Raw genomic sequence first — 44572 nt, forward strand, 5'->3', positions numbered from 1 at the left:
ACACAACGGACCCGTAGCTCAGCTGGATAGAGCACTAGACTACGAATCTAGGGGTCGGGCGTTCGAATCGCTCCGGGTCCGCCACAAATTGCTCGCTTTGGTTTTGTGTATAAAGCCAAACTTGAATTCTCAACACATCCCAAAGCGACGCCGGTAACCCAGGTTTTTGGTGTTTGGTTCGCGGGCCGTTAGGCCCGAACATTCGCGTCCTTTCAGCCGTCATTCAGCCACCAGATTGGCCGGCAGCGCACATTCCGCTTTGGCGCTTTCCGCGCCCTGCGTGGTGGTCTGTCAAACGTTCGGTCGTTTTGATTGCTGTTACGCGCTGATCTTTGTTGGCTGCATCGCGACGTGTGTCGCGGGCGAAAGGCCCTACCGCCTAGATCTTGCCTTGCGGTCGGGTCGCGAGCATATCGAAATGGTTTTTGCCGCCGTGTCGTGAAAATTTGGTCAGCCCCGCTGCGCGGAGCGCGACAGAAAGGGCTTTAACGTCAACCCAGGCAAGATCGACCTCAAAGAAGAGGTGCGAGATACGTGGGGCGGAGGCGAGTTTCAGGACTTCGGGGATCACGACCCATTCGAAGCCTTCCACGTCCACCTTGATCACAAGATCAGACTGACCCGACAGCAGGCGGTCAATGTCATGCGCCGACAGCGTGTCGATAGTCAGTGTTCGGCCATTCCCCAATTTGCGATCCGTCAGCGATGCCGCACCGCTGTGGCCATCACTCAGGCTGATTGTTGCGGTTCCAGTTTCCGAAGAAATGGCTGCCTGTACGCATCGAATCCGGTTGGACATCGGGCTGTGCGCCGCGTTGTGAGCAAGCAGCCCAAAGGTTTCGGGAACGGGTTCAAAAGCGATCGCTTCTTCGCAAAAAGGGTTTTGCACTGCCAGCAGGGTGAACAGCCCCTGATTTGCACCGACATCAAGAAATGTGAACGGGCGATTCAACCCCTTCAGCAGATCGGCAAGAGCGCGACCATGACCACCGAAAACGCACATTCGGAAGGTCGCATCCTCCCAGTTCGACGCCATCTCGACGCCGTAGGCTGTTCGGACAAAACCTGATCGGCCCGAGCCCAATAGCCGCCGATAAAGTGCGGGGGACAAATCGTAAAGCTTTTTTCCCAGATAGGTGGAGAGCCCAAACGCCCCAAGTCTGTGAGATGATGTTTTCAAGGCGGATAAATGCTCTCAGGACAAAATCATTCATTTTGATAGCAAGCCGCGGTGAGCAAGTCCAAGCCAAGCTGACACATCGGCGGTTTTACGCCCTGCCAAGGTGACAGTCATCCGGCGGCTCACAGGATGCCTTGCCTGATTTGGCGTCAATACATTGAATAAATTTTATATTTACGGCCGTGTCGCCCGGTCCTGCCACCGCTCTGCGGCTGGGGCCGTGTTCAGCCCCAGGTCGGGTGAAACCGGCCCGCCGGGGAAAGGGTGAAAATCTCGCAGCCTGTGGCCGTCACCCCAACCGAATGTTCAAACTGGGCCGACAGCGACTTGTCGCGGGTCACCGCGGTCCAGTCATCGGCCAGCACCTTGGTTTCGGGGCGGCCAAGGTTCACCATCGGCTCGATGGTGAAGAACATGCCCTCCTCCAGCACCGGCCCCATGCCGGGGCGGCCATAGTGCAGAACATTTGGCGGCGCGTGGAACACCCGGCCAAGACCGTGACCGCAGAAATCGCGCACCACGCTCATTCGTTGCGCCTCGACAAAGGATTGGATCGCATGGCCGATGTCACCAAAGGTGTTGCCGGGTTTGACCGCCGCGATCCCCAGCATCAGCGCGTCATGCGTGACCTGTATCAGCCGCTCGGCCTTGCGCGACAGCATCCCCGCCACATACATTCGGCTGGTGTCACCGAACCAGCCATCAAGGATCACGGTCACGTCAATATTCAGGATGTCGCCGTCTTTCAGCACCTTGGGCCCCGGAATCCCATGGCAGACCACATGGTTGACCGAGATGCACGAGGCATGCTGATAGCCGCGATAGCCGATGGTGGCCGATTTCGCGCCCAGTTCCTCCACCCGGTTGCGGATGAAGTCGTCCAGCGTGCTGGTGGCCACGCCCGGTTCCACCAAGGGCGCCACCTCGTCCAGAATGCGGGCTGCCAGATGACCTGCGGCTTGCATCCCCTCGAAATCTGCGTCTTCGTAAATGCGGATGCCGTCTTTAGTGACGCGGCCTCGGGTTTCCTGCACGGCTATGCTCCTGCTTGATCGGCCCGTAGATAATCACTATTCGCCGCCTTGGCCAGAGCGGGTTGCCATCCGGGCTTCCCCCGTGGACGGGCGGGCCCTATACCTGTGGCGTCTGCGCAAAGGAGCCCGTCATGCCCAACCCCACCGCTGCAATTCTGATCATCGGCGATGAAATCCTGACCGGGCGCACCCGCGAGGGGAACGGGCATTATCTGGCGGGCGAACTGGCCAAGGCCGGGATCGACCTGCGCCAGATCCGCGTGGTGGGCGACGATCACGCAACCATCGTGGCCGCGGTGCGCGATCTGGCGGGCACGCATGACCATCTGTTCACCTCGGGCGGGATCGGGCCAACGCATGACGACATCACCGCCGATGCGGTAGCCGAGGCATTTGGCGCGCGCATCGGCGTGCGCGAGGATGCCCGCGCGATTCTGGCCGCGCATTACGCCGGCCGCGGGCTGGAGTTCAACGAGGCGCGGCTGCGCATGGCGCGCATCCCCGAGGGGGCCTGCCTGATCGAAAACCCGGTGTCGGCGGCGCCCGGCTTTTCCATCGGCAACTGTCATGTGATGGCGGGGGTGCCCAATATCTTTCAGGCGATGGTGGCCTCGGTGCTGCCCGCGCTGACCGGGGGCAGGCCGCTGATGTCGCAATCGCTGCGGGTGATGCAGGCCGAGGCCAGCGTCGCCGATGCCTTTGGCCACCTTGCGGCTGAATATCCCGATCTGTCGATGGGGTCTTATCCCTTTGTCAAGGATGGTGCCTTTGGCACCAATCTTGTGATCCGTGGCACCGATCCGGCACGGATCGACGCCGCAATGGCCCGGCTGTGCGCGCTGTTCCCGGAGGGAGAATGACGACAAACCCGTTTGACGTGATCGATGCCACATGGCCCGCGGCATCGTTGCATCGGGCGGGGGGCTTTGTGGTGCGCGAGGGGCTTGGGGGTGGCAAGCGGGTATCGGCGGCCAGCGTCGCGGGCGCCTGGACGCCCGCCGATATCGAGTTGGCCGAGGCCGTGCATCATGCGCTGGGCCAGTGCCCGCTGTTCATGATCCGGCCCGAGGATGCGGCGCTGGATGCGGCGCTGGCCGCACGCGGTTATGATGTGGTCGATCCGGTGGTGGTGCTGGCCGCGCCGGTTGCCGCCGTGGCGACCGAGGCGCCGCCTCCGATCAGCGCCTTTTGCCACTGGCCGCCGCTGGCGATCCAGCGCGATCTGTGGGCCGAGGGCGGCATCGGCCCTGCCCGGCTGGCGGTGATGGCGCGCGCCGCGCCGCCTAAATGCGCGCTGCTGGGCCGCACCGGTGACCGCGCCGCCGGGGTGGGCTTTGTGGCGCTGCATCAGGGCGTGGCGATGGTTCACGCCATGCATGTGCTGCCTGCGCTGCGACGGCAGGGGCTGGCGCGCTGGATGCTGCGCGCCGCCGCCCTCTGGGCCGCCGAGGCGGGGGCGCAGACGCTGGCGCTGGTGGTCACGCAGGCCAATGCCGGGGCGCTGGCGCTGTATCGTGGCATTGGGCTGGCCGAGGTGAGCCGCTACCACTACCGGCAGGCGCCAGAGGTTGCGGCTTGAGGGCGGTCGTTCTTGCCCTTGCGGCTTTGGTGGCCTGCCCGGCGCAGGCCGAATTCGCGCCTCTGTTTCCCGGCCCCGCCACGCCGACGGCAAGCCGGACCGAGCCGATGGCCAGCTATCGCCTGCCGGTCGGGGCCTGGCGCCCCGAGGGGCTGCCGGTCGCGGTGCTGGAGGGCGCGCTACGGCAATCGGCATGGCAGCTGCCCGAGATCCGGCTCAGCACGCTGGAGGTGCTGATGGCGCTGCGCGGGCAGTTGCAGGGCGCGGGCTGGACGGTGCTGTTTGAATGCGACACAGACGCCTGCGGCGGCTTTGATTTCCGCTACGAAACCGAATTGTTGCCCGAACCTGAAATGCATGTGGATCTGAGCGATTTCCGCTATCTGGCCGCACGGCTGGGCGAGGGCGGCGCGGCGCGGCATCTGGGCCTGATCGTCAGCCGCTCGCCGCAGGCGGGCTTTGTTCATCTGACCGAGATTGGCCCCGCCACGGCGTCAGACCTGCCGCTTCAGCCAGCAATGGCGCCCATGACCGCGCCACAGCAACCCGGCGACCCGATCTTGCCGCAGCCCACCACCGCCAGCGACGAGATCGGTGCGCAACTGCTGGCGCGGGGGGCGGTGGCACTGGACGATCTGGCGTTTGAATCCGGGGCCGCGGTTCTGGCGCAGGGAGACTATGCCTCACTGGCGGCGCTGGCGGGCTGGCTGGCCGCGAACCCCGGTCAGCGTATCGCGCTGGTGGGGCATACCGATGCGACCGGGGGGCTTGCGGCCAATATCGCCCTGTCGAAACGGCGCGCTGATGCGGTGCGGGCGCGACTGGTCAACGGGCATGGCATTGCCGCCGGGCAGTTGGAGGCTGAGGGGGCAGGCTGGCTTGCGCCGCGCGCCCCGAACCTGACCCCCGAGGGGCGCGCGCTGAACCGGCGGGTCGAGGCGGTGCTGCTGACAACCGAATCGGACCGGCCCTGACGGAGCCCGCGCTGCGCTACCAGTTGTCGGGGCCCTTGTCGGCGAAGTTCGACAGCAGGAAATCAATGAAAGCGCGCACTTTGGGCTGGGTAAACCGCCCCGGCGGACAGACCGCATAGATGCCTTGGGTTTCCATCGGCAGGCCGGGAATGGCCTCTTCGACCAGACCCTTGCGCATTGCATCGGCGTAAAGGAACGAAGGCAGATAGGCGATGCCCAACCCCGCGATCGCGGCATTCAACAGCGACTGGCCATCATTCACCGTCAGCCATCCGGCCGAGCGGACCTGCCGCCGTTCGCCCGATGGCGCAGTGATCTTCCACATATTGCCCGAGGACTGGCTGGAGTAATGTAGCAGCTTGTGGTCGTTCAAATCGTCGATTTTCAGTGGCCGCCCGTATTTCTGGAAATAGCTGGGTGCACCGATCATCCGGCGGGCGGTTTCGGTCAGCTTGCGCGCGCGCAGGGTGCTGTCATCCATCTCGCCCACGCGGATCGCCATGTCGAACCCTTCCGAGATCAGTTCGACATATTGGTTGTTCAGCACCATGCTGACGGTGATGTCGGGATATTCCCGCAGGAAATCGCCCAGCACCGGCGACAGCAGGTTCACCCCGAAATCGGTTGCCACCGAAACCCGCAACACGCCCGACGGCGCGGTCTGCATCGCGGCGACCAGCGCGTCGGCCTCGCCCGCATCGGTCAGCACACGGCGGGCGCGGTCGTAATAGGCCAGCCCGATTTCGGTGGGCGAAACGCGCCGCGTCGTGCGGTTCAACAGCCGCGCCCCCAGCCGCGCCTCAAGGGCCGAGACATGCTTGGACACCGCCGATTTGGAAATGCCCATCTTGCGGGCAGCATCGGTGAAGCCCCCCTGATCCACCACCGTGGCAAAGGCTTCCATCTCGGTCAGGCGATCCATTGTCACCCCTTCTGGAACTGATTTCCGGTTCTTTGGGTATCCAGATCAATTCGGGCGCAAATGGGGCTTGTTGCGGACAATCGCGGGGAAAGAGTCGGAACGTTTCCGCTCAGTGGTCAGCAGGCGGGTGCGCGGGCCAGATCAAGCAGCCCCGCAACGTCAAGATGCGCCTCAAGATGTGCGGCCAGCGCATCCAGAGTGGTCTCGACAGCCGTGCCATAATTCAGCCCCGAGGGCCGCGCGCCCAAGCCCGCCAGAAACGCCGCGCGGAACGTATCCGAGGCAAAGAGACCGTGCAGATAGCTGCCGACGATCCGGCCATCGGGGGAAACGGCGCCTTCGGGCGCGCCCGTGACATGGGCAAAGGGGCGGCTACGGGCCGGTCCATCGGTGCGGCCGATGTGGATTTCATAGCCTTCCACACCGAGGCCGGTTGCGGCATGGGTGGCGGTGGTGCGGGTCAGCCGTTTGTCGGCGGTCATCACTGTTTCCAGATCCAGCAGGCCCAGTCCCGGCGTTTCGCCGGGCGTGCCCTCGATCCCGTCGGGGTCGCGCACCACATGGCCCAGCATCTGATAGCCGCCGCAGATGCCCAGCACATGCCCGCCGCGCCGGACATGTCCGGCAAGGTCGATGTCCCAGCCCTGCGCGCGCAGGAAGGCCAGATCGGCGCGGGTCGATTTGGTGCCGGGCAGGATGACCAGCGCACAATCACCCGGTATCGGCTGGCCTGGCTGCACCATGGTCAGCCGCACACCGGGTTCCTGTGCCAGAGGGTCGAGATCGTCGAAATTGGCGATGCGCGACAGCGCAAGGCAGGCGACATGCAGGCCCGTGCCACCACCCGACGGCAGGTCGAGAGCGTCTTCGGCAGGCAGGCGGTGGGCGTCGGGAAACCACGGCAGAACGCCAAAGCCGCGCCAGCCGGTGCGATCCTGAATAAAGCGGTAGCCATCGTCGAACAGCCGCACATCGCCGCGGAACTTGTTGATCAGAAACCCGGCCACCATGGCAGCATCGGCCGGGTCGATCACGCCCTGGGTGCCCACGATCTGCGCGATCACGCCGCCGCGGTCGATATCGCCCGCCAGGACCACGGGCACATCGGCGGCGCGGGCAAAGCCCATGTTGGCAATGTCATTGGCGCGCAGGTTCACCTCGGCGGGGCTGCCCGCGCCTTCGACGATCACCAGATCGACCTGAGATTTCAGCCGCACGAAACTGTCCAGCACCGCAGCCATCAGCCCTGCCTTGACCTGCGTGTAATCGGCGGCGCGCACGGTGGTTACGCGGCGGCCCTGCACCACCACCTGCGCGCCGGTTTCAGACTCGGGCTTCAGCAGAACCGGGTTCATGTCGGTCACAGGTTCCAGCCCGCAGGCCAGCGCCTGCAAAGCCTGTGCGCGGCCGATCTCGCCGCCGTCGATGGTCACGGCGGCGTTGTTCGACATGTTCTGCGGTTTGAACGGGGCGACCCGCAGGCCGCGCGCCCGCGCTGCCCGGCACAGCCCCGCCACCAGCAGCGACTTGCCCACGTTCGAGCCGGTGCCCTGGATCATCAGTGCGCGCATCTGTTTTCCTTCCGCAAGGCAAAGGCCGGGATAGCCGATCCCGGCGGGGCGGGAAAGCCCCGTGGCGCAAGCCTCAGCGCCCGAAGCCCGAGGCTTGCGGCAGCCACAGCGCCAGTTGCGGAAAGGCCCAGATCAGCGCCAACCCGCCCATCAGCAGCAACACATAGGGCAGCGCGCCATGGATGATCTCTGACAGCCGCGCGCCGGTGATGCCCTTGATCACAAAAAGGTTCATTCCCACAGGCGGGGTGATCAGCGCCAGTTCAAGGTTGATCATCAGCATCACGCCATACCAGATCGGGTCGATCCCAAGCGCCGCCATCGTGGGCAGGATGATCGGCGTGGTGATCAGGATGATGGCGATGGTTTCCAGAAACATCCCCAGCACAAAGATCGCTGCCATCACGGCCATGATAAAACCGGTCTGGCCCAGCCTCAGCGCAGTCACCGCCTCCATCACCTCGGCGGGGAGTCGGATGATGGTGATCGCATGACCGAAAATGCCGGCGGCGGCGAGGATCATGAACAGCATCGCCGTGGTGCGCATGGTTTCCCACAGACAGTCCCACAGATCGCGCAGGGTGACATTGCGATAGACCAGCACCGCAACCGCCAGCGCATAGACAGCGCCGATGGCGGCCGCCTCGGTCGCGGTGAAGACGCCCAGATAGATGCCGCCCAGCACTACCGGTGGCATCATCACTGCCCAGAACGATTTGGCCAGCGCGCGCCGCAATTCGGCCCAGCCGACCCAGCTTTGCTTTTGGGTGTCGCCTTGCATGGTGACCTGCGCCCAACTGAACAGCGCAAAGATCGCCGCCAGCATCAGCCCCGGCACCAGCCCGGCCAGAAACAGCGCCCCGATCGAGGCATCCGAGACGATGGCATAGAGGATCATCGGCCCCGAGGGTGGGATCAGGATACCCAGCGTGCCGCCTGCCGCGATCACGCCGTAACTGTCGCGGGGGCGATAGCCGAACCGCTGCATCTGCGGGATCGCCGTCGAGCCGATGGTCAGCGCTGTCGCCACCGATGACCCGGAAATGGTGGCAAAGATCGTGCAGGACAGGATCGTGGCAAAGCCCAGCCCGCCCTTGACATGGCCCACCAGCTTGTTGGCCATGTCATAAAGATCATCGACCACGCGCGCCCGGATCATCACATGTGCCATGAAGGCAAACATCGGGATCGCGGCCAGAAGCGGCGAATTCAGGCTGGCAAAGACCGCATCTGCGGTGGCATCGACCTTGCCCTCCATCGCCCACAACACCACCAGCGACGACAGGCCAAGGGCGGCAAAGATCGGCATTCCGGTCAGCAGAAGCGCGATCAGCAGGCCAAAGATGATAACGCCGCTCATCGCGGGGCTCCGTGCGTGATCTTGCGGTGGACATCATCCAGCAGCCGCAGCGCGGCCATGGTCGCCAGCAGCGCACCGCCGGCAATCAGCGCCGTCTGCGGTATCCACAGCGGAACTTGCAGATAGCCGGGCGAATAGGCGCCGAACATCCGCGAAAACGCGACCGTATGCCAGCCGGTCCACATCAGCACCGCGGCAAAGCCGATCACCGCCAGATGCGACAGTTGTTCCACCCACCACTGGCCCGCAGGCCCCAGACGTTCGGATAACAGGTCGATGCGGATGTGATCCCCTCGCCGATACGCTTCGGCGGCGCCCAGCATCACCATGCCGACAACCAGATAGCCAGTGGCCTCTTCGGCGCCGCGCAGGGGGGCGCTCAGGAAATAACGGCCGATCACATTGGCCGCCGTCAGGATCAGCACCGCAAGGATCATCAGCGCCGCCAGCGCGCCAAAGCCAAGCCCGATCCATTTGGCAAGTCGTGCGGCGGCCCCCTTCGAAGCCGTCGCACGGGGATCACGGGGCGTGGTCATCGGTCACTGAAGCTTGGCGATCAGGTCAAGCAACTCCTTGCCCTCGGCGCCCGTTTCTTGCTCAAAGCCCGCGGCGAAGGCGGGCTGCATCACCGCCTTGAATGCTTCGTTCTCGGCATCGGTGGCGATATGCACCTGCACCCCCTTCGAGGCAAGCTGATCGGGGGCCGCCGCCGAAGCTTCGATAGAGGCCTCGATCGCCCAGCCCGCAGCCTTTTCGCCCGCCTTTTTCAGTGCCGCTTTTTGTGGATCGGTCAGCCCGTCATGGAACGCGGGTGTGACATAGCCGTGCAGATAGGCCGCCAGCACCGGCACCACGACGAAATGATCCTGCACCTCGTAATACTTGCGCGACCATGCGGCGGCGACATCTGTCACTGCGGCGTCGATCACCCCCGTGGCCAGCGCCTGATAGACCTCGGAGCCGGGCATGGACACGGTGGTGGCGCCCATCGCCTCAAGCCCCTTGTCAAAGGCCGGGCCAAGGCCCCGCATCTTGAGGCCCTGGAAATCGGCCGGGGTCTGCAAGAATTTGCCCTTTGACGTAAAGACCGACACGTTGGTCTGGAACATCCAGGCGACGTTTTTCACGCCCTTTTCGGACAGCTTGTCCTCCAGGTAGGCCGCCGCCTCGGAGGTGGGCCATTTCTTCCACGCCTCAATCGACGACATGGTGTAGGGTCCTACCGTCACATTCATGATCGGCAGCGTCTTGCCCCACTGGAAGTTCAGCGAAAAGGCGCATTCGATATCGCCCTTGGCCACCGCCAGAATGTTGTCGTTGGCCTTCACGAGGCTGTCGGCGCCGAACACCTGCACGTCGATTTCGCCGTTTGAAAGGGTCTCCACCTCGGCGGCCCATTGGTCCACCACAAGGGCGATGTGGTGGGCGGGCGGTAACTGGTGGCTGCAGCGCATCACGGTGGCCTCGGCCTGGGCGACCCCGGCACAGGCGCTGCCGGCCAAGAGTGCGGCGATAGCGGTTCTGGTCATTGTCTTCTCCTCCCGTTGCGATGTTGGCGCGTGGCCCTTCTGCGGGGCTCAGGCGCGCCAGTCGATGTTGCGCGGTGGCCCGGTTCGGGACACTGCGCCGTAAAGCTGTTCTTCGGGCATCTCGCGCATCAGAATATCACGGATCGCGGCCAGCGCGGCGATGTCGATGCCGGTGGCAAAGCCCATCCGCTCGCACAGGTAGGCCAGATCCTCGAATGCCACATTGCCGGTGGCGCCGGGTGCGAAGGGGCAGCCGCCCAGCCCCCCCAGCGCGCCATCCAGAACCTGCGCGCCATGGTCCAGCGCGGCTGCGGCGTTGGCGAGGCCAAGGCCCCGCGTGTCGTGCAGATGCACGATGAAGGGCCGCGGCCCGCACAGCCGCGCCATGCCATCGCACAGCGCCGCCACCTCGCGCGGGCCGGCATAGCCCACGGTATCGGCAATGCCGATGATATCGGCGCCCGCCGCAAGGCAGGCCTCGGCCAGCCGCAGCACCTGCGCCGGGGCCACCTGTCCGGCGATCGAGCAGCCGAAGCTCATGGCGATTCCGACGTTGATGAGCACATCGCCGCCGCTGGCCGCGCGCAGCGCCGCTGCGCGGGTGACCAGCGCGACCGATTCGGCGCAAGACTTTCGGATGTTGGCCTGACTGTGCTCTTCGGTGGCGGAAACGACGCAGACCACCTCATTCACCCCCGAGACCAGCCCAGCCTCGACCCCGCGTTCGTTCAGCGTCAGCGCCGCGGTGACAGCGCCGGGCAGGGCGCAGGCTGCGGTGATCAGATCGGGCAGGTCGGCAAACTGCGGGAAGCGGGCGGCAGGCAGGAACGAACCCAATTCGAAATAGCGCACCCCGGCGGCATGTTCGCGGCTCAGCCAGTCGATCTTGGCGGCGGTGCCGGGGAAGGACTTGACCAGTTGCAGCCCGTCGCGCAGCCCGACCTCGCGCAGCGTTACCCGGTCGGCGGGGTAAAGCCCGGTGCGGGTCATGTCGCACCCCCGCTGGCCGCCGCGATCATCGCCGCATTCAACCCCAGTGCCGACAGCACCTCGACCGTATCCTGGCCGATGCTGGGCACATCGCCGCCGCCGGTGATCATCTGTCCATCAACCTCGAACGGCAGCGAGGGCGCGCGGAATGTCTCGCCCGTCGGCAGATGCGAGGTGGTCAGCCCGCCGGGGCGCATTACATGCGGATCGGAATACATGTCCGAGGGTTTCGAGATCGGCGCAAAAGGGATGCCCATCCGTTCAAACTCGGCCACCAGCGCCGCCTTGCGCCAGCGCGAAATCGCCTGCGCCACCATCGGAACGGTGCGGTCGCGGGCGTTGATCTGGTCCATTTTGGTTTGCAGGCCGGGGTCGTCGAGCAGATCGTCCAGCCCCAGAAAACCGCATAGGGCGCCCCATTGCCCTTCGGTCACGGCCCCCACAAAGATCGGCTGATGATCGGCGGTGGTGAAGATGTCATAAACCGGCCAGGAAAAATCGCGCTCGGGCATTGGCGCTGCGTCGTGACCCTCCAGATCGAATTGCACCATGTGCTGTGCCACCAGAAGCAGGCAGTTTTCAAACAGCCCGATGCGGATGGCATGGCCCTGCCCGGTGTGGTCGCGCTCGCGCAGCGCCGCGACCACCGACAGTGCACCAAACAGCCCGCCCATGATGTCATTGACAGACGACCCCACCCGCAAGGGCCGTCCGCTGGGGCCGGTCATGTAGGCAAGCCCGGTCATCATCTGCACCACTTCATCCAGCGCGGTGCGGTTTTCGTAGGGCCCCGACAAAAAGCCCTTGTGCGAGGCAAGGATCAGCCGCGGAAAGCGACGGTGCAGATCGGCCAGATCGGCGCCCATTCCGGCCAGTGATGCATCGCGGAAGTTTTCAACGAACACATCGGCCGTGGCCAGAAGCCGGTCCAGCGCCACCCGTCCGGCCTCGGATTTCAGATCCAGCCGGACCGATTTCTTGCCGCGGTTGAACAGCGGAAAGAACGGCCGCCCCATGCCCGACAGGGCGCGCGTCTTGTCGCCCGCGGGCGGTTCGACCTTGATCACCTCGGCACCCAGAAAGCCCAGAAACATGCCGCAGGACGGCCCCATGATCATGTGGCTCATCTCGACAACGCGAACCCCGGCCAGTGGCGCAAAATCTGATGTCATACCCATTCCTCCACGGAGTGCCGCAATTCAGACCTTAGACTTGCTGTTATCCTCAGGAAATTATAATATTTATCAATCTGCGTTCGAAAAAATGGAACGATATGGACACGCGCCAGCTTCGCTATTTCGTCGCCATCCACGATCAGGGCACGCTGACCGGGGCCGCAGATCAGGAACGCACGGCGGTATCGGCGCTCAGCTATCATTTGGCCAATCTTGAGGCCGAACTGGGCACTGCGCTGTTCACCCGCAAGCCGCGCGGCATGACGCCCACCGCGGCGGGTGAGCGGCTTTACCCCCATGCCCGCGCAATCCTGCGCGCGCTGGAGGCCGCCGAGCGCGACATTTCCAGCATCGTCGAGGATGTGGCGGGCGAGGTGTCGGTCGGCATGGCGCATTCGGTCGTGAAGGCGATCGGGGTCGATCTGGTGCGTCATGTGCTGCGCGATTATCCGCGGCTGCGGCTATCGCTGACCGAGGGGCTTTTGGGGTCAACCCTGGTTCACCTGCTCGCCTCCGAGGTCGATATGGCGCTGGTCTACAACCCGCCCGCCACCCCCGGCCTGCGCGCCCGCCCGGTGCTGGAGGAACGTCTGGTCTGTCTGGGCCGCGCCGATGTGATCGGCAACAGCGACGCGCCGCTGAACTTTGACGAGGTTCTGGATTTTCCGATCATCCTGTTGCGGCGCGGTGCCTCGGCCCGTGCCGTGACCGATGATGCGGTGCTGCTGCGCCGGCTGGAGGAGCGGGCACAGTTGCAACTGAACTCGATCGTGGCCATCGCAGGCGCGTTGCAGGCGGGGCTGGGCTGCCTGGTGGGGCCGGCCTTTCTGATGCGCGATCATCTGGTTGCCGGGCATTTCCGCGCCCGCCCGATTGAGGCGCCCGAATTGTGGCGCAGGCTTTATCTGTGCGAGCGCGAGGATCGCCCGCCGACACGGGCGACCGAGGTGACACGCGATCTGGTCCTGTCGCTGTTGCGGCAAAAGGTGGGGTCGGGCGATTGGGACGCGCGGCTGATTGATCCGGGCTAATCGCTCAGGCCCGGCTCGTCGAGCAGGGTGCGCCCGTCACGGCTCTCTATCTCGACCACCCACAGATCGGGGTCGCGGGCGCGCTGGCGGGCGATCAGGGCGTCAACCTCCGGCTCGGCGCCCTCGCTCAGCGAGACCCAGGCGCGGTTGCCTGTCATCAGGTCAAAGCTGCGCTGAAAGGTGCGGGCGCGGCCATCAAGTGTTGCGCATTTGACCAGCACGGCACCGGCGACGGCATCGCCCCGATGCGTGACGTAGGCGGGGATGTCGGCCAGACCCAGCCGCGCCAGATAGGCGCGGACCCAGAAATCCGCGGTCAGGCGTGGCTCAGTCGCCATCCTTGAAATCGAGCCCCATTTCCGAATAGCGCTCGGCCTCTTCCAGCCAGTTCGGGCGCACCTTCACCTGCAAGAACAGATGCACGGGGTGGCCGACGAATTCGGCAATCTCGGCGCGGGCGGCCTGACCGATGGCCTTGATCGTCTCGCCGCCATGGCCCAGCACGATGCCCTTGTGGCCGTCGCGCGCGACATAGACCAACTGGTCGATCCGGGTCGATCCGTCAGGACGGTCCTCCCAGTTTTCGGTCTCGACGGTCAGTTGATAGGGCAATTCTTCATGCAGGCGCAGGGTCAGCTTTTCGCGGGTGATCTCGGCCGCGATCTGGCGCATCGGCAGATCGGCAATCTGGTCTTCGGGGTAGAACCACGGGCCTTCGGGCAGGCGCGCCGCCAGCCATTCGCGTAGATCAGCCACGCCATAGCCTTTTTCGGCGGAAATCATGAATGTGCGTGTAAAGGGAAAAGCCGCGTTCATCTTTTCGGCCAGCGCCAGCAGGGTTTCGGCCTTGACCCGGTCGATCTTGTTGATGGCCAGTGCCACCGGGCGGTCGCCGACACGATCCTTCAGCGTAGCGAGGATGTTTTGCACCCCCTCGGTCAGGCCGCGATGCGCCTCGATCAGCAGCACGATCACATCGGCATCCGCCGCCCCGCCCCAGGCCGCGGCGACCATCGCACGGTCGAGCCTGCGGCGCGGGCGAAACAGGCCCGGTGTATCGACAAAGACGATCTGCGCCTGCCCCTCCATTGCCACGCCACGAATGCGGGCACGGGTGGTCTGCACCTTGTGGGTGACGATCGACACTTTCGCACCCACCATCCGGTTCAGCAGCGTCGATTTGCCGGCATTCGGCTCGCCGATCAACGCGACAAAGCCCGCACGGGTCGGCTCGGTCATCTCAGTCATCGGCGTTCTCCATCCGGGTCAGCAGGGCGCGGGCGGCGGCCTGTTCGGCCTGCCGCTTGGCCCCCGCGCGGGCGCGTTCGGCCTGCCCCGAGGCCAGTCGCACCTCGATTGTGAACTGCGGCGCATGATCGGGGCCGTCGCGGGCGATTTCAACATAAGAGGGGGGCGGCAGGCCGCGCGCCTGTGCCCATTCCTGAAGGCTGGTCTTGGCGTCGCGCGCATCTTCGGCCACCGCGCCGATCCGCTCGCCCCAAAGCCGCAGCACCAGATCGCGCGCCGCAACAAAGCCTGCGTCAAGGTAGACGGCGGCGATCACCGCCTCCATCGCGTCGCCCAGCAGCGCCTCTTTGCGGCGCCCGCCGGTCATCATTTCGGACCGGCCCAGTTTCAGCACCGCGCCAAGGTCGATCTGGCGCGCCACATCGGCGCAGGTTTCCTTGCGCACCAGCGCGTTGAAGCGCGGTGCCAGTTGCCCCTCGGTCGCGCGGCGGTCGGCCTCCAGCAGGGTTTCGGCCAGCACTAGCCCCAGAACCCGGTCGCCCAAAAACTCCAGCCGCTGGTTGTCAGGCCGGGTGGCGGAGGAGATCGAGGCATGGGTCAGCGCCCGCATCAGAATGTCGGGCTGGGCAAAAACATGCCCCAGACGCACCTGAAAGGCGAGAATGTCGGCGCTCAGTTTCACTCGACCGCCTTGAAGAAACGGTCAGGACGCCAGGTCCAGACAAAGAACAGCGAACGGCCCGCCGAAGAGAACATGATCCGGTCGGCGCGGCCGATCAGGAATTCGGCCGGCACCATGCCAAGCCCGCCGGCAGCGGCAGCAAAGCGGCTGTCTTCGGAATTGTCGCGGTTGTCGCCCATGAAGAAATACTGCCCCTCGGGCACGGTAAAGACCGGGGTGTCATCTGCCACCCACCCGTCGGTGATGTTCAGGATCGAATGGCTGGCGCCATTGGGCAGCGTTTCGATCTTGCGCTCTTTCGCGCACTGCCCGCCGCGGCCCACCGGGTCATTGGCGCAGCGTGGCATCAGGCGCTGCGGGCCCTGCAAGTCCTTGGTTTCGAGAAAGGGCGGGGCATCGGCCAGTTGCACCGGCGCGCCGTTGATGTGGAGCACACCGTCTTTCATCTGGATCGTGTCGCCCGGCAGGCCGATCACGCGCTTGATGAAATCGACCCCGCGGGTTGGGTGGCGAAACACCGCCACATCGCCGCGCTCGGGTTCGCTGGCGAGGATGCGCCCGGTGATCGGGCACATCGAGAACGGGCAGGAATGGCGCGAATAGCCATAGGCCATCTTGTTGACGAACAGAAAATCACCGATCAGCAGCGTGTCTTTCATGCTCCCCGAGGGAATCCAGAACGGCTGAAAGAACAGCGTGCGAAAGATGCCCGCGATCAAAAGCGCATAGACGATGGTCTTCACCGTCTCTGTCAGACCCTCTTTTGCCTTGCTTGCCATGGTGCCGCCTGTGCCCGATGAAACCCCGCGCTTCATGGGCCGCGCGGGCTGCCCTGTCAAGCAAGCGGGGGCGGAGCGTGCGGGCGCGCCTCGATCACCACAAAGGCCTGCGCCCAGGGGTGATCGTCGGTAAGCGTCACATGCACCACCGGTTCGTGCCCCGCCGGGGTCATTGCGGCCAGCCGTTCGGCAGCCCAGCCGGTCAGGTTCATCACCGGCTGGCCGGTGTCCAGATTGCTGACCGCCATGTCGCGCCACGAAATGCCCATGCGCAGCCCGGTGCCCAACGCCTTGGAGCAGGCCTCTTTGGCGGCCCAGCGTTTGGCATAGGTGCCCGCGGTATCGGCGCGGCGTTCGGCCTTGGCGATCTCGGTTTCGGTGAAAACGCGGGTACGAAACCGGTCGCCGAACCGGTCCAGGGTGCGGGCGATGCGGTCGATGTTGGCCAGATCGCTGCCGATCCCCAGAATCATCGCGGCGGCCTCACCGCGCTGCATCCATCTTGGCGCGCATCCCCCGGATGGCGGCCTCCAGCCCGATGAACACCGCCTCGGCGATGATGAAATGCCCGATGTTCAGTTCGCGCAGTTCGGGGAAGGCGGCGACGGGGCCCACCGTGTCAAAGGTCAGCCCGTGGCCTGCGTGCACCTCCAGCCCGAGGCTGTGGGCCAGCCGCGCGCCCTGCCGCAGCGCCTCCAGTTCGGCGTCGCGTTCGGCCAGACGGCCCTCGTGGTGCAGGTCGCAGTAATGGCCGGTGTGCAGTTCCACCACCGCCGCGCCGATCCGGGCCGACGCCTCGATCTGGCGGGTGTCATGGCCGATGAACATGGACACGCGAATCCCCGCATCGCGCAGCGGTGCGATGAAATCCGCCAGCCGGGATTCGTCGCCCGCCACGTCCAGCCCGCCCTCGGTCGTGCGTTCCTCGCGCTTTTCGGGCACGATGCAGCAGGCATGAGGCCGGTGGCGCAGGGCAATGGCCTGCATTTCGGCGGTGGCGGCCATTTCAAAGTTCAATGGCCGGTCCAGCGCACCGATCAGGCGGGCGATGTCGTCATCGCGGATGTGGCGGCGGTCTTCGCGCAGATGCGCGGTTATGCCGTCAGCGCCCGCGTCCTCGGCCAGCAGGGCCGCGCGCACCGGGTCGGGGTAGGCCGAGCCGCGGGCGTTCCGCAGCGTAGCGACATGGTCGATATTGACCCCTAGACGGAGGGGCGGAAGGGGGGGGTTAGTCATTCGGGCCTCCTGCAAGCTGGGCAAGATTAATTCGGGCGCGCAGGAAACGGAATGCCCCTTGGTCCGATCAGATCTTGTCTTGCCGTTCTTCCTTGCGGGCCTGCAGCTTGGCCTTCAGCTTGTCAAAGCGGTCTTTCAGCCGGGTGCGGCGGTGTTTCTGATAGGCCGCGATGATCGGCGCCGACAGGTAGTAGCAGATCAGCCCCGCGATGATGCCGGGAATCAGGCCGCCGACCAGATAGGGTAGAAACACATCGTGAAAAAAGGCTGCCAGCGCCCCCCACTGGGTGACATCATCGGTGAAAATGGCGAACAGGTTGTGCTTGATATCCTCGCCCGCGCCCAGAAACGCCTGCAACAGCGTTTCCTGATGCGTTTCGTCAAACGTCTGGCCCAGCATCCGTTTGCCCAGCTTCATCGAGGAATAGGCGATGATCGGGAAGGTGATCGGGTTACCAAAGAACGTGGCCAGAAGCGCGGCCAGAATATTGCCCCGCACGATCAGCGCGACGGTCGCCGCAGACAGGAAGTGAAAACCGAACAGCGGCGTGAACGACACGAACACCCCGGCAAACACCCCCCGCGCGATCCGGTGCGGATCGTCGGGCAGGCGTTGAACGCGGTGGCGCACATAATGAAAGGCACGCGTCCAGCCGCCACGCGGCCAGACTGATTCGGTCATCACCCGGTGAAAGGGACGCTTATCGCGCCGCTTGAAGACCACGTTGCGTTCCTTCCCTTGCCCTCAGGGCTTGCGCGACAGATCGCGATACCGTTCCACCTGCGCCACGTCGCTTTCGGCTTCAAGCGCCGTCAGCAGCGTATGCAGATGCTCCACATCGCGCAAATCGACCTCGATCACGACAGAGTAGAAGTCGGGCTTGCGATCTGCAAAGTGCAGGTCCGAGATATTGGCCTTCTGCTGGCCAATCAAGGTGCAGATATGCCCCAGCACACCGGCATCGTTCGAGATGGTCAGTTTCAGGCTGGCCGAATAGACCGGGGCATGGCGCCCCGCATGCCAGTGCAGATCGACCCAGCGTTGGGGCTGTTCTTCAAATTCGGCCAGCGCGGGGCAGTCGATGGCGTGAACGATAACGCCCTGCCCGCGGTAGGTGATGCCCACGATCCGCTCGCCCGGCAGGGGCTGGCAGCACTGCGCGCGGCGAAAGCTTTGGTCGGCGGCCAGCCCCACCACGGGGCGCTTGGCATCGACCACCTCGGCCGGGGCGGTTGCAAGTTCGGGATAAATTGCCTCGATCACCTCGCGCGCGCTGAGTTCGGCGCTGCCCAGCCGTGCCAGAAGCTCGTCGGAATCCGACAGCGCCAGCGTTTTGGCCGCGGTGCGCAGCGCCTTGTCCGACACCTTGCGCCCGACGTGTTCAAACGCCACGCGCGCCAGTTCGGTGCCCAGCTTGATGAACCGGCTGCGGTCTTCCTCGCGCAGCGATTTGCGAATGGCGGCCTTGGCACGGCCCGTCACCACGATGTCAAGCCAGGTGCCCTGCGGGCGCTGACCGGCGGCGGTGATGATTTCCACGCTCTGGCCGTTTTTCAGCCGGGTCCACAGCGGCACGCGGATTCCGTCGATCTTGGCGCCGACGCAGGAATTGCCGATCCGGGTGTGGATTGCATAGGCATAGTCGATGGGCGAGGCGCCCTTGGGCAGTTGCACCACATCGCCCTTGGGCGTGAAGCAAAAGACCTGATCGGAATACATCTCAAGCTTGACGTTTTCCAGAAACTCGTCGTGGTCGCCCTCGTCAAAGCGTTCGGTGAGGGTCGCGATCCATTGCGCAGGGTCCACCGCAAACGGGTTCTGCACCCGCACCCCCTCGCGGTAGGACCAGTGCGCAGCAACGCCCGCCTCGGCCACCTCGTGCATCTGACGGGTGCGGATCTGCACCTCGACGCGCTTTCCATCGCGCCCCGAAACCGTGGTGTGGATGGACCGGTAGCCGTTCGATTTCGGCTGGCTGATGTAATCCTTGAACCGCCCCGGCACCGCGCGCCAGCGCTGATGAATCACGCCCAGCACGCGGTAACAGTCGGCGTCGCTGCGGGTGATGACGCGAAAGCCGTAGATGTCGGATAGGCTGGAAAAACTCAGCTGCTTTTCCTGCATCTTGCGCCAGATCGAATAGGGCTTTTTCGCGCGGCCGAACACATCGGCCTCGATCTGCGCGCGTTCCAGTTCGGTGCGGATGTCGGCAGTGATCTTGGGTATCACATCGCCGGTTTCCTTTTGCAGCGTGACAAAGCGGCGGATGATCGAACTGCGCGCCTCGGGGTTGAGAACCTTGAAGGACAGATCCTCCAGTTCCTCGCGCATCCACTGCATGCCCATGCGGCCCGCCAGCGGCGCATAGATTTCCATCGTCTCGCGCGCTTTTTGCGCCTGCTTTTCCGGCTTCATGCTGCGGATCGTGCGCATGTTGTGCAGCCGGTCGGCCAGCTTGACCAGAATCACCCGCAGGTCTTTCGACATCGCCATGAACAGCTTGCGGAAATTTTCCGCCTGTTTGCTTTCCGAAGACGAGAGTTGCAGGTTGGTCAGCTTGGTCACGCCATCGACCAGTTCGGCCACATCGGAGCCGAAGAGCCCCGCCACCTCGGTGTAGGTGGACCGGGTATCCTCGATGGTGTCGTGAAGCAGGGCGGTAACGATGGTGGCGTCATCCAGACGCTGTTCGGTCAGGATCGCGGCCACCGCCACCGGATGGGTGAAATAGGGCTCGCCCGATTTGCGGAACTGGCCCTCGTGCATCTGCTTGCCATATGCATAGGCACGGCGGATCAGGTCGGCATTGGCGCGCGGGTTATAGTTGCGGACAAGCGCGATCAGGTCTTCGACGTCGATCATTCGCGCTCGTTGTCCCCCGTGCCCGGTCTTTGCCTAGTCGCGGCCCTGCGCATCCATCAGGGCACGCAGCATGCGCTCTTCGCTCATGTCGTCGTCGCGCGGGCGATCAACCTCGCCCGACATCAGCATCGCCATCGAGTCATCCTCGGGCTCGTCCACCTCGATCTGGGTCTGGTTGCTCTCGATCATCCGCTCGCGCAGATCGTCGGCCAGTTGGGTTTCGTCGGCGATTTCGCGCAGCGCAACGACCGGGTTCTTGTCATTGTCGCGGTCGATCGTGATCGGCGAGCCGGCAGCGATCTCGCGGGCGCGATGGGCTGCAAGCATGACCAGTTCGAACCGGTTCGGAACCTTGTCAACGCAATCTTCAACCGTCACGCGGGCCATCGGCAACTCCAGTCCGAAAAGATGTGGAACCGCCTATCTATGCGCTCGTGTTTCCCTTGACAAGCATCGAATCCCCATTAGCCGGGGCGCAGATCGGGCTTAGCGCCGCTTTTTCCGCTGCGGGCAAGGCCGCAAGCATCTCGGCCACGCTTTGCCCCAGCATGGGGTGGCGCCAGCGCGGGGCGATTTCGAAAAGGGGAATCAGCACAAAGGCCCTCTCGGCCAGCCGCGGATGGGGCAAGATCAGCGTTTCGGGGGCAAGGCGGGCCTGATCGGTCGGAGGCAGGGCGATCCACTGTGCCAATGTGGCCGCGTCTGGGGCGATAGTGTCGCCCATCGCCAGCAGGTCAAGGTCAAGCCCGCGTGCCGCCCATCGGGTGCTGCGGTTCCGGCCAAAGGCCACCTCGACCCGGTGCAGCGCCGCCAGAACCTCGGCGGGGGTCAGGTCTGCGGTTTGCAGCCGCGCGCAGGCGTTCACATAATCCGGCCCCGACCCCGCCGGATAGGCCGGGCTGCGGTGAAACCGGCTGACCGCGACGATACCGAACCCCTCGCGCACCAGCGCCGCCAGCGCCGCAACCAGCGTTTGCGCAACCGTGCGGCCCGGCCCCGGCAGGTTGCCCCCCAGCGCGATCAGCGCCGTGGTTCTGTCCATTTCGACAGTATACTTTTCGGCAGATTTCATTTTCCGGACATTATCCTGTAGTGTTGCGGCAGACAGACGCACCCCGGCGGTTTTTTTCAAGTTTCCCTTTGCGATCAGCCGCCAGAACCCAGCGGGATTTATGAGAGGGTCTTTTGATGTTTTACAAGGACGAACGGCTGGCGCTGTTCATTGACGGATCGAACCTCTACGCAGCGGCCAAGGCGCTTGGATTTGACATAGATTACAAGCTTCTGCGCCAGGAATTCGAGCGTCGCGGCAAGTTGCTGCGAGCCTTTTACTACACCGCGCTGCTGGAGAATGAGGAATATTCCCCAATACGCCCGCTGGTCGACTGGCTGAACTACAACGGCTACGCGATGGTCACCAAACCGGCCAAGGAGTACACTGATTCGCTTGGCCGCCGGAAGGTCAAGGGCAACATGGACATCGAACTGGCCGTCGATGCGATGGAACTTGCCCCTCGGCTTGATCATGCGGTGCTGTTTTCGGGCGACGGCGATTTCCGGCCGCTGGTGGAAAGCCTGCAACGGCAGGGGGTGCGGGTTTCAGTTGTCTCGACCATTCGCAGCCAGCCGCCGATGATCGCCGATGAATTGCGCCGTCAGGCCGACAATTTCATCGAACTTGATGCCCTGCGCGACGTGATCGGCCGCCCTCCACGCGATCCGCGCCCCGAGCCGATCGAGCCGGGTGCCACCGACGCCTGACCACAGGCCCCGGCCCTGCGCGGGCCGGGGCGTCGTCTGGTCACGGGCATCGGGGGCTGGACGGATCGGGCCTCTGGGCTTACCTCTCGAAGGGCGTAGCGCAGACGACAGGACGGACCGATGCCCAAACCCCCGCTGACCCTTTACCTCGCCGCCCCGCGTGGCTTTTGCGCCGGCGTTGACCGCGCGATCCGCATCGTCGAAATGGCGCTGGAGAAATGGGGCGCCCCTGTCTATGTGCGCCATGAGATCGTGCACAACAAATTCGTGGTGGACAGCCTGGCCGCCAAGGGCGCGGTCTTTGTCGAGGAACTGGACGACTGCCCCAATGACCGCCCGGTGGTGTTTTCGGCTCACGGCGTGCCGAAATCGGTCCCCGAGGAGGCCGAGCGGCGCAAAATGATTGCCGTCGATGCCACCTGCCCGCTGGTGACCAAGGTCCATCTGGAGGCCGCGCGCCACCACGAGGAGGGCCTGCAAATGGTGATGATCGGCCATGCCGGTCACCCCGAAACCGTGGGCACCATAGGCCAGTTGCCCGAGGGGGAGGTGCTGCTGATCGAGACGGTCGAAGATGTGGCCCGGCTGCAACCGCGCGACCCGTCGAAGCTGGCCTTCATCACCCAGACCACGCTGTCGGTCGATGACACCAAGGACATCGTCGCCGCACTCGAAACCCGTTTCCCCGGCATCTCGGGTCCCTCGCGCGAAGACATCTGCTACGCCACCACCAACCGGCAGGCCGCAGTCAAGGCGATCGCACCAAAAATCGACGCGCTTGTGGTGATCGGGGCGCCGAATTCCTCGAATTCACGCCGCCTGGTTGAGGTGGGCCGCGCCGCGGGCTGCCCGAACGCGCAGCTCGTGCAGCGCGCCGCCGATATCGACTGGCCCGCGCTCGATGGCGCGCGCTGCGTGGGGGTGACCGCGGGCGCCAGCGCCCCCGAGATTTTGGTGAACGAGGTGGTCGATGCCTTCCGCGCCCGCTACGAGGTCACGCTCGATGTGGTCGAAACCACCCGCGAGGCCGTCGAATTCAAGGTGCCACGCATATTGAGGGAACCCGCATGAACAATCGCATACCGCTGTCAGCCCTGGTTCTGGGCGCCTCTGGTCTCATTCCGTTTCTCTGGGGCGTGGCCTCGATGGTCGCCCCGCCGCCTGCGGGGATCGGCCTTGAGCCGCTTGGCTCAGCCTATCTGGGCGCCGAGGTCATCGTCAACTGGGGCAAGGTCATTCTTGCCTTCATGTCCGGTGTTCTGTGGGGCTTTGCCACCCGCGCCCAAGGCTGGCGTGCGGTTCTGGGCTATGCGGTCTCGGTCATTCCGGCGATCTGGGTCTTCTTCATGCCCGGCGATGGGTTGGCGGGGGATGCGCTGGCGTTGCTGGCCGGCTTTGTGGGCCTTCTGGCGCTGGATTGGGCCTTCGCTTGGGCAGGTCTGGCGCCCGCCTGGTGGATGCGGCTGCGCATCGGCCTGACGGCGGTGGTCGCGGCCTGCCTGCTGCCCGTCGTGCTGGGCTGACCGGTGGAGCTGCACGCCTGGACGGATGGCGCCTGCTCCGGCAACCCTGGCCCCGGCGGCTGGGGTGTGCTGGTGCGCGCGATGGAAGGCGCAACCGTTGTCAAGCAGCGCGAGCTGTCGGGCGGCGAGGCCGAGACGACGAACAACCGGATGGAACTTCTGGCCGCGATCAATGCGCTTGAGGCGCTGACGCGGCCCAGTGACATCACCATCACCACCGATTCGGCCTATGTGAAGAATGGGGTTACCGCCTGGATTCATGGCTGGAAGAAGAACGGCTGGAAAACCGCCGACCGCAAGCCGGTCAAGAACGTGGATCTGTGGCTGCGCCTTGATGCCGCGCAGGCACGCCACACGGTGCGCTGGCACTGGATCAAGGGCCACGCCGGCCACGCCGAAAACGAACGCGCCGACGAACTCGCCCGTGCCGGGATGGCCCCCTTCAAACCCGCCCGCGCCGCCCGCTGACCTTTCCCCTTCATCTTGGCCCAAATATCCCCCGCGGAGCGTTCTGCCGGTTGTGCCGGTCGATCCTGCCGGGGATAGTGCGCCAGCAGGGGGCGGAATGGACTGGCGCGACGAAGGCACAATCCTGGCGGTGCGGGGGCATGGCGAAACCTCGGCCATCATTGAGGTGTTCACCGCAGCCCATGGCCGCCATGCGGGCGTGGTGCGCGGCGGCGCCTCGCGCAAAATGGCTGCCGTGCTGCAACCGGGCAGTCGCGTGGCGCTGGTCTGGCACGCGCGGCTCCAAGACCACATCGGCAGCTTCACCGTAGAGCCTGTGGTCAGCCGCGCGGGCGTTTTGGGCGATCGTCTGGCGCTGGCGGGACTGAATGCGGTCTGTGCGCTGTTGTCCTTTGCGCTGCCCGAACGCGAGCCACACCCAAGCCTCCAGTCCGCCTCCGAGGGGCTGTTTGATGCGCTCTCCACCGCAGCACCCGGCTGGCCGCTGGCCTATCTGCGCTGGGAACTGTTGCTGCTTGAAGAACTGGGCTACGGGCTTGACCTGACCCGCTGCGCTGTGACTGGCAGCCGGGACGATCTGGCCCATGTCAGCCCGCGCACCGGCCGTGCCGTCAGCCGCGCAGGCGCGGGGGATTGGGCCAGCCGGCTGCTGCCGTTGCCCGAATGCCTGTTGGGGCAGGGGCCTGCCAGCCCGGCCGATCTGGCCGCCGGGCTGATCACCACAGGGTATTTTCTGGAACACCGCCTAGCCCCCGATCTGGGCGACAGGCCATTGCCCGCGGCACGCGCACGGCTGGTGGCTATGCTGGGGCGGATGTGAAACGGGCGGCCCCTTGGGCCGCCCGGCTCCCGGTTTTGGGGCGGGGCGTCAGCCCCGGCTGTCCAGCATCCGCCGCGCGATCACCTGCGCCTGAATCTCGGCCGCACCCTCAAAGATGTTGAGGATCCGCGCATCGCACAGGATGCGGCTGATCTGATATTCCAGCGCAAAACCATTGCCGCCGTGAATCTGCAGCGCATTGTCGGCGCAGGCCCAGGCCACGCGGGCGCCCAGCAACTTGGCCATGCCCGCCTCCAGATCGCAGCGCTTGTCATGGTCTTTCTGCCAGGCGCTGAAGTAGGTCAGTTGCCGGGCGATCATGATTTCCACCGCCATCATCGCCAGCTTGCCCGCCACGCGCGGAAACTCGATCAGCGATTTGCCGAACTGCTTGCGGTCTTCGGCATAGCGCATGCCCGACTCCAGCGCCGATTGCGCGACACCCACGGCGCGCGCGGCGGTCTGGATGCGGGCCGATTCGAAGGTCTGCATCAGTTGCTTGAAGCCCTGGCCCTCGACCCCGCCCAGCAGGTTTTCACCCTTCACGCGGAAGCCGTCAAAGCCCAGCTCGTATTCCTTCATGCCGCGATAGCCCAGCACCTCGATCTCGCCACCGGTCATGCCGGGGGTGGGGAAGGGGGCGTCATCGGTGCCCGGCGTCTTTTCCGCCAGGAACATCGACAGGCCGCGATAGTCTGTGGTGGCGGGGTCGGTGCGGGCCAGAAGCGTCATCACATGGGTGCGCGCGGCGTGGGTGATCCAGGTCTTGTTGCCGGTCACCACCCAATCGTCGCCCTCCTTCACCGCGCGGGTGCGCAGGGCGCCCAGATCCGAGCCGGTGTTGGGTTCGGTGAAGACCGCGGTGGGCAGGATATCGCCCGAGGCCAGCGCGGGCAGCCATTTCGCCTTTTGCTCCGGCGTGCCACCGCACAGGATCAATTCGGCCGCAATCTCGGACCGGGTGCCCAGTGACCCCACGCCGATATAGCCGCGCGACAGTTCTTCCGACACCACGACCATCGAGGCTTTGGTCAGGCCAAGCCCGCCGAATTCTTCGGGAATAGTCAGGCCGAACACGCCCAGATCCGCCAGTTCGCGGATGATCTCCATCGGGATCAGCTCGTCCTTGAGGTGCCAGTCATGGGCGAAGGGCACCACCTTGTCGTCGGCAAAGCGGCGGAACTGATCGCGGATCATTTCCAGCTCTTCGTCCAGCCCACTGGCGCCAAAGGTGGCGCGGCCGTGGTTGTCGCGCATCAGTGCGACCAGACGGGCGCGGGCGGCGGGGGTGTTACCGCAGGCGATCAGTGTCGCGGCAGCTTCGCTCGGCTCCCAGCTTTGGGCAAGGTCCGACAGGCGGGCAGTTTCGTTCTGGCTCATCGGGATGCCGCCGGCGATCTGTGCCAGATATTCGCCAAAACCGATCTGCAACAGCAGGCTTTCCATTTCGCCAAACTGCCCGGCCTCTGCCAGACGGCCCGCCCAAGCGCGCAACTGCGCCAGTGCCTCGTTGTAGGTGGCAAGCCACGACAGGGCATGGGCGGCGAACTGCTCGGCCTCAAGGGCAGCACCCGAGATGCGGCCACCTTCGGTAACACGCGCGGCGAGTGCGGCAGTTGCAGCCTCGGTCAGCGCGGCAACTTCGGGCAGGGTGGCCTCGGTCAGGGCCAGAAGATCGGAAAGAACAGCGGTTTTCGGCATGACGGCCCCATCGTGCGGCATGAATCGGTCTCCCTTCGGCAGATCGCCCGTGCTTAGGGCTTTCGCAGTTGCAGCGCAATTAAAATTCGCGATGGTTGCTGTGGGCGAAGCAATCTGTCGTGGCCATTCTGGCCCTGCGTGGCGATTGCGTCGGGCGGGCGGCGGGGGTATCGCTGGCGCAACCATGACGGAGCCTGCGATGACTTTTGCCCCCCTTGACCCCGTGCGCCTGACTGCCGACCTGATCCGCTGCCCTTCTGTCACGCCCGCAGAGGGCGGGGCGCTGGTGCTGTTGCAGTCTGTTCTGAAGGGCGCGGGGTTCGATTGCCAACGGGTCGATCGCAACGGCATCCCCAACCTGTTCGCGCGCTGGGGCGAAAAGGGCGCGGCAAAGACGTTTGGCTTCAACGGCCATACCGATGTGGTGCCGGTGGGCGATGCCGCGGCCTGGACGCATGACCCGTTCGGCGCCGAGATTGTCGATGGCTGGCTGTGGGGCCGCGGCGCCACCGACATGAAATCTGGCGTGGCGGCCTTTGTCGCGGCGGCGGTGGATTTCGTGACACAGACCCCGCCCGATGGGGCCGTGATCCTCACCATCACCGGTGACGAGGAAGGCGCGGGCCGAGATGGCACCCGCGCGATCCTTGACTGGATGGAGGCGCAGGGCGAGGCGATGAGCGTGTGTCTGGTCGGCGAGCCGACCTGCCCCGACACCCTGGGCGACATGATGAAGATCGGTCGCCGCGGGTCGATGACCGGCTATTTCACCGCCGAAGGCGTGCAGGGCCATTCGGCCTATCCGCACCGCGCGAAAAACCCGCTGCACGCGCTGGTGGCGCTGCTGGACCGGCTGACGGAATGGCCGCTGGATGGTGGCACCGCGCATTTCGATGCCTCGACGTTGCAGATCACGACGATTGATTGCGGCAACCCCGCCAATAATGTGATCCCGGCGCGCGCGAGTGCCACGGTGAACATCCGCTTCAACGATGCACATACCGGAAACAGCCTGTCGGATTGGCTGGCCACCCATGCCGAGGCGGTAGAGACCGAAACCGGCGTGAAGATCGGTCTGCGCTGCGAGATTTCAGGAGAAAGTTTCGTCACCCCGCCGGGCGATTTCGTGGCGCTGGTGGCCGATGCGGTGCAGGCCGAAACCGGCCGGCGGCCCGATCTGTCCACCTCGGGCGGCACCTCGGATGCGCGCTTTGTCAAAAACCATTGCCCGGTGGTGGAATTCGGGCTGGTGGGGCGCACGATGCATCAGGTTGATGAACGGGTCGAGTTGGCGCAGATTGCGGCGTTGAAGGCGGTCTACGGGCGCATTCTGGCCCGCTACTTTGCCTGACCCGCGGGGATTGCCGGTGACGGCGCCCCGCGCGCATGATACCTCTGGATCATGACCCAGATCCCTACCAAACAGCAGATCCTCGACTGGCTGGCCGACCACCCCGGCGAAAGCTCCAAACGTGACATCGCCAAGGCCTTCGGCATCAAGGGCGCGGCCCGGATCGAATTGAAGCGGCTTTTGAAAGAACTGGAGGCCAGTGGCGCGGTTGCGCGCCGCCGTCGCAGCTTCCGCGAGGCCGACAAGCTGCCACCGGTGTCGCTGCTGTCGGTCTTGCCACCCGATGCCGCGGGCGATCTGTTTGCCACGCCGCTGGAATGGCAGGGCGAAGGCGCCGCGCCGCGGGTGCTGTTCGTGCCCGGCAAGGATGACCCGGCGCTGGCGCCGGGTGACCGCATATTGGCGCGCGTGGCCGAGGTGGCGGGCGAGGATCATGCCTACACCGCCCGGCTGATCCGCCGGATCGGGCAGGCCGCACACCGGATCGTGGGCATCTTTCGCAAATCGGCTGAAGGCGGCCGGATCACCCCCATCGACAAGGGCGAAGACCGCGAATGGCGGGTGACCGCCGACGCCGCCAATGACGCGCGCGACGGCGAACTGGTCGAGGCCGAACAGGTTGGGCCAAAGCGGATGGGCCTGCCCAATGCCCGCATCATTGCGCGGCTGGGCGACCCCAGTGCGCCGCGGGCGGTGTCGCTGATTGCCATTCACCAGCACGGCATCCCCGACGATTTCCCCGATGCCGTGATCGCCGAGGCCGATGGCATGGTCCATGCCGGGCTGGAGGACCGCGAAGACCTGCGCGGCCTGGCCTTTGTCACCATCGACCCGTCTGACGCGCGCGATCACGATGACGCCTGTTTTGCGCAGCCCGACGATGACCCGAAGAACCCCGGCGGGCATATCCTGTGGGTGGCCATTGCCGATGTGGCGCATTATGTCCGCCCCGGCTCGGCGCTGGACCGCGAGGCCCGCAAGCGCGGCAATTCCACCTATTTTCCCGATCGTGTGGTGCCGATGCTGCCCGACCGGCTTTCGGGCGATCTGTGCAGCCTGCACGAGGGCGTGCCGCGGCCCTGCCTTGCCGTGCGCATGAAGCTGGATGCGGCGGGCAACAAGCTGTCGCATCGCTTTACCCGCGGTCTGATGAAGTCGGGCGCAAGTCTGACCTATGAAGAGGTGCAGGCCGCGCGCGACGGCAGCCCCACCCCCCGCTGCGCCGAAATGATGGACGAGGTCATCGCGCCGCTTTACGCCGCGTGGCAAGCGCTGGACGCTGCGCGCAAGATCCGCCAGCCGCTGGATCTGGACCTGCCCGAACGGCGGATCGTGCTGGGTGACGATGGCAAGGTGCAATCGGTGCGGTTCCGCGAGCGGCTGGATGCACACAAGCTGATCGAGGAATTCATGGTGCTGGCCAATGTGGCCGCCGCCGAAGAGTTGGAGCGCCTGCGCCGCCCACTGCTGTATCGGGTGCACGAAGAACCCAGCCCTGAAAAGCTGGATGCGCTGCGCGAGGTGGCGCAGGCCTCGGGCTTTACGCTGGCCAAGGGGCAGGTGCTGAAGACCGCGCATCTGAACCGGCTGCTGGCGCAGGCCGAGGGGACCGAGTTCGACGAATTGCTGAACATCACCACGCTGCGGTCGATGACGCAGGCCTATTATCACCCGGCAAATCTGGGCCATTTCGGGCTGGCGTTGCGATCTTATGCCCATTTCACCTCGCCCATTCGGCGCTATTCCGACCTGATCGTGCATCGCGCGCTGATCGCAGGGCATGGCTGGGGCAAGGATGGGCTGTCGGCCAACGATATCGAAACGCTGGAGGAGACCGCGCAGCACATCTCGGACACCGAGCGGCGCAGTATGGCGGCCGAGCGCGATACGACAGACCGGTATCTGGCCGCCTATCTGTCGGACCGGATCGGCAGCGAATTTGCAGGGCGGATCAGCGGTGTGCAGCGGTTTGGCGTGTTCGTGAAGCTGGAGGAGACCGGCGCCGACGGCCTGATCCCGATCCGCGAGATCGGGCGCGAGTTCTTTCACTATGACCGCGAGGCGCAAACGCTGATCGGGTCTGAAACAGGCGCGGTGGTTTCGGTGGGCTTGCGGGTGACGGTGCGGCTGGCCGAGGCGGTGCCGATGACCGGCGGGCTGATGCTGGAACTGCTGGAGATCGAGGGGCAGGCGCCCTCGGCGCCGCGCCACGGCAAGGGGCCGCGCAGGGGGAGCCGCAAGCTGGCGGCGCTGAAGGCGAAAGAACGGGGCGTGGCGCGGAAGGTTCGCCGGACGCGGCGCGACTGAGGCCGGAGCGGGGGCTGTCTGCCCCCGCACCCCCGAGGATATTTGAACCAAGATGAATGAAAAGGCCGGGGTCTTGCCCCGGCCCTTGTTGGTTCTTTCCGGCAGATCAGCCGATCGCGGCGGCCTTCACGTCATCGTCGATGAAGGGCAGATACTGGGCGAAGTTCTTGGCGAACATCTCGACCAGTTTTCTGGCCTGGGCGTCATAGGCAGCCGTGTCGGCCCAGGTCGCGCGCGGGTCGAGCAGGGTGGTATCCACGCCCGGCACCGTGACCGGAACTTCGAAGCCGAAGTTCGAATCCTTGCGGAAGGTGGCGTCGTTCAGCGAGCCGTCGAGTGCCGCTGTCAGCAGCGCGCGGGTAGCCTTGATCGGCATCCGCTTGCCGATGCCGTAGGCGCCGCCGGTCCAGCCGGTGTTTACAAGCCAGCAGGTCGAGCCGTGATTGGCGATCTTTTTGCGCAGCAGATTGCCATAAACCTCGGGACGGCGCGGCATGAAGGGGGCGCCGAAGCAGGTGGAGAAGGTCGGGATCGGCTCGACCACGCCAACTTCGGTGCCCGGTGTCTTGGCGGTGAAGCCAGACAGGAAGTGATACATCGCCTGCGCGGGGGTCAGCCGCGAGATCGGCGGCAGCACGCCGTAGGCGTCGCAGGTCAGCATGATCACGTTGCGCGGATGGCCGCCCAGCGAGCTTTCGGAGGCGTTCGAGATATAGGGCAGCGGATAGGCGCAGCGGGTGTTTTCGGTCAGGCTGGTGTCGGCGAAGTCGAGGTCAAGCGTTTCGGCGTCGAACACCATGTTTTCCACGACGGTCGCGAATTTCGACGTGGTGGCATAGATTTCGGGCTCAGCCTCGGCCGAGAGGTTGATCGTCTTGGCGTAGCAGCCGCCTTCGAAGTTGAAGGTGCCCTTGTCCGACCAGCCGTGTTCGTCATCGCCGATGAGCACGCGCGAGCTGTCGGCCGACAGCGTGGTCTTGCCGGTGCCCGACAGGCCGAAGAAGATTGCGGTGTCGCCGGTATCGCCGATGGCGTGGTTGGCCGAGCAGTGCATCGCCATGATGCCCTTGCCGGGAAGGATGTAGTTCAAGAGCGTAAAGACCGATTTCTTGATCTCGCCCGCATAGGCGGTATTGCCGATCAGGATCAGTTTTTTCTGGAAGTTCAGTGCGATCACGGTTTCGGTGCGGCAGCCGTGGCGGGCCGGATCGGCCTTGAAGCTGGGGCAGTTGATGATCGTGAATTCGGGGAAGAAGCCGTCAAGCTCGGCGCGACCCGGGCGACGCAGCAGGTGGCGGCTGAACAGCGCGTGCCAGGCCATCTCGGTCACGACGCGCACATCAAGCCGGTGTTCGGGATCGGCGCCAGCATAAAGGTCGGACACATAAAAGTCGCGACCAGCCATATGGGCGAGCATGTCGGCATGCAGTTGGTCAAACGCCGCGGGCGCCATCGGGGTGTTGTTTTCCCACCAGATCGTTTCCTCGACCTCGGGGGTGCGGACCACGAACTTGTCCTTGGGCGAGCGGCCGGTGTGCTTGCCGGTGGAGCAGTAGAACGCCCCGCCCTTGCCAAGCGTGCCTTCGCCGCGTTTCACCGCCGCTTCGACCAGCGCGGGTTCGATCAGGTTGTAATAGACATTGCCCAGGCCAATGATGCCCTGATCTTCCAGGCGGTTTGCCGGGTTCACACGTCCAATGATCATCTGCAAGCTCCCGATGCCGATCTCGGCGGTTCGAAGGGTCTGTCCCGGCACCCCGGACAGAGGGGGAGCCGATCCCGGCGGGGCCGCCGAGATGCGCGCCCTATATCATGTCAGATTGATGAAGGAACAGCAGGGTTGCCGTAGTTAGCGCAACCATTGGCGGTTTAGCGCAATCAGCACCGAAAGGTGAGGCAAATTAGTCAAACCTTCGGATTTTTCGAGCGGCATGATTCGGAACCGGAGCCGAGTCGAGCATCTGAGATTGATTCCCAAACCCGGAAAGCGGAGTATGATTGAAAACAACAAGTTTAACGGCAGATGAGGGATACAGGACATGTCGCGAATTGCGCTGGTCGATGATGACAGAAACATTCTGACCTCTGTCGCCATGGCACTGGAGGCAGAGGGGTTTGAGGTCGAAACCTACACCGATGGCCAATCGGCGCTGGATGCATTCAACAAGCGGCTGCCGGATATGGCAGTGCTGGATATCAAGATGCCGCGCATGGACGGGATGGACCTGTTGCAGCGCTTGCGACAGCGCACCACGATGCCGGTGATCTTTCTGACCTCCAAGGATGACGAGATCGACGAGGTTCTGGGCCTGCGGATGGGCGCGGATGACTATGTCAAAAAGCCATTTTCGCAGCGCTTGCTGGTAGAGCGCATCCGCGCGCTGCTGCGCCGTCAGGAAGTGATCGCCACGGGCGAAGTGGCCGCGACGGAAGAAAACAAGGTGATTGTGCGTGGCGCCCTGACGATGGACCCGCTGCGTCATGCGGTGACCTGGAAGGGCCAGGACGTGACGCTGACGGTAACCGAGTTTCTGCTGCTCAAGGCGCTGGCGCAGCGGCCCGGATTTGTCAAAAGCCGCGATCAGTTGATGGATGTGGCTTACGACGATCAGGTCTATGTCGATGACCGCACCATCGACAGCCACATCAAGCGCCTGGGCAAGAAGATGCGGATGGCCGATGACAGCTTCTCGGCGATCGAGACGCTTTATGGAATCGGCTACCGTTACAACGAAGAATGAAGTTTCTTCGCCGAAAAGGTTCTGCCCGACCCAGATCCGCCGGAACCGGCGTGGTGATCGGTGAGGATTGGGTTGCCCCCGAGGAAACCGTGGATGCCACCCTGCGCACCCTGCGCAGCAAGCGGGGCGTGGTTGTACTGAACCGGTCGCCGCTGGCGCGCAAGATCATCACCTTCAATCTGCTGGCCATGGTCGTTCTGGTGGCGGGGATCTTGTATCTCAACCCGTTCCGCGAGTCGCTTGTGCTGCAACGCGAGGCCGGACTGATCGCCGAGGCAAAACTGTTGGCTCAGGTGATCGAGATGCAGGTGGGCGGCACCGATGCCGCGCCTGCCGAGGTGGACGAGGCGGGGGCGGTGCTGGCCCGGCTTGCGCGCCCGGCCACGACCGACATTTTTGTGTTTGATCTGCAGGGCGCGCTGGTTGCCTCGACGCTGGGTCAGCCCCGCCCGACGCCCGAGACCATCGAGGCGCTGCGGGTTGACAACCGCTCGACCATGCTTACGGATTTTCTCGATCATGTCTGGGGCGGGCTGTCGCGGCTGTTTGGGGCCGCGCCGCCGCCAGTCCGTCAGATCGCCCCGCAGGATCTGCTGCGCCCGCTTTTGCCGGCGACGCTGGCGGGCAAACCGCAGGTGTCGTCTGACTGCAAGATGTGCGAGACGCCAGTCTTTGCGGTTGCGGCCCCGATCCTGCGCAATGGGGCGGTGATCGGCGCCATCGGTCTGAGTGACGAGGCTCTTGAGATCGAACAGCTGGTGCAGGTCGAGCGTGAGCAGGTGCTTCAGGTCTTTGTGATCGCGGTCATCGTGTCGATCGGTCTCTCGCTCGTTCTGGCCTCGACCATAGCCAATCCGCTGTCGGAACTGGCCGCGGCAGCCGAGATCGGCCGCGACCGGAATTCGCGCATGGTGGCGCCGGGTCGGGTGCGCATACCCGATCTGACCGCGCGGCCCGACGAGATCGGGCGGTTGTCGGATGCGCTACGCGGAATGGTGACCGCGCTTTACGACCGGATCGACGCGAACGAACAATTCGCCGCCGACGTGGCGCATGAGATCAAGAACCCGCTGGCCAGCCTACGGTCGGCGGTGTCGTCGTTGCGGATCTCCCCGCGCGAGGATCATCGGCTGAAACTGCTGGACATCATCGAGCACGACGTGCGCAGGCTCGACCGTCTGGTCAGCGACATTGCCAATGCGTCCCGGCTGGATAGCGAACTGGTGAAAGAGCAGGAAGAGAGCTTTGATCTGACCGTCATGCTTGGCAACCTGTCTGGCTATCTGGGCTCGCAGGCGCGCGACAGGGGGATCGAATTCATCACCGACGTGCCGCCCGGCCCGATCCAGATTCAGGGGCTTGAGGCGCGGTTGGCGCAGGTGTTCGTCAACCTGATCACCAATGCGATTTCCTTTTGCAACAAGGGTGATGCGGTGCGCGTTTGGGTTCGCAAGCGCGAGAACCGCGTGCTGGTGGTGGTCGAAGATACCGGCCCCGGCATTCCCGAACAGGCGCTGGCAAAGATTTTCAAACGCTTCTATTCCGAACGTCCGCCGGGGCAATTTGGCGAGCATTCGGGGCTGGGGCTGGCGATTTCCAAGCAGATCGTCGAGGCGCATGGTGGCGTGATCTGGGCCGAGAACATCCGCGCTGTCGGCGCCGACGCAAGCTCGGCTCCGCTGGGCGCACGCTTTGTGGTGGGCCTTCCGGTTTGACCGGTGTCGCGGGGCAGCCGGCCGGGCAGTTGATCCATGCCAGCACAGTTGCCGTCGAGCGCCGGGCGGTGATGATTCTGGGCGCTGCTGGGGCGGGGAAATCTGCGCTGGCGCTGGAACTGATGGCCCTCGGGGCCGATCTGGTGGCCGACGACCAGAGCTTGCTGTGGCTGCGGAATGATCGGCTGATGGCGCGGGCACCCGCGCCGATCTTTGGCCAGATCGAGGCGCGGGGGCTGGGTATCCTCCGCGCCGCCGCGGTGCCCGAGGCCGAGGTGGTTCTGGCTGTCGATCTGGACCAGGACGAGACAGAGCGGCTGCCGCCGCAGCGTCACACTGTTCTTTTGGATAGGCCAATTCCCCTTGTGCTGCGGGTGCGAAGGCGCCATTTTGCGTCGGCGGTGTTGCAATATCTCAAGGCAGGTCGGGTGGCGTGAACGCAGGTCAGTCAGAGCGGAGCGGGGCGGCAGGACTGGCCCAACGGGTCGTTCTGGTGACCGGGCCGTCAGGGGCTGGCCGTTCAACCGCGATCGCGGCGCTGGAAGATCTGGGCTACGAGGCGATCGACAACCTGCCGCTCAGCCTTGTGCCGCGCTTGCTGGATGGCCCGCCGCTGGGCCACCCGGTGGCCTTGGGGGTCGACGTGCGCAATCGCGAATTCACCGCTGCTGGCCTGATCGAGGCGATCGACAGGCTGGGCTGTGTGCCGGAACTGGCGCTGGAGGTGCTGTATCTTGATTGCAGCCCCGAGGAGTTGGAGCGGCGCTACAGCGAAACACGCCGCCGTCACCCCTTGGCGCTGGCCGAGTCACCCGCCAAGGGTATCGCGCAGGAAATCGACCTGCTGGCGCCGATCCGGGTACGCGCCGATGTGCTGATCGACACGACAGGCATGAGCGTTCACGAAGCGCGGGCCGAGATCGGGCGCTGGTTCGGGCAGGAGGCCGGGCAGCGGCTGGCAGTGTCCTTGCACAGCTTTTCCTATAAGCGGGGGGTGCCGCGGGGGCTCGACATGATGTTTGATTGTCGCTTTCTGGCCAACCCGCATTGGGAGCCAGCGCTGCGGCCGCTTGACGGGCGCGATGCCTCGGTTGCGGCTTATGTGGCCGCCGACCCGCGCCATGACGGCTTCATCGCCCGCCTGCGCGACCTGATCCTGTTCCTGCTGCCCGCGCAGGTCGAGGAAGGCAAAAGTCATCTGGCAATCGGCTTTGGCTGCACCGGGGGGCAGCACCGATCTGTTTCCGTCACGGAAAAGATGGCGCTGGTGCTTGCAGAGGCGGGGTGGCAGGTGTCTAAACGACATCGGGAACTGGAGCGGCGAGGCGCGGCGCAGCCGCCGCAGGCCCCGGTGGAAACCAAGGTAGGAAACGGCGCGTGATCGGGATCGTGATCGTGGCACATGGGGGGCTTGCGCGCGAATATCTCGCCGCGGTCGAACATGTCGTGGGGCCACAAAACGGCATCCGCGCGATCACCATTGAAGAAGACCACAACCGCGCCGCCAAACAGGCCGAGATTGCCGACGCCGCCGATGCCGTGGATACCGGCGACGGGGTGGTGGTGGTCACCGACATGTTCGGAGGCTCGCCCTCCAACCTCAGCCTGCTGGCCTGTGCCTCGTGCGACCGGCAGATCATCTATGGCGCCAACCTGCCGTTGCTGATCAAACTGGCCAAGTCGCGCAACCTGCGGGTGGGCGCTGCCGTCGCCGCGGCGCTGGAAGCCGGGCGCAAATATATCGACAGCTATTCGGCCAGCGGGACAGACCGAACATGACCAGCACGCGCACGCTTCGCATCATCAATGAAAAGGGCCTGCACGCCCGTGCTTCGGCCCGGTTCGTCGAGGTGGTCGAGGCGCATGATGCCCGCGCTGAGGTGGAGAAGGACGGGATGCGTGTGTCAGGGGATTCGATCATGGGCCTTTTGATGCTGGCGGCATCCAAGGGCACTTCGGTTGAACTGCGCACCTCGGGTGCCGAGGCCGACCGATTGGCCGACGCGCTGGAGGCGCTGGTGGCCAACCGCTTTGGTGAGGATTTTTAGCCTCAGCGCGTCGGCACCGGGGTTTCGCCGCGATAGTCGTAAAACCCGCGGCCGGCCTTGCGGCCAAGCCATCCGGCCTCGACATATTTCGTCAGCAGCGGGCACGGGCGATATTTGGTGTCCGCCAGCCCATCATGCAGCACGTTCATGATCGCAAGGCAGGTATCCAGCCCGATGAAATCGGCCAGCTCCAGCGGCCCCATCGGGTGATTGGCGCCCAGTTTCAACGCCTCGTCGATGGATTTGACCGACCCCACGCCTTCATAAAGCGTATAGACCGCTTCGTTGATCATCGGCATCAGGATGCGGTTTACGATGAAGGCGGGGAAGTCTTCGGCGCTGGCGGCGGTCTTGCCCAGCCGTTCGACCACGCCCAGCAGGGTTTGGTAGGTTTCGGCATCGGTGGCGATGCCGCGGATCAGTTCGACCAGTTGCATCACCGGCACCGGGTTCATGAAATGGAAACCCATGAACTTTTCCGGCCGGTCGGTGCGCGAGGCCAGCCGTGTGATCGAGATCGACGAGGTGTTCGAGGTCAGGATCGTGGTCGGTTTCAGATGCGGCAGCAGGTCTTCAAAGATCGCCTGTTTCACGGTTTCGCGTTCGGTCGCAGCCTCGATCACCAGATCGGTCTGGCCCAGATCGGCCAGCTTCAGCGTGGTTCGGATGCGCCCTAGCGCCGCCGCCTTGACCTCGGCCGTGATCTTGCCGCGTGACACTTGCCGTTCCATGTTGCGGTCGATCAGGGCCACCGCATTATCCAGCGCGTCTTGTCCGATGTCGGTTATCAGCACGTCATAGCCGGCAAGGGCGAAGACATGTGCAATGCCGTTGCCCATCTGGCCCGCACCGACGATGCCCACTGACTGAATGTCCATTTCCGCCCCCATCAATCTGTCGGCCTGACCATATGCGGCGCCGGGGCCGCGGCGCAAGCCGTAAGGCAGGCCGTGAAATGATCAAGGCCCGCCGGGGGCGGGCCTTGTGGGTCATGCTGTCTGCCGGGTCACAGCTTGCCGGTCAGTTCCGGCACGGCGGTAAAGAGGTCGGCCACAAGGCCATAGTCGGCGACCTGGAAGATCGGCGCCTCTTCGTCCTTGTTGATTGCGACGATGACCTTCGAATCCTTCATCCCGGCAAGGTGCTGGATCGCGCCCGAGATGCCGACAGCCACATACAGATCCGGCGCCACGACCTTGCCGGTCTGGCCCACCTGCCAGTCGTTCGGGGCATAGCCCGAATCGACCGCCGCACGGCTGGCGCCCACTGCGGCGCCCAGCTTGTCGGCCAGCGCCTCGATGATCGCAAAGCTGTCTTCCGAGCCGACGCCGCGCCCGCCCGACACCACGATCTTGGCCGAGGTCAGTTCGGGCCGGTCCGAGGCCGCCACCTTGTCTTCGACCCAGATCGACAGGTCGGGGTTGGCAACCGCCGCCGCAGCCTCGACCGCCGCCGCGCCGCCAGCGCCCGCCGCCTCAAAGCTGGCGGTGCGGATCGTGGCTACCTTGACCGGATCGGCGGATTTGACCGTCTGGATCGCGTTGCCGGCGTAGATCGGGCGCTCGAACGTGTCGGCATCGACCACGGCGGTCACATCCGATAGCACCATCACATCCAGCAGCGCGGCGACGCGCGGCAGCACGTTCTTGGCGCTGGCGGTCGAGGGGCCGATGATATGGGTAAAGCCCGGCGCCAGCGCCACGACCAGCGCCGCCAGCGGCTCGGCCAGGGCATGGGCATAGGCGGCGTCATCGGCCACCAGAACCCGTGCTACGCCATCGAGTTTCGCCGCCGCTTCGGCGGCCGCGCCCACACCCTGACCCGCAACCAGCACGGTCACAGGACCCAGGGCCTTGACGGCGCTGAGGGTTTTCGCGGTGGCATCGGTTGCCAGCGTGGCGCCGTGAACCTCGGCAAGAAGAAGAACGGCCATCAGATCACCCCCGCTTCGTCTTTGAGTTTCGCAATCAGCTCATCGACCGAGCCGACCTTGACGCCCGCCTTGCGGCCCGCAGGTTCGGCGGTTTTCACCACGGTCAGCCGCGGCGTCACGTCCACGCCATAATCGCCGGCGGTCTTTTCATCGAGCGGCTTTTTCTTGGCCTTCATGATGTTGGGAAGGCTGGCATAGCGCGGCTCGTTCAGGCGCAGGTCGGCGGTGATGATCGCGGGCAGCTTGACGCTGATGGTTTGCAGACCGCCGTCCACCTCGCGGGTGACCTTGGCCTGATCGCCCTCGATCGTGATTTCCGAGGCAAAGGCCGCCTGGCTCCAGCCCAGCAACGCGGCCAGCATCTGCCCCGTTGCGTTCATGTCATTGTCGATCGCCTGTTTTCCGGCGATCACCAGCCCCGGCTGTTCTTCGGCCACGACCTTTGCCAGCAGCTTGGCCACCGCCAGCGGTTCGATATCCTGATGGATGTCGGAGGTGGCCTCGATCAGGATCGCGCGATCCGCGCCCATCGCCAGCGCGGTGCGCAGCGTTTCGGCGGCCTGCTTGACGCCGATCGACACCACGACCACCTCGGCGGCAGCGCCCTTTTCGCGCAGGCGGATCGCTTCTTCTACCGCGATCTCGTCGAACGGGTTCATCGACATCTTGACGTTGGCAAGATCGACCCCGCTACCGTCCGCCTTCACACGGACCTTCACGTTGTAGTCGATCACGCGCTTAACAGGCACCAAAACCTTCATTGGCGAGCGTCTCCCTTGGCATTTCGCCCCCGGTTCCGGGGGCCGGTTCGGATGTTCGGTAATTTTGTTACCCGTTCGGGCGCGTCAAGGACAGAAGAAAATCGACGCGCTGCAGCACGGCAACGCCACGTCGCGGCCCCGCGCCTATCACCTGCCCCTCAGCGGTTTGCGCCGGGCACCCACAGCACATCGGCGCGGCCATCGTCATTGGCCATGCGCGCGGCGACAAACAGCCAGTCGGACAGGCGGTTGAGATATTTCACCGCTGCCTCGTTGACCGATTCCATTGTGGCCAGTTCCACTGTGCAGCGTTCGGCACGGCGTGCCACGGTGCGGGCCATGTGCAGATGGGTGGCCAGCGCCGAGCCGCCGGGCAGGATGAAGCTGCGCAGCGGCTCCAGCCGGGCGATCATGGCGTCGATTTCCGCTTCCAGCCGCGTCACCTGCGCCTCGGTCACGCGCAGCACCGGGTAGCCGGCGGTGGCGTCGCTTTCCATCTCGGGGCGGGCAAGGTCGGCGCCAAGGTCGAACAGGTCGTTTTGAATCCGGGCCAGCCCCGCGTCGAAATCGCCAGACGCATGCAGCCGCGCCATGCCCAGCACCGCATTGGTTTCATCGACGGTGCCATAGGCGGTGACGCGGGTCGAATGTTTGGCCACGCGGGCGCCATTGGCCAGCGCGGTTTCGCCCGCGTCGCCGGTTTTCGTGTAGATGCGGTTCAGAACGACCATTTCCAGCCCTTTCATGCAATGCTTGCGGCCCATCTAGGCGGGGCGGTGACAAAAGCGAGCCTTTTTCAGCCCGTGTTCACCCCTTGGCCACTATCCAGTCCAGTGCGCGGGTGGGCAAAAGCCGTCGGGCGACCCCCATCAGATGCGTCGGCGCGGTGACGTAATAGCGCGCCCGTGGCGTCGGGCTTTCCAGCGCGTGGATCAGCTTTTCGGTGACGGCCGACGGCGGCAGTTGCCAGCGGTCGGGCTGGCCCGGTTCATAAAGACGTTTCAGCAGGCTGGCCCGGTATTGGTCTGCCCGCGGGCTGGCCTGCCAGTTCACCCAGCGTTCGAAATGCGGGATCGAATTGGCGCGGATGCGGGTGCCGATCGGCCCCGGCTCGATCAGGATCACCTTGATCGGCGTGTCCGACATTTCCAGCCGCAACACGTCGGTCAGGCCCTCCAGCGCGAATTTTGTGGCGACATAGGCGCCGCGCCAACGGATGCCCACCAGCCCCAGAACCGAAGAACAGTTGACGATCCGCCCCGCCCTCTGCGCCCGCATCAGCGGGATGATCTGGCGCGTCAGATCGTGCAGGCCGATCAGGTTGACCTCGAATATCTCGCGCAGGGCGCCCGGCGGCAGGTCTTCGACGGCGCCGGGGCAGGCGTGGGCGGCATTGTTGAACAGCGCGTCGATCTGCCCGCCGGTGCGCGCAACCGCCTCGGCTACGCCGGCAGCGATGCTGTCGGGGCTGGCCAGATCAAGCGGAAAGCTCTCCAGCCCCTCGGCTTGCAGGCGCGCGCAATCGTCGGGTTTGCGGCAGGTGGCCAGCACGCGCCAGCCGCGCCGCGCCAACCCATGCGCCGCGTCGTAGCCAATGCCCGACGAACAGCCGGTGATCAGGATGGTGCGCTGTGGCATGACGGCTCCGTCCGGGTTGCGCGGTCGCGATGTTTCAGCGTATCGCTGAGGCAATTGCAAGACCCCGAGGCACCATGACCCCTTCCGCCGCCGCGCTGATTGCCAAGGTAGGACTTCGCCGGTTGGTGGCGCGGGCGCTGTTTGCCCCTCTGCGCGATCGGGGCGAACGGCAGCGGCGGGTTCACCAATTCACTTTTGCCAGTGAGGCCGAGGCCGTCGCCTATCCGTTCGCGCGCGGTCACGGCAGATTGCCGGATTTCGCAGCCCCGACCTTGCTGCCCGAAAAGGTGCGCTGGACGTTTCTGCACCACCCCAACCCGCTGATGTCGCTGGTGTCGGACAAGATCGCGGTGCGCGATTATCTGGCGCTGCGCGGTGCGCTGATCCAGCCGCCTGATCTGATCGCCACCGGCCACGACCCCGAGGCGATCCTGACCCTTGATCTGCCCGAACGCTTTGTGTTGAAGGCCTCCAATTCCTGCGGGGCAAACCATGTCCACCCTGGCCCCAATCCGCCCGACCGTGGGTCGTTGCGCGATCTGCTGGTCCGCTGGCGTGACGAGGATCACTGGCGCAGGCATGGTGAACTGTTCTACCGCGCGATCCCGTGGCGCTTTCTGGTCGAGGAATATCTGCCCTCGGACCGTCGGCGGCTGGAATACAAGATCATGTGTTTTCATGGCGAACCGCAGTTCATCTCGGCCATTGCGCAGCGCGGCCCCGGCGGTCTTTCCCGCTCGGTTCATCTGCCTGACTGGTCGGCGGCGGGATTTGGCACCCGCGGTCTTGGCGTCAGCCCCGAGCCGGTGCCGCGCCCGGATCAGCTCGGGTTTCTGCTGGACGAGGCGCGCCGCCTTTCGGCAGACTTGATGCATGTCCGGGTGGATATCCTGCATTACAACGACAGGCTGTCTTTTTCGGAGCTGACCCTTTCCAATGCCGCTGCCCGGCATCCGATTGACCCGCCCGAGGCTGCGCTTTGGCTGGGCAGCCTGATTGATTTGTCGCGCGCCGCCGAATACGAGGCGCTTGGCCGCAAGATAGCCGCCGATCTTGGCTGGCCACCGGTGCCGAATGGCGGTGGAAATCTGCGCAGCCACGGGCTATCAGCCGAGACATGACCGAACCGAGCGATGATCTTTCCCCCGCGCCCAATACTGTATCGGAGCCGCTGAGCCGTGCCATCGGCGAGCGGTATCTGACCTATGCGCTGTCCACCATCATGCACCGCGCGCTGCCCGATGCGCGCGACGGGCTGAAGCCGGTTCACCGGCGCATCCTGTTTGCGATGCGCGAGCTGAGGCTGTCGCCCAGCGGGGGCTTTCGCAAATCGGCCAAGATTTCGGGCGATGTGATGGGCAACTATCACCCGCATGGCGACGCTGCGATCTATGACGCGATGGCGCGGCTCGCACAGCCCTTTGCCATGCGCTACCCGCTGGTGGACGGGCAGGGCAACTTTGGCAATATCGACGGCGACAACCCTGCCGCCAGCCGCTATACCGAGGCCCGCCTGACGGCGGCTGCCGAGGCGCTGCTGGAGGGGCTGGCCGAAAACGCGGTCGATTTCCGGCCCAACTACGATGGCACGCTGGAAGAGCCGATCGTTCTTCCCGCGGCCTTCCCCAACCTGCTGGCCAATGGCGCCAGCGGCATCGCGGTGGGGATGGCCACGAACATTCCGCCGCATAACATGGATGAGTTGATCGGCGCCTGCCTGCATCTGATTCAGAAGCCCGACACCTCGGACGAAAACCTTGTGGCGCTGATCCCCGGCCCCGACTTCCCGACCGGCGGCGTGATCGTGGAGCCGCGGGAGAGTATTCTTGAGGCCTATCGCACCGGTCGTGGCGCCTTTCGGCTGCGCGCGCGCTGGCAGGTCGAAGACCTTGGCCGCGGCACCTGGCAGATCGTCGTGACCGAGATCCCCTATCAGGTGCAGAAGTCCAAGCTGATCGAGCGGCTGGCGGAACTGATCCAGACGAAAAAGGTGCCGGCTCTCGCCGATGTTCGCGACGAATCCGCCGATGATGTGCGCATCGTGCTGGAGCCGCGCGCGCGGACGGTCGACCCGGAGATGTTGATGGGGATGCTGTTCCGCAACTCGGATCTGGAGATCCGGTTCAGCCTGAACATGAACGTGCTGATCGACGGGCGCGTGCCCAGGGTCTGCTCGCTGCGCGAGGTGTTGCGCGCCTTCCTCGACCACCGGCGCGAGGTTCTGATTCGCCGCAGCCAGCACCGGCTGGACAAGATCGCCGCGAGGCTGGAGGTGCTGGACGGCTATATCATCGCCTATCTCAACCTCGACCGGGTGATCGCGATCATCCGCACCGAGGATGACCCAAAGGTCGCGCTGATCGCCGAGGACTGGGGCGGCGGCGTGTTCCTGACCGAGCCGCAGGCCGAGGCGATCCTGAACATGCGGCTGCGCGCCCTGCGTCGGCTGGAGGAAATGGAACTGCGCGCCGAACGCGACCGGCTTTTGGCCGAGCGGGCCGATCTGACCGGGCTTCTGGCGGATGAGGCCGGCCAGTGGAAGCGCATCGGCGACCAGTTGCGCGAGGTGCGCCGCGCCTTTGGCAAGGACGCTCCCGGTGGCGCGCGGCGAACCGGCTTTGCCGAGGCGGGCGTGGTCGAGGAGGTGCCGATCGAGGCGATGATCGAGCGTGAGCCGATCACCGTGATCTGTTCCAGGATGGGCTGGGTGCGGGCGATGAAGGGGCACCAGCCGCTGGGCGCCGAGATCAAGTTCAAGGATGGCGACGGCCCGCGATTCGTGCTGCATGCAGAAACCATCGACCGGATTTTGGTGGTGGGCACCAACGGGCGCTTTTACACGTTGCTGGGCGCCAACCTGCCCGGCGGGCGCGGCATGGGCGAGCCGGTGCGGCTGATGGTCGATCTGCCGAACGAGGCCGAGATCGCCGATCTGGTGATCTTCCGTCCGGGTGAGAAATTCCTTGTCGCCTCGTCGGATGGTGACGGGTTCGTGGTGGCGGCCGAGGAATTGCTGGCGCAGACGCGGGCGGGCAAACAGGTGCTGAACCTTCGCGACGGTGGGCGGACCGCCGTGTGTCGCGCGGTGGCGGGCGATCATGTGGCCGTTGTGGGCGAAAACCGCAAGCTTTTGGTCTTTGCGCTGGAGGAACTGCCTGAAATGGCGCGCGGCAAGGGCGTTCGGCTGCAGAAATACAAGGATGGCGGGTTGTCGGATGCGATAACCTTCCGTCTGACCGAGGGGCTGATGTGGAAAGACCCTGCCGGCCGCACCAGGACCGAACCTGACCTGACCGAATGGCTTGCAAAACGGGCCACCGCGGGCCGGATGGCGCCACGCGGTTTCCCCCGCGACAACCGCTTCACCTGACTGGGGCGGCGCGTTTGCCGGTGCAAGCGGGCTTGATTTTTCGGCCCCGACCCAATAGGGAACGCCCGAAGTTGAATCGGGCCTTTCTCGGCCCCCTAATCCAGAGGCGCCCGCGACATGGCAAAGGCAAAGTTTGAACGGACGAAACCGCACGTCAACATCGGCACGATTGGGCACGTTGACCACGGCAAGACGACGCTGACGGCAGCGATCACGAAGTATTTTGGTGAATTCCGGGCCTACGACCAGATCGACGGCGCTCCGGAAGAGCGTGCGCGGGGG

General features: G+C 64.9%; 46 protein-coding genes and 1 tRNA gene. 21 read left to right on the forward strand and 26 right to left on the reverse strand.

Annotation, left to right across the window (positions count from 1 at the left end; translation table 11 throughout):
• The first annotated feature begins 7 nt into the window (after nucleotides 1–7).
• Nucleotides 8–84 (forward strand) — tRNA-Arg (locus tag C5F46_RS05590).
• Between the two features lie 295 nt (nucleotides 85–379).
• On the opposite strand, the gene C5F46_RS05595 is transcribed toward C5F46_RS05590, so the two are convergent.
• Together C5F46_RS05595 and map are read right to left on the reverse strand one after the other, a co-directional pair.
• On the reverse strand, nucleotides 380–1036 hold the full coding sequence (locus C5F46_RS05595; RefSeq protein WP_107324378.1) for an FkbM family methyltransferase: 657 nt from the start codon (nucleotides 1034–1036) through the stop codon (nucleotides 380–382).
• A gap of 368 nt (nucleotides 1037–1404) precedes the next feature.
• Complete coding sequence (gene map, locus C5F46_RS05600) at nucleotides 1405–2214, reverse strand: type I methionyl aminopeptidase (RefSeq protein WP_107324379.1); 810 nt, start codon at nucleotides 2212–2214, stop codon at nucleotides 1405–1407.
• A gap of 131 nt (nucleotides 2215–2345) precedes the next feature.
• Here map and C5F46_RS05605 point away from each other — a divergent pair, with 131 nt between their 5' ends.
• Genes C5F46_RS05605 through C5F46_RS05615 form a run of 3 tightly spaced genes read left to right on the forward strand, consistent with a single transcriptional unit; the run spans nucleotide 2346 to nucleotide 4767 of the window.
• Nucleotides 2346–3074: a competence/damage-inducible protein A gene (locus C5F46_RS05605; protein ID WP_107324380.1), complete on the forward strand. Its 729-nt coding sequence runs from the start codon at nucleotides 2346–2348 to the stop codon at nucleotides 3072–3074.
• Entirely contained in the window at nucleotides 3071–3793 is a 723-nt protein-coding gene (locus tag C5F46_RS05610; RefSeq protein ID WP_107324381.1) for a GNAT family N-acetyltransferase, read from the forward strand. Before C5F46_RS05605 ends, C5F46_RS05610 begins: the two co-directional genes overlap by 4 nt.
• Nucleotides 3790–4767 (forward strand): OmpA family protein, encoded by a 978-nt coding sequence (locus tag C5F46_RS05615; RefSeq protein WP_107324382.1) that lies wholly within the window; start codon nucleotides 3790–3792, stop codon nucleotides 4765–4767. Before C5F46_RS05610 ends, C5F46_RS05615 begins: the two co-directional genes overlap by 4 nt.
• A 16-nt stretch (nucleotides 4768–4783) precedes the next feature.
• Here C5F46_RS05615 and C5F46_RS05620 read toward each other — a convergent pair whose 3' ends face one another.
• The 7 genes from C5F46_RS05620 to C5F46_RS05650 all read right to left on the reverse strand — a co-directional run bounded on the left by C5F46_RS05620 (nucleotide 4784) and on the right by C5F46_RS05650 (nucleotide 12311).
• Nucleotides 4784–5689: a LysR family transcriptional regulator gene (locus C5F46_RS05620; RefSeq protein ID WP_107324383.1), complete on the reverse strand. Its 906-nt coding sequence runs from the start codon at nucleotides 5687–5689 to the stop codon at nucleotides 4784–4786.
• 116 nt (nucleotides 5690–5805) lie between these two features.
• Nucleotides 5806–7260 (reverse strand): cobyric acid synthase, encoded by a 1455-nt coding sequence (locus C5F46_RS05625; RefSeq protein ID WP_107324384.1) that lies wholly within the window; start codon nucleotides 7258–7260, stop codon nucleotides 5806–5808.
• Between the two features lie 73 nt (nucleotides 7261–7333).
• On the reverse strand, nucleotides 7334–8620 hold the full coding sequence (locus tag C5F46_RS05630) for a TRAP transporter large permease (protein WP_107324385.1): 1287 nt from the start codon (nucleotides 8618–8620) through the stop codon (nucleotides 7334–7336).
• On the reverse strand, nucleotides 8617–9156 hold the full coding sequence (locus C5F46_RS05635; protein ID WP_107324386.1) for a TRAP transporter small permease: 540 nt from the start codon (nucleotides 9154–9156) through the stop codon (nucleotides 8617–8619). Before C5F46_RS05635 ends, C5F46_RS05630 begins: the two co-directional genes overlap by 4 nt.
• Before the next feature lie 3 nt (nucleotides 9157–9159).
• On the reverse strand, nucleotides 9160–10149 hold the full coding sequence (gene dctP / locus C5F46_RS05640) for a TRAP transporter substrate-binding protein DctP (RefSeq protein ID WP_107324387.1): 990 nt from the start codon (nucleotides 10147–10149) through the stop codon (nucleotides 9160–9162).
• 48 nt (nucleotides 10150–10197) lie between these two features.
• On the reverse strand, nucleotides 10198–11139 hold the full coding sequence (locus C5F46_RS05645; RefSeq protein ID WP_107324388.1) for a beta/alpha barrel domain-containing protein: 942 nt from the start codon (nucleotides 11137–11139) through the stop codon (nucleotides 10198–10200).
• Entirely contained in the window at nucleotides 11136–12311 is a 1176-nt protein-coding gene (locus C5F46_RS05650) for a CaiB/BaiF CoA transferase family protein (protein ID WP_107324389.1), read from the reverse strand. The genes C5F46_RS05645 and C5F46_RS05650 overlap by 4 nt, the downstream gene beginning before the upstream one ends.
• A 101-nt stretch (nucleotides 12312–12412) precedes the next feature.
• On the opposite strand from C5F46_RS05650, the gene C5F46_RS05655 reads away from it, so the two are divergent.
• Nucleotides 12413–13345, forward strand: a complete 933-nt coding sequence (locus C5F46_RS05655; protein WP_107324390.1) for a LysR family transcriptional regulator — start codon at nucleotides 12413–12415, stop codon at nucleotides 13343–13345.
• On the opposite strand, the gene C5F46_RS05660 is transcribed toward C5F46_RS05655, so the two are convergent.
• The 10 genes from C5F46_RS05660 to folK all read right to left on the reverse strand — a co-directional run bounded on the left by C5F46_RS05660 (nucleotide 13342) and on the right by folK (nucleotide 21225).
• Nucleotides 13342–13683 (reverse strand): DUF1491 family protein, encoded by a 342-nt coding sequence (locus C5F46_RS05660; RefSeq protein ID WP_107324391.1) that lies wholly within the window; start codon nucleotides 13681–13683, stop codon nucleotides 13342–13344. The two genes, C5F46_RS05655 and C5F46_RS05660, sit on opposite strands and share 4 nt — an antisense overlap.
• Nucleotides 13673–14584, reverse strand: coding sequence for a GTPase Era (gene era / locus C5F46_RS05665; protein ID WP_107324392.1), 912 nt, complete (start codon nucleotides 14582–14584; stop codon nucleotides 13673–13675). The genes C5F46_RS05660 and era overlap by 11 nt, the downstream gene beginning before the upstream one ends.
• 1 nt (nucleotide 14585) lies before the next feature.
• Nucleotides 14586–15275 (reverse strand): ribonuclease III, encoded by a 690-nt coding sequence (gene rnc / locus C5F46_RS05670; RefSeq protein ID WP_107324393.1) that lies wholly within the window; start codon nucleotides 15273–15275, stop codon nucleotides 14586–14588.
• Complete coding sequence (gene lepB, locus C5F46_RS05675; RefSeq protein ID WP_107324419.1) at nucleotides 15272–16054, reverse strand: signal peptidase I; 783 nt, start codon at nucleotides 16052–16054, stop codon at nucleotides 15272–15274. Before lepB ends, rnc begins: the two co-directional genes overlap by 4 nt.
• Nucleotides 16055–16110: 56 nt before the next feature.
• On the reverse strand, nucleotides 16111–16527 hold the full coding sequence (acpS, locus tag C5F46_RS05680; RefSeq protein ID WP_107324420.1) for a holo-ACP synthase: 417 nt from the start codon (nucleotides 16525–16527) through the stop codon (nucleotides 16111–16113).
• 10 nt (nucleotides 16528–16537) lie between these two features.
• On the reverse strand, nucleotides 16538–17290 hold the full coding sequence (locus C5F46_RS05685; protein ID WP_107324394.1) for a pyridoxine 5'-phosphate synthase: 753 nt from the start codon (nucleotides 17288–17290) through the stop codon (nucleotides 16538–16540).
• A 67-nt stretch (nucleotides 17291–17357) separates the two neighbouring features.
• Nucleotides 17358–17972, reverse strand: a complete 615-nt coding sequence (locus tag C5F46_RS05690; protein WP_207186774.1) for a DUF2062 domain-containing protein — start codon at nucleotides 17970–17972, stop codon at nucleotides 17358–17360.
• Nucleotides 17973–18035: 63 nt separating this feature from the next.
• Entirely contained in the window at nucleotides 18036–20153 is a 2118-nt protein-coding gene (locus C5F46_RS05695) for a RelA/SpoT family protein (RefSeq protein WP_107324396.1), read from the reverse strand.
• Nucleotides 20154–20186: 33 nt separating this feature from the next.
• Nucleotides 20187–20540, reverse strand: a complete 354-nt coding sequence (gene rpoZ, locus C5F46_RS05700; protein WP_107324397.1) for a DNA-directed RNA polymerase subunit omega — start codon at nucleotides 20538–20540, stop codon at nucleotides 20187–20189.
• Between the two features lie 37 nt (nucleotides 20541–20577).
• The gene (gene folK / locus C5F46_RS05705) at nucleotides 20578–21225 is read right to left on the reverse strand and encodes a 2-amino-4-hydroxy-6-hydroxymethyldihydropteridine diphosphokinase (protein ID WP_235820092.1); all 648 of its coding nucleotides are present in this window, start codon (nucleotides 21223–21225) and stop codon (nucleotides 20578–20580) included.
• A gap of 116 nt (nucleotides 21226–21341) precedes the next feature.
• Between folK and C5F46_RS05710 the strand changes: the two genes are divergently transcribed.
• The 5 genes from C5F46_RS05710 (at nucleotide 21342) to recO (ending at nucleotide 24725) form a co-directional block, all read left to right on the forward strand.
• A complete protein-coding gene (locus C5F46_RS05710; RefSeq protein ID WP_107324398.1) occupies nucleotides 21342–21914 on the forward strand; it encodes a LabA-like NYN domain-containing protein in 573 nt (190 codons plus the stop codon).
• 120 nt (nucleotides 21915–22034) lie between these two features.
• Complete coding sequence (ispH, locus tag C5F46_RS05715) at nucleotides 22035–22985, forward strand: 4-hydroxy-3-methylbut-2-enyl diphosphate reductase (RefSeq protein ID WP_107324399.1); 951 nt, start codon at nucleotides 22035–22037, stop codon at nucleotides 22983–22985.
• Entirely contained in the window at nucleotides 22982–23437 is a 456-nt protein-coding gene (locus C5F46_RS05720) for a DUF3429 domain-containing protein (protein WP_107324400.1), read from the forward strand. The genes ispH and C5F46_RS05720 overlap by 4 nt, the downstream gene beginning before the upstream one ends.
• A 3-nt stretch (nucleotides 23438–23440) precedes the next feature.
• Nucleotides 23441–23905, forward strand: a complete 465-nt coding sequence (gene rnhA / locus C5F46_RS05725) for a ribonuclease HI (protein ID WP_107324401.1) — start codon at nucleotides 23441–23443, stop codon at nucleotides 23903–23905.
• Between the two features lie 97 nt (nucleotides 23906–24002).
• Nucleotides 24003–24725, forward strand: a complete 723-nt coding sequence (recO, locus tag C5F46_RS05730) for a DNA repair protein RecO (protein ID WP_107324402.1) — start codon at nucleotides 24003–24005, stop codon at nucleotides 24723–24725.
• Between the two features lie 48 nt (nucleotides 24726–24773).
• Here the strand turns inward: recO and C5F46_RS05735 are convergent, their stop codons facing one another.
• Nucleotides 24774–26447 (reverse strand): acyl-CoA dehydrogenase family protein, encoded by a 1674-nt coding sequence (locus tag C5F46_RS05735; protein ID WP_107324403.1) that lies wholly within the window; start codon nucleotides 26445–26447, stop codon nucleotides 24774–24776.
• Between the two features lie 178 nt (nucleotides 26448–26625).
• On the opposite strand from C5F46_RS05735, the gene dapE reads away from it, so the two are divergent.
• Nucleotides 26626–27777 (forward strand): succinyl-diaminopimelate desuccinylase, encoded by a 1152-nt coding sequence (dapE, locus tag C5F46_RS05740; RefSeq protein ID WP_107324404.1) that lies wholly within the window; start codon nucleotides 26626–26628, stop codon nucleotides 27775–27777.
• A 51-nt stretch (nucleotides 27778–27828) separates the two neighbouring features.
• On the forward strand, nucleotides 27829–30084 hold the full coding sequence (gene rnr, locus C5F46_RS05745) for a ribonuclease R (RefSeq protein WP_107324405.1): 2256 nt from the start codon (nucleotides 27829–27831) through the stop codon (nucleotides 30082–30084).
• A gap of 106 nt (nucleotides 30085–30190) precedes the next feature.
• On the opposite strand, the gene C5F46_RS05750 is transcribed toward rnr, so the two are convergent.
• The gene (locus C5F46_RS05750) at nucleotides 30191–31789 is read right to left on the reverse strand and encodes a phosphoenolpyruvate carboxykinase (protein ID WP_107324406.1); all 1599 of its coding nucleotides are present in this window, start codon (nucleotides 31787–31789) and stop codon (nucleotides 30191–30193) included.
• A gap of 334 nt (nucleotides 31790–32123) precedes the next feature.
• On the opposite strand from C5F46_RS05750, the gene C5F46_RS05755 reads away from it, so the two are divergent.
• Genes C5F46_RS05755 through C5F46_RS05780 form a run of 6 tightly spaced genes read left to right on the forward strand, consistent with a single transcriptional unit; the run spans nucleotide 32124 to nucleotide 36588 of the window.
• Nucleotides 32124–32825 carry a response regulator transcription factor gene (locus C5F46_RS05755; RefSeq protein WP_107324407.1) on the forward strand — a complete coding sequence of 234 codons (702 nt, stop codon included), beginning with the start codon at nucleotides 32124–32126 and terminating at the stop codon, nucleotides 32823–32825.
• A complete protein-coding gene (locus C5F46_RS05760; RefSeq protein WP_107324408.1) occupies nucleotides 32822–34540 on the forward strand; it encodes a sensor histidine kinase in 1719 nt (572 codons plus the stop codon). Before C5F46_RS05755 ends, C5F46_RS05760 begins: the two co-directional genes overlap by 4 nt.
• Nucleotides 34537–34977 carry an HPr kinase/phosphorylase gene (locus tag C5F46_RS05765; protein WP_268935648.1) on the forward strand — a complete coding sequence of 147 codons (441 nt, stop codon included), beginning with the start codon at nucleotides 34537–34539 and terminating at the stop codon, nucleotides 34975–34977. Before C5F46_RS05760 ends, C5F46_RS05765 begins: the two co-directional genes overlap by 4 nt.
• Nucleotides 34974–35921 (forward strand): RNase adapter RapZ, encoded by a 948-nt coding sequence (gene rapZ / locus C5F46_RS05770; protein WP_235820093.1) that lies wholly within the window; start codon nucleotides 34974–34976, stop codon nucleotides 35919–35921. The genes C5F46_RS05765 and rapZ overlap by 4 nt, the downstream gene beginning before the upstream one ends.
• Entirely contained in the window at nucleotides 35918–36319 is a 402-nt protein-coding gene (locus C5F46_RS05775; protein WP_107324409.1) for a PTS sugar transporter subunit IIA, read from the forward strand. Before rapZ ends, C5F46_RS05775 begins: the two co-directional genes overlap by 4 nt.
• Nucleotides 36316–36588, forward strand: a complete 273-nt coding sequence (locus C5F46_RS05780; RefSeq protein ID WP_107324410.1) for an HPr family phosphocarrier protein — start codon at nucleotides 36316–36318, stop codon at nucleotides 36586–36588. Before C5F46_RS05775 ends, C5F46_RS05780 begins: the two co-directional genes overlap by 4 nt.
• A gap of 2 nt (nucleotides 36589–36590) precedes the next feature.
• On the opposite strand, the gene C5F46_RS05785 is transcribed toward C5F46_RS05780, so the two are convergent.
• The 5 genes from C5F46_RS05785 to C5F46_RS05805 form a co-directional block, all read right to left on the reverse strand.
• Nucleotides 36591–37466 (reverse strand): 3-hydroxybutyryl-CoA dehydrogenase, encoded by an 876-nt coding sequence (locus C5F46_RS05785; protein ID WP_107324424.1) that lies wholly within the window; start codon nucleotides 37464–37466, stop codon nucleotides 36591–36593.
• Nucleotides 37467–37594: 128 nt separating this feature from the next.
• A complete protein-coding gene (locus C5F46_RS05790; RefSeq protein WP_107324411.1) occupies nucleotides 37595–38521 on the reverse strand; it encodes an electron transfer flavoprotein subunit alpha/FixB family protein in 927 nt (308 codons plus the stop codon).
• Entirely contained in the window at nucleotides 38521–39282 is a 762-nt protein-coding gene (locus tag C5F46_RS05795) for an electron transfer flavoprotein subunit beta/FixA family protein (protein WP_107324412.1), read from the reverse strand. Before C5F46_RS05795 ends, C5F46_RS05790 begins: the two co-directional genes overlap by 1 nt.
• Nucleotides 39283–39440: 158 nt before the next feature.
• Nucleotides 39441–40013 (reverse strand): cob(I)yrinic acid a,c-diamide adenosyltransferase, encoded by a 573-nt coding sequence (locus tag C5F46_RS05800; protein ID WP_107324425.1) that lies wholly within the window; start codon nucleotides 40011–40013, stop codon nucleotides 39441–39443.
• Nucleotides 40014–40089: 76 nt separating this feature from the next.
• Complete coding sequence (locus C5F46_RS05805) at nucleotides 40090–40920, reverse strand: SDR family NAD(P)-dependent oxidoreductase (protein ID WP_107324413.1); 831 nt, start codon at nucleotides 40918–40920, stop codon at nucleotides 40090–40092.
• 74 nt (nucleotides 40921–40994) lie between these two features.
• On the opposite strand from C5F46_RS05805, the gene C5F46_RS05810 reads away from it, so the two are divergent.
• The 3 genes from C5F46_RS05810 to C5F46_RS05820 all read left to right on the forward strand — a co-directional run.
• Nucleotides 40995–42041 (forward strand): ATP-grasp fold amidoligase family protein, encoded by a 1047-nt coding sequence (locus tag C5F46_RS05810; RefSeq protein ID WP_168796774.1) that lies wholly within the window; start codon nucleotides 40995–40997, stop codon nucleotides 42039–42041.
• Nucleotides 42038–44290 (forward strand): DNA topoisomerase IV subunit A, encoded by a 2253-nt coding sequence (gene parC, locus C5F46_RS05815; RefSeq protein WP_107324415.1) that lies wholly within the window; start codon nucleotides 42038–42040, stop codon nucleotides 44288–44290. The genes C5F46_RS05810 and parC overlap by 4 nt, the downstream gene beginning before the upstream one ends.
• A gap of 117 nt (nucleotides 44291–44407) precedes the next feature.
• Nucleotides 44408–44572 (forward strand): GTP-binding protein (locus tag C5F46_RS05820; RefSeq protein WP_235820095.1); only part of this gene is annotated, 165 nt, incomplete at its 3' end.

This window comes from Phaeovulum veldkampii DSM 11550, assembly GCF_003034995.1.
Taxonomy (GTDB): domain Bacteria; phylum Pseudomonadota; class Alphaproteobacteria; order Rhodobacterales; family Rhodobacteraceae; genus Phaeovulum; species Phaeovulum veldkampii.

What these genes read in the sequence shown, in the direction of transcription:
- C5F46_RS05655 (WP_107324390.1), top strand. Translation starts at nt 12,413, where the DNA reads ATGGACACGCGCCAGCTTCGCTATTTCGTCGCCATCCACGATCAGGGC.
- C5F46_RS05695 (WP_107324396.1), bottom strand. Translation starts at nt 20,153, where the DNA reads ATGATCGACGTCGAAGACCTGATCGCGCTTGTCCGCAACTATAACCCG.
- C5F46_RS05800 (WP_107324425.1), bottom strand. Translation starts at nt 40,013, where the DNA reads ATGGTCGTTCTGAACCGCATCTACACGAAAACCGGCGACGCGGGCGAA.
- C5F46_RS05650 (WP_107324389.1), bottom strand. Translation starts at nt 12,311, where the DNA reads ATGACATCAGATTTTGCGCCACTGGCCGGGGTTCGCGTTGTCGAGATG.
- C5F46_RS05805 (WP_107324413.1), bottom strand. Translation starts at nt 40,920, where the DNA reads ATGCCACAGCGCACCATCCTGATCACCGGCTGTTCGTCGGGCATTGGC.
- C5F46_RS05710 (WP_107324398.1), top strand. Translation starts at nt 21,342, where the DNA reads ATGTTTTACAAGGACGAACGGCTGGCGCTGTTCATTGACGGATCGAAC.
- folK (WP_235820092.1), bottom strand. Translation starts at nt 21,225, where the DNA reads ATGAAATCTGCCGAAAAGTATACTGTCGAAATGGACAGAACCACGGCG.
- C5F46_RS05810 (WP_168796774.1), top strand. Translation starts at nt 40,995, where the DNA reads ATGACCCCTTCCGCCGCCGCGCTGATTGCCAAGGTAGGACTTCGCCGG.
- rpoZ (WP_107324397.1), bottom strand. Translation starts at nt 20,540, where the DNA reads ATGGCCCGCGTGACGGTTGAAGATTGCGTTGACAAGGTTCCGAACCGG.
- C5F46_RS05735 (WP_107324403.1), bottom strand. Translation starts at nt 26,447, where the DNA reads ATGCCGCACGATGGGGCCGTCATGCCGAAAACCGCTGTTCTTTCCGAT.
- C5F46_RS05690 (WP_207186774.1), bottom strand. Translation starts at nt 17,972, where the DNA reads ATGACCGAATCAGTCTGGCCGCGTGGCGGCTGGACGCGTGCCTTTCAT.
- C5F46_RS05755 (WP_107324407.1), top strand. Translation starts at nt 32,124, where the DNA reads ATGTCGCGAATTGCGCTGGTCGATGATGACAGAAACATTCTGACCTCT.
- recO (WP_107324402.1), top strand. Translation starts at nt 24,003, where the DNA reads ATGGACTGGCGCGACGAAGGCACAATCCTGGCGGTGCGGGGGCATGGC.
- C5F46_RS05785 (WP_107324424.1), bottom strand. Translation starts at nt 37,466, where the DNA reads ATGGACATTCAGTCAGTGGGCATCGTCGGTGCGGGCCAGATGGGCAAC.
- lepB (WP_107324419.1), bottom strand. Translation starts at nt 16,054, where the DNA reads ATGGCAAGCAAGGCAAAAGAGGGTCTGACAGAGACGGTGAAGACCATC.
- C5F46_RS05660 (WP_107324391.1), bottom strand. Translation starts at nt 13,683, where the DNA reads ATGGCGACTGAGCCACGCCTGACCGCGGATTTCTGGGTCCGCGCCTAT.
- C5F46_RS05620 (WP_107324383.1), bottom strand. Translation starts at nt 5,689, where the DNA reads ATGGATCGCCTGACCGAGATGGAAGCCTTTGCCACGGTGGTGGATCAG.
- C5F46_RS05610 (WP_107324381.1), top strand. Translation starts at nt 3,071, where the DNA reads ATGACGACAAACCCGTTTGACGTGATCGATGCCACATGGCCCGCGGCA.
- C5F46_RS05595 (WP_107324378.1), bottom strand. Translation starts at nt 1,036, where the DNA reads ATGGCGTCGAACTGGGAGGATGCGACCTTCCGAATGTGCGTTTTCGGT.
- C5F46_RS05790 (WP_107324411.1), bottom strand. Translation starts at nt 38,521, where the DNA reads ATGGCCGTTCTTCTTCTTGCCGAGGTTCACGGCGCCACGCTGGCAACC.
- C5F46_RS05685 (WP_107324394.1), bottom strand. Translation starts at nt 17,290, where the DNA reads ATGACTAACCCCCCCCTTCCGCCCCTCCGTCTAGGGGTCAATATCGAC.
- C5F46_RS05795 (WP_107324412.1), bottom strand. Translation starts at nt 39,282, where the DNA reads ATGAAGGTTTTGGTGCCTGTTAAGCGCGTGATCGACTACAACGTGAAG.
- parC (WP_107324415.1), top strand. Translation starts at nt 42,038, where the DNA reads ATGACCGAACCGAGCGATGATCTTTCCCCCGCGCCCAATACTGTATCG.
- acpS (WP_107324420.1), bottom strand. Translation starts at nt 16,527, where the DNA reads ATGATTCTGGGGATCGGCAGCGATCTGGCCAACATCGACCGCATCGCC.
- dapE (WP_107324404.1), top strand. Translation starts at nt 26,626, where the DNA reads ATGACTTTTGCCCCCCTTGACCCCGTGCGCCTGACTGCCGACCTGATC.
- dctP (WP_107324387.1), bottom strand. Translation starts at nt 10,149, where the DNA reads ATGACCAGAACCGCTATCGCCGCACTCTTGGCCGGCAGCGCCTGTGCC.
- C5F46_RS05750 (WP_107324406.1), bottom strand. Translation starts at nt 31,789, where the DNA reads ATGATCATTGGACGTGTGAACCCGGCAAACCGCCTGGAAGATCAGGGC.
- rnr (WP_107324405.1), top strand. Translation starts at nt 27,829, where the DNA reads ATGACCCAGATCCCTACCAAACAGCAGATCCTCGACTGGCTGGCCGAC.
- C5F46_RS05760 (WP_107324408.1), top strand. Translation starts at nt 32,822, where the DNA reads ATGAAGTTTCTTCGCCGAAAAGGTTCTGCCCGACCCAGATCCGCCGGA.
- C5F46_RS05720 (WP_107324400.1), top strand. Translation starts at nt 22,982, where the DNA reads ATGAACAATCGCATACCGCTGTCAGCCCTGGTTCTGGGCGCCTCTGGT.
- ispH (WP_107324399.1), top strand. Translation starts at nt 22,035, where the DNA reads ATGCCCAAACCCCCGCTGACCCTTTACCTCGCCGCCCCGCGTGGCTTT.
- era (WP_107324392.1), bottom strand. Translation starts at nt 14,584, where the DNA reads ATGACCGAGCCGACCCGTGCGGGCTTTGTCGCGTTGATCGGCGAGCCG.
- C5F46_RS05625 (WP_107324384.1), bottom strand. Translation starts at nt 7,260, where the DNA reads ATGCGCGCACTGATGATCCAGGGCACCGGCTCGAACGTGGGCAAGTCG.
- C5F46_RS05635 (WP_107324386.1), bottom strand. Translation starts at nt 9,156, where the DNA reads ATGACCACGCCCCGTGATCCCCGTGCGACGGCTTCGAAGGGGGCCGCC.
- C5F46_RS05780 (WP_107324410.1), top strand. Translation starts at nt 36,316, where the DNA reads ATGACCAGCACGCGCACGCTTCGCATCATCAATGAAAAGGGCCTGCAC.
- C5F46_RS05605 (WP_107324380.1), top strand. Translation starts at nt 2,346, where the DNA reads ATGCCCAACCCCACCGCTGCAATTCTGATCATCGGCGATGAAATCCTG.
- C5F46_RS05630 (WP_107324385.1), bottom strand. Translation starts at nt 8,620, where the DNA reads ATGAGCGGCGTTATCATCTTTGGCCTGCTGATCGCGCTTCTGCTGACC.
- C5F46_RS05645 (WP_107324388.1), bottom strand. Translation starts at nt 11,139, where the DNA reads ATGACCCGCACCGGGCTTTACCCCGCCGACCGGGTAACGCTGCGCGAG.